The sequence below is a fragment of the Nisaea nitritireducens genome (assembly GCF_014904795.1).
In the GTDB taxonomy this organism is placed as follows: domain Bacteria; phylum Pseudomonadota; class Alphaproteobacteria; order Thalassobaculales; family Thalassobaculaceae; genus Nisaea; species Nisaea nitritireducens.
Genome location: NZ_JACZFS010000066.1, coordinates 1 through 56,533 on the forward strand (window position 1 = coordinate 1; position 56,533 = coordinate 56,533).

Annotated in this window: 51 protein-coding genes (1 of these 51 cut by a window edge); 25 read left to right on the forward strand and 26 right to left on the reverse strand. The window is 62.4% G+C overall.

What is annotated here, in order from left to right; translation table 11 throughout:
• The coding region (locus IG629_RS20420) for a hypothetical protein (protein WP_193173762.1) at window positions 1-209 on the reverse strand (209 nt) is incomplete at its 3' end.
• A gap of 19 nt (window positions 210-228) precedes the next feature.
• On the opposite strand from IG629_RS20420, the gene IG629_RS20425 reads away from it, so the two are divergent.
• Entirely contained in the window at window positions 229-1,311 is a 1,083-nt protein-coding gene (locus IG629_RS20425) for a hypothetical protein (RefSeq protein ID WP_193173763.1), read from the forward strand.
• Window positions 1,312-1,746: 435 nt separating this feature from the next.
• Here the strand turns inward: IG629_RS20425 and IG629_RS20430 are convergent, their stop codons facing one another.
• On the reverse strand, window positions 1,747-2,274 hold the full coding sequence (locus IG629_RS20430) for a DUF4347 domain-containing protein (protein WP_193173764.1): 528 nt from the start codon (window positions 2,272-2,274) through the stop codon (window positions 1,747-1,749).
• A 426-nt stretch (window positions 2,275-2,700) separates the two neighbouring features.
• Here IG629_RS20430 and IG629_RS20435 point away from each other — a divergent pair, with 426 nt between their 5' ends.
• Window positions 2,701-3,792, forward strand: coding sequence for a helix-turn-helix domain-containing protein (locus tag IG629_RS20435; RefSeq protein ID WP_193173765.1), 1,092 nt, complete (start codon window positions 2,701-2,703; stop codon window positions 3,790-3,792).
• Here the strand turns inward: IG629_RS20435 and IG629_RS20440 are convergent.
• Window positions 3,789-4,559, reverse strand: a complete 771-nt coding sequence (locus IG629_RS20440) for a DUF3750 domain-containing protein (RefSeq protein ID WP_193173766.1) — start codon at window positions 4,557-4,559, stop codon at window positions 3,789-3,791. The genes IG629_RS20435 and IG629_RS20440 overlap by 4 nt on opposite strands.
• 69 nt (window positions 4,560-4,628) lie before the next feature.
• Window positions 4,629-8,117, reverse strand: a complete 3,489-nt coding sequence (locus tag IG629_RS20445; protein WP_193173767.1) for an indolepyruvate ferredoxin oxidoreductase family protein — start codon at window positions 8,115-8,117, stop codon at window positions 4,629-4,631.
• Window positions 8,118-8,429: 312 nt separating this feature from the next.
• Between IG629_RS20445 and IG629_RS20450 the strand changes: the two genes are divergently transcribed.
• Complete coding sequence (locus IG629_RS20450) at window positions 8,430-9,422, forward strand: NAD-dependent epimerase/dehydratase family protein (protein ID WP_193173768.1); 993 nt, start codon at window positions 8,430-8,432, stop codon at window positions 9,420-9,422.
• A 144-nt stretch (window positions 9,423-9,566) separates the two neighbouring features.
• Here IG629_RS20450 and IG629_RS20455 read toward each other — a convergent pair whose 3' ends face one another.
• Together IG629_RS20455 and wrbA are read right to left on the reverse strand one after the other, a co-directional pair.
• Window positions 9,567-10,268 (reverse strand): pirin family protein, encoded by a 702-nt coding sequence (locus IG629_RS20455; protein ID WP_193173769.1) that lies wholly within the window; start codon window positions 10,266-10,268, stop codon window positions 9,567-9,569.
• A gap of 27 nt (window positions 10,269-10,295) precedes the next feature.
• Window positions 10,296-10,895: an NAD(P)H:quinone oxidoreductase gene (gene wrbA, locus IG629_RS20460; protein ID WP_193173770.1), complete on the reverse strand. Its 600-nt coding sequence runs from the start codon at window positions 10,893-10,895 to the stop codon at window positions 10,296-10,298.
• Between the two features lie 124 nt (window positions 10,896-11,019).
• Here wrbA and IG629_RS20465 point away from each other — a divergent pair, with 124 nt between their 5' ends.
• Entirely contained in the window at window positions 11,020-11,940 is a 921-nt protein-coding gene (locus tag IG629_RS20465; protein WP_226886981.1) for a LysR family transcriptional regulator, read from the forward strand.
• A gap of 4 nt (window positions 11,941-11,944) precedes the next feature.
• Here IG629_RS20465 and IG629_RS20470 read toward each other — a convergent pair whose 3' ends face one another.
• Window positions 11,945-12,442, reverse strand: a complete 498-nt coding sequence (locus IG629_RS20470) for a tetratricopeptide repeat protein (protein WP_193173771.1) — start codon at window positions 12,440-12,442, stop codon at window positions 11,945-11,947.
• 101 nt (window positions 12,443-12,543) lie between these two features.
• Complete coding sequence (locus tag IG629_RS20475) at window positions 12,544-13,806, reverse strand: TIGR04372 family glycosyltransferase (protein WP_193173772.1); 1,263 nt, start codon at window positions 13,804-13,806, stop codon at window positions 12,544-12,546.
• A 158-nt stretch (window positions 13,807-13,964) separates the two neighbouring features.
• On the opposite strand from IG629_RS20475, the gene IG629_RS20480 reads away from it, so the two are divergent.
• The 5 genes from IG629_RS20480 to IG629_RS20500 all read left to right on the forward strand — a co-directional run bounded on the left by IG629_RS20480 (window position 13,965) and on the right by IG629_RS20500 (window position 18,861).
• On the forward strand, window positions 13,965-15,599 hold the full coding sequence (locus IG629_RS20480; RefSeq protein ID WP_193173773.1) for an ArnT family glycosyltransferase: 1,635 nt from the start codon (window positions 13,965-13,967) through the stop codon (window positions 15,597-15,599).
• 97 nt (window positions 15,600-15,696) lie between these two features.
• Window positions 15,697-16,473 (forward strand): glycosyltransferase family 2 protein, encoded by a 777-nt coding sequence (locus tag IG629_RS20485; RefSeq protein ID WP_319025141.1) that lies wholly within the window; start codon window positions 15,697-15,699, stop codon window positions 16,471-16,473.
• Window positions 16,470-16,799 (forward strand): lipid-A-disaccharide synthase N-terminal domain-containing protein, encoded by a 330-nt coding sequence (locus tag IG629_RS20490; protein WP_319025142.1) that lies wholly within the window; start codon window positions 16,470-16,472, stop codon window positions 16,797-16,799. The genes IG629_RS20485 and IG629_RS20490 overlap by 4 nt, the downstream gene beginning before the upstream one ends.
• Before the next feature lie 113 nt (window positions 16,800-16,912).
• Window positions 16,913-18,091 (forward strand): alpha-D-ribose 1-methylphosphonate 5-triphosphate diphosphatase, encoded by a 1,179-nt coding sequence (locus IG629_RS20495; RefSeq protein ID WP_193173774.1) that lies wholly within the window; start codon window positions 16,913-16,915, stop codon window positions 18,089-18,091.
• Between the two features lie 38 nt (window positions 18,092-18,129).
• Window positions 18,130-18,861, forward strand: a complete 732-nt coding sequence (locus IG629_RS20500; protein WP_193173775.1) for a DUF2306 domain-containing protein — start codon at window positions 18,130-18,132, stop codon at window positions 18,859-18,861.
• Window positions 18,862-18,867: 6 nt separating this feature from the next.
• On the opposite strand, the gene IG629_RS20505 is transcribed toward IG629_RS20500, so the two are convergent.
• From IG629_RS20505 to tsaD, 3 genes are read right to left on the reverse strand one after another with little or no spacing between them, the layout of a single operon-like run.
• Window positions 18,868-19,287, reverse strand: a complete 420-nt coding sequence (locus IG629_RS20505; RefSeq protein WP_028466747.1) for an EVE domain-containing protein — start codon at window positions 19,285-19,287, stop codon at window positions 18,868-18,870.
• 14 nt (window positions 19,288-19,301) lie between these two features.
• Complete coding sequence (locus IG629_RS20510; protein ID WP_193173776.1) at window positions 19,302-20,324, reverse strand: NAD(P)H-dependent glycerol-3-phosphate dehydrogenase; 1,023 nt, start codon at window positions 20,322-20,324, stop codon at window positions 19,302-19,304.
• The gene (tsaD, locus tag IG629_RS20515; protein WP_193173777.1) at window positions 20,321-21,409 is read right to left on the reverse strand and encodes a tRNA (adenosine(37)-N6)-threonylcarbamoyltransferase complex transferase subunit TsaD; all 1,089 of its coding nucleotides are present in this window, start codon (window positions 21,407-21,409) and stop codon (window positions 20,321-20,323) included. The genes IG629_RS20510 and tsaD overlap by 4 nt, the downstream gene beginning before the upstream one ends.
• 25 nt (window positions 21,410-21,434) lie before the next feature.
• On the opposite strand from tsaD, the gene hemC reads away from it, so the two are divergent.
• From hemC to hemF, 6 genes are all read left to right on the forward strand, one after another.
• Window positions 21,435-22,391: a hydroxymethylbilane synthase gene (gene hemC, locus IG629_RS20520; RefSeq protein WP_193173778.1), complete on the forward strand. Its 957-nt coding sequence runs from the start codon at window positions 21,435-21,437 to the stop codon at window positions 22,389-22,391.
• Window positions 22,391-23,119 carry a uroporphyrinogen-III synthase gene (locus tag IG629_RS20525; protein WP_193173779.1) on the forward strand — a complete coding sequence of 243 codons (729 nt, stop codon included), beginning with the start codon at window positions 22,391-22,393 and terminating at the stop codon, window positions 23,117-23,119. Before hemC ends, IG629_RS20525 begins: the two co-directional genes overlap by 1 nt.
• 100 nt (window positions 23,120-23,219) lie before the next feature.
• Window positions 23,220-24,629 (forward strand): COG4223 family protein, encoded by a 1,410-nt coding sequence (locus IG629_RS20530; RefSeq protein ID WP_193173780.1) that lies wholly within the window; start codon window positions 23,220-23,222, stop codon window positions 24,627-24,629.
• Window positions 24,630-24,633: 4 nt separating this feature from the next.
• The gene (locus IG629_RS20535) at window positions 24,634-26,112 is read left to right on the forward strand and encodes a heme biosynthesis protein HemY (RefSeq protein ID WP_193173781.1); all 1,479 of its coding nucleotides are present in this window, start codon (window positions 24,634-24,636) and stop codon (window positions 26,110-26,112) included.
• Between the two features lie 116 nt (window positions 26,113-26,228).
• Window positions 26,229-27,014 carry a hypothetical protein gene (locus IG629_RS20540; protein ID WP_193173782.1) on the forward strand — a complete coding sequence of 262 codons (786 nt, stop codon included), beginning with the start codon at window positions 26,229-26,231 and terminating at the stop codon, window positions 27,012-27,014.
• 93 nt (window positions 27,015-27,107) lie between these two features.
• On the forward strand, window positions 27,108-27,971 hold the full coding sequence (gene hemF, locus IG629_RS20545) for an oxygen-dependent coproporphyrinogen oxidase (protein WP_193173783.1): 864 nt from the start codon (window positions 27,108-27,110) through the stop codon (window positions 27,969-27,971).
• Window positions 27,972-27,973: 2 nt separating this feature from the next.
• Here hemF and IG629_RS20550 read toward each other — a convergent pair whose 3' ends face one another.
• A complete protein-coding gene (locus tag IG629_RS20550) occupies window positions 27,974-28,615 on the reverse strand; it encodes a 3'-5' exonuclease (protein ID WP_193173784.1) in 642 nt (213 codons plus the stop codon).
• A gap of 275 nt (window positions 28,616-28,890) precedes the next feature.
• Here IG629_RS20550 and IG629_RS20555 point away from each other — a divergent pair, with 275 nt between their 5' ends.
• On the forward strand, window positions 28,891-29,454 hold the full coding sequence (locus IG629_RS20555) for a hypothetical protein (RefSeq protein WP_193173785.1): 564 nt from the start codon (window positions 28,891-28,893) through the stop codon (window positions 29,452-29,454).
• A gap of 12 nt (window positions 29,455-29,466) precedes the next feature.
• Here the strand turns inward: IG629_RS20555 and IG629_RS20560 are convergent, their stop codons facing one another.
• Genes IG629_RS20560 through IG629_RS20575 form a run of 4 tightly spaced genes read right to left on the reverse strand, consistent with a single transcriptional unit; the run spans window position 29,467 to window position 32,665 of the window.
• Window positions 29,467-30,237 (reverse strand): 2-keto-4-pentenoate hydratase, encoded by a 771-nt coding sequence (locus IG629_RS20560; protein WP_193173786.1) that lies wholly within the window; start codon window positions 30,235-30,237, stop codon window positions 29,467-29,469.
• Between the two features lie 2 nt (window positions 30,238-30,239).
• The gene (locus IG629_RS20565; protein WP_193173787.1) at window positions 30,240-31,448 is read right to left on the reverse strand and encodes a CCA tRNA nucleotidyltransferase; all 1,209 of its coding nucleotides are present in this window, start codon (window positions 31,446-31,448) and stop codon (window positions 30,240-30,242) included.
• A gap of 9 nt (window positions 31,449-31,457) precedes the next feature.
• A complete protein-coding gene (locus IG629_RS20570) occupies window positions 31,458-32,078 on the reverse strand; it encodes a CoA pyrophosphatase (protein ID WP_193173788.1) in 621 nt (206 codons plus the stop codon).
• On the reverse strand, window positions 32,078-32,665 hold the full coding sequence (locus IG629_RS20575) for a DUF1285 domain-containing protein (protein WP_226886982.1): 588 nt from the start codon (window positions 32,663-32,665) through the stop codon (window positions 32,078-32,080). Before IG629_RS20575 ends, IG629_RS20570 begins: the two co-directional genes overlap by 1 nt.
• Window positions 32,666-32,747: 82 nt before the next feature.
• Between IG629_RS20575 and IG629_RS20580 the strand changes: the two genes are divergently transcribed.
• From IG629_RS20580 to IG629_RS20595, 4 genes are read left to right on the forward strand one after another with little or no spacing between them, the layout of a single operon-like run.
• Entirely contained in the window at window positions 32,748-33,758 is a 1,011-nt protein-coding gene (locus tag IG629_RS20580) for an AAA family ATPase (protein ID WP_193173789.1), read from the forward strand.
• 14 nt (window positions 33,759-33,772) lie between these two features.
• Window positions 33,773-34,630 carry a DUF58 domain-containing protein gene (locus tag IG629_RS20585; RefSeq protein WP_193173790.1) on the forward strand — a complete coding sequence of 286 codons (858 nt, stop codon included), beginning with the start codon at window positions 33,773-33,775 and terminating at the stop codon, window positions 34,628-34,630.
• Window positions 34,631-34,640: 10 nt separating this feature from the next.
• Window positions 34,641-37,415: a DUF4159 domain-containing protein gene (locus IG629_RS20590; protein ID WP_193173791.1), complete on the forward strand. Its 2,775-nt coding sequence runs from the start codon at window positions 34,641-34,643 to the stop codon at window positions 37,413-37,415.
• Entirely contained in the window at window positions 37,412-39,511 is a 2,100-nt protein-coding gene (locus IG629_RS20595; protein ID WP_193173792.1) for a hypothetical protein, read from the forward strand. Before IG629_RS20590 ends, IG629_RS20595 begins: the two co-directional genes overlap by 4 nt.
• A gap of 223 nt (window positions 39,512-39,734) precedes the next feature.
• Here the strand turns inward: IG629_RS20595 and IG629_RS20600 are convergent, their stop codons facing one another.
• The gene (locus IG629_RS20600) at window positions 39,735-40,289 is read right to left on the reverse strand and encodes a cytochrome b (RefSeq protein ID WP_193173793.1); all 555 of its coding nucleotides are present in this window, start codon (window positions 40,287-40,289) and stop codon (window positions 39,735-39,737) included.
• A gap of 273 nt (window positions 40,290-40,562) precedes the next feature.
• Between IG629_RS20600 and asnB the strand changes: the two genes are divergently transcribed.
• Entirely contained in the window at window positions 40,563-42,086 is a 1,524-nt protein-coding gene (gene asnB, locus IG629_RS20605; RefSeq protein ID WP_193173794.1) for an asparagine synthase (glutamine-hydrolyzing), read from the forward strand.
• A complete protein-coding gene (locus IG629_RS20610) occupies window positions 42,083-42,856 on the forward strand; it encodes a hypothetical protein (RefSeq protein WP_193173795.1) in 774 nt (257 codons plus the stop codon). Before asnB ends, IG629_RS20610 begins: the two co-directional genes overlap by 4 nt.
• 16 nt (window positions 42,857-42,872) lie before the next feature.
• Here IG629_RS20610 and IG629_RS20615 read toward each other — a convergent pair whose 3' ends face one another.
• Window positions 42,873-43,637: a class II aldolase and adducin N-terminal domain-containing protein gene (locus IG629_RS20615; protein ID WP_193173796.1), complete on the reverse strand. Its 765-nt coding sequence runs from the start codon at window positions 43,635-43,637 to the stop codon at window positions 42,873-42,875.
• Window positions 43,638-43,877: 240 nt separating this feature from the next.
• The gene (locus IG629_RS20620; protein WP_193173797.1) at window positions 43,878-44,780 is read right to left on the reverse strand and encodes a LysR substrate-binding domain-containing protein; all 903 of its coding nucleotides are present in this window, start codon (window positions 44,778-44,780) and stop codon (window positions 43,878-43,880) included.
• A 186-nt stretch (window positions 44,781-44,966) separates the two neighbouring features.
• On the opposite strand from IG629_RS20620, the gene IG629_RS20625 reads away from it, so the two are divergent.
• Both IG629_RS20625 and queF read left to right on the forward strand, forming a co-directional pair.
• Entirely contained in the window at window positions 44,967-46,094 is a 1,128-nt protein-coding gene (locus tag IG629_RS20625; RefSeq protein ID WP_193173798.1) for a TauD/TfdA family dioxygenase, read from the forward strand.
• A 201-nt stretch (window positions 46,095-46,295) separates the two neighbouring features.
• On the forward strand, window positions 46,296-46,769 hold the full coding sequence (gene queF, locus IG629_RS20630; RefSeq protein ID WP_193173799.1) for a preQ(1) synthase: 474 nt from the start codon (window positions 46,296-46,298) through the stop codon (window positions 46,767-46,769).
• Between the two features lie 76 nt (window positions 46,770-46,845).
• Here the strand turns inward: queF and IG629_RS20635 are convergent, their stop codons facing one another.
• Window positions 46,846-48,276 (reverse strand): amidase, encoded by a 1,431-nt coding sequence (locus IG629_RS20635; RefSeq protein ID WP_193173800.1) that lies wholly within the window; start codon window positions 48,274-48,276, stop codon window positions 46,846-46,848.
• Window positions 48,277-48,325: 49 nt separating this feature from the next.
• On the opposite strand from IG629_RS20635, the gene IG629_RS20640 reads away from it, so the two are divergent.
• Window positions 48,326-48,547: a hypothetical protein gene (locus IG629_RS20640; protein WP_193173801.1), complete on the forward strand. Its 222-nt coding sequence runs from the start codon at window positions 48,326-48,328 to the stop codon at window positions 48,545-48,547.
• A 93-nt stretch (window positions 48,548-48,640) separates the two neighbouring features.
• On the opposite strand, the gene ectB is transcribed toward IG629_RS20640, so the two are convergent.
• The 6 genes in view from ectB to IG629_RS20670 are tightly spaced (at most 28 nt apart) and all read right to left on the reverse strand, a layout consistent with a single transcriptional unit that may run on beyond the window.
• On the reverse strand, window positions 48,641-49,936 hold the full coding sequence (gene ectB / locus IG629_RS20645; RefSeq protein ID WP_193173802.1) for a diaminobutyrate--2-oxoglutarate transaminase: 1,296 nt from the start codon (window positions 49,934-49,936) through the stop codon (window positions 48,641-48,643).
• A gap of 12 nt (window positions 49,937-49,948) precedes the next feature.
• On the reverse strand, window positions 49,949-51,058 hold the full coding sequence (locus IG629_RS20650; protein ID WP_193173803.1) for an FkbM family methyltransferase: 1,110 nt from the start codon (window positions 51,056-51,058) through the stop codon (window positions 49,949-49,951).
• Window positions 51,055-52,179: a glycosyltransferase family protein gene (locus IG629_RS20655; RefSeq protein ID WP_193173804.1), complete on the reverse strand. Its 1,125-nt coding sequence runs from the start codon at window positions 52,177-52,179 to the stop codon at window positions 51,055-51,057. The genes IG629_RS20650 and IG629_RS20655 overlap by 4 nt, the downstream gene beginning before the upstream one ends.
• A gap of 28 nt (window positions 52,180-52,207) precedes the next feature.
• Window positions 52,208-52,966, reverse strand: coding sequence for a thioesterase II family protein (locus IG629_RS20660; protein WP_193173805.1), 759 nt, complete (start codon window positions 52,964-52,966; stop codon window positions 52,208-52,210).
• On the reverse strand, window positions 52,963-55,617 hold the full coding sequence (locus IG629_RS20665) for a non-ribosomal peptide synthetase (protein WP_193173806.1): 2,655 nt from the start codon (window positions 55,615-55,617) through the stop codon (window positions 52,963-52,965). The genes IG629_RS20660 and IG629_RS20665 overlap by 4 nt, the downstream gene beginning before the upstream one ends.
• Before the next feature lie 10 nt (window positions 55,618-55,627).
• Window positions 55,628-56,533: the 3' portion of a non-ribosomal peptide synthetase gene (locus IG629_RS20670; RefSeq protein WP_319025143.1), read on the reverse strand. 6,312 nt of this gene lie beyond the right edge of the window; 906 of the gene's 7,218 nt are visible here — the last part of the coding sequence; the start codon falls outside the window, past its right edge — the gene reads right to left on this strand; it ends in the stop codon at window positions 55,628-55,630.

The window sequence follows — 56,533 nt, forward strand, 5'->3', positions numbered from 1 at the left end:
GCCGCCGACGCCGCCAGAGCCTCCGCCGCCAGAGCCTCCGCCGCCAGAGCCTTCGCCGCCGCCAGAGCCGCCGCCGCCGCCGCCGCCGCCGCCGCCGCCGCCGCCAGAGCCTCCGCCGCCAGAGCCTTCGCTGCCGCCAGAGCCTTCGCCGCCGCCGCCTCCAACGCTGCCAACGCCGCCGACGCCGCCGGTATCGAGTCCGGAATCACGGCCGCTGCGCTCTGCCGGATGCCGCTTTGGCCGGATACCATACCGGACGAGATAGGGGAGGATTGGGCGCAGCTCAGCGACCTGTTGCGCGATCTCGATCCCAACTGGTCCGTCTGGACCGAATGGTACGAGGACCGACTGCGCGGCGCCGACGATCCCCGCTCCCGCCCCCTGATCGAGGAGTTGGAGGTCGAACGCGCCCTGATTCCGGACGAGGAGTGGGACAAGGGCGCGGCGCATGTCAACGCGCTGATCGCAGAGATCGAGGCGAAATATCGGGAGCGAGTGTCAGTGGACGAGCAATCGGAAGCTGGCGAAGATGGAGTCCATCAAGACCCTGCGACTTCAACGCCTGAGGTGGAAGAACGGATCGGCGGATCATCAGGTGGGGGTGATGCAGATCCGGAGATCGACGACAGTATAGATCCCTATTATGGAAACTCTTTGCAAGGTATCGCGAAGGATGAGGTGAGTTCTAAGCCCACCGCTTCCAAATCTGCGCAGCCGGGCTTGAAGATTCCGAGAAGAAACCCGAGCCTTAAAGCTAGCGCAACCCTTTGGAATGAGATCAGGGGGCGCGGAAACCCGCAGCTGGTGATCCGTGCGGTGACGATCCCGCCGTGGAAACAGACAAACAAACCATTCAACCTCGATGAGTTCCTGAAGCATATGGAATTCGAGAACGCGGTCGTCATAGATGAACCTGGCCAAGTGGCGGTGGCGGCAGAAAGCACAATTAGGGGGTGGCTGGCTGAGGCGGTTCAGGACTCGGGATACGATTTGAATCCCGAAGACTGGCATTCTCGCGTGTTTGAGGACCCGTGGGTCTCGATCAACAGAAGCCCCATTAAGAACCTGGATTTAAATTGGATCATTCGGAATTCAGACGTCTTCCTTAAATCAAGCGTAAAAGTGGCTCTTGGGATATTTATAATCGGTGCTGCCGTTTGCGTTGTGAATGTCGGTTGGCGTGCTACTGGGCCAGTCGGCGATGCAGTTGGAAGCAAGATCGGAAAATGGATAGACAGTGATCAGACTGTTGAAGACACGGTGCAGCGGGTGGAAGAGTTCGCGGAACAATCGGACATTGTCGATATTTGACTGGGTTTGTCCTCACGCAGGCGCGGGGCAAGGACCGTAGAGGGCCGTCCCCCGTCGCTGGGTCCCTGCGTCCGCAGGGATGACAACGGCAAGAATGCCCGTTCAAACCGCTTTAAGAATGGCCATCCAAACGGTTCTCCCGGACTTGATCCGGGACCTTCCGACCGTTTCTCTCACCCTACGATCCTATCCGCTCTACTATCAAAAAGGTCCCGGCTCGGGGCCGGGATAACAATGCTTTAGGGACTTAGCGAGTTCTCATGGGTCGGTTACGATAACACGGTCGAAGATACGGTGCGGCGGGTAGTGTACGCAGTCTCTCTCTTCGTCATCCTCACGCAAGTGGGGACCCAGGGATCATAGAGCACCGCCCGTCATCGCTGGGTCCCTGCGTCCGCAGGGATGACGGGAACAGGAAGGCGCTGCCTCCACCGCTCAATAAGACGCCAGCGCGGACGGGGCGAAGATGGTCGCTGCCGCCGCCAGTCCGCGCCAGCCGGCGTCCGCGCCGAGGTCGGTTTCCGACGCATGGACCGGCACGCCGAGATGGGCTTCCAGTCCAGCCGTGAACTCGCGCCCCGCACGGTGCGCGCCGGTCGAACAAGCCATGAGGAGAATGTTCGCGCCGGGCGCCAGTGCCGCGCGGATTATGGCCAGCGTGTCGGCGCATAAGACGAGCGTGTTCCGATTGATGCGGTGCCCCGAAAGCGTGAACGTTCCCGGGCTGCCATTGGTCAGGATGGCAATCTGGCCGACCGGCGCGGCGAGGCTGACGACGGATGCGATTTGGGAAAGCGGGTCCCCCCATGACGTCAGCCGACGCACCTTGGTATCCGGATCGAGACCCTCCACCAGAAGAGGCGCATATCGGACGGAGGAATCGACGAACAGAATGGTTTCGGGGCGTGTCATGACCGGGCGTGCCTGACTTTCGGCGAATGTGGTGAAGGTGCGGAGCTGCATGTCTCGCTGAGAAGCGTAGAAGTCGTAGGCCAGAAATTGCGCCTTCGGTGGTGACCCGGTTCGAGATATCCCAACGCATGCAATGGTGCCGCGCAGGGCAACGAAATTCTGAAACTCGTGTCGCCCATCTGTCCGTTCCGCAGGCCTTCTGCCTGGAAGAGGGGATCGGTCTTTTGAGGTGCGTGATGCAGCCAAGACCGATCCGAGTTGCTGTTCTTTGCTCCGACCTGTCTGTGCTTCTACATACACAGGTCTGTAGGCGCTAAAATAAGGCCGTAGCCTTCTACCAAGATGGTATCGAGGCCGGGGTCAGGCTGCTTTCCCGGCTGTCTCAATATCTTTTTGTAGATGTCTCATCTCGTTGTATTGATTACCCGAGCCTCGTTGCGCAATCGGTGGTGCAGCGCGCGATTTCGGAAAAGCGGAATGGCGTTAGAAACAGAAGCACGAATTCCGTCATTATCTCTCTTGCCTGGCATGTTGCCGCCGGAAGAGCTGTTCTGGCATTGGCGGCAGGCGATCGCGCCTTATTTTGAGTCCGTCCCCCTTGCGGATCCGCGCAATCCGCCGCAGGTGCCGGAAATCCACATGTACAATGCCAGTGGCTTCCTGTTCATGGACACGAAGTTTTCGGGGCAGAAATTTGTCCGGGACACTTCCTGGGTGCGCCGGAATGACGATTCCGATCACATCGGTCTGCAGCTCTATATCAGCGGCCGGAACCGCTGCGAGAACGGCGGCACAGACTTCACGCTCGATACGAACGGGGTCTATGCCGTCAATCTTGGATATGAGGTGGATGCATTCTGTTCCGATGCGGAAGTGCTTTCCATCATCCTGCCGCGGGACCGGGTGATCGAAGATCTGCCGGCATTGGCAGAAGCGCGCGGCTTGATGTTTGACGGCGATACGACCTCGGGGAAACTGCTCGCCGGTTTTTTCCATCTTCTTCGCACGACCATGCCGGGCACGTCCGCCAGCGATGCGCCGGTTCTGACCGAAAGTCTGATGGGCCTGTTGCGGGCCCTGGTCACGGCTGGCGATCCTTCTTCCATAGAGGCGCAGTCAGGCGTGCTCACTGCCTTGCAGAGATATATCGATCAGAATTTGGGAGATCCCGGCCTCGGCGTTGAGAGGATATGCGCTCATTTCCGGATGTCCCGGGCGACGCTCTACCGGATACTGAAAGCACAAGGCGGTGTGCGCGACTACATCCAGAGCCGGAGACTGATGCTTGTTTTCAAGGCATTGGCCGCGCCGGCCAATATCGAACGCGGTGTTTTTGATATCGCGCTCGAATACGGATTCGTTAATGCCGGCCATTTTTCCACCCGGTTCCGGGATCACTTCGGCATGTCGCCAAGCGAAGCCCGCGAAGCGGCCAGAAGCCATGCCGCGCATGGAAATGTGCTGTTCAAGGGAGGTGACGAAGGTGGTCTCTCAGATGTTGAGATCATGCAGCGATGGTCCAGGGAACTCGGGGCATCGAGCCGCAATTTTATCGCGGCCGTCTCCTAGTCCTGCATCCCAACCCGGCCGACGCCGGGCAGTTTCAGGGCCGGGTTCTTCAAGTCGATGCCAAGCGTCAGCCCGAGCACGTTCACTTCCACGCCTTCCTCCAACGCCAGCATCAGGCCGGCGAGGCCGAAGAACGAGACCTGGTAGCCGGTACCGCTCGGCGTTTCTGCGAATATGCCACCTTCCGGGATGAAGTCCTTGCCGACAGCGGTTGGCGGCAGGTCGAGCCGCAGCTCCGGAACCTGCCGGGCGATATGGGCGGTGAAGGTATTGCTGTTCGGGCCGGGCCAGACCCGATAAGTGCTCGCGTGAGGATAGCTTTTCGCGGCGGCGAAGATGCGGGGGATCAGGGCCTCGGCTTCCGCGCCCCGAATCTCCCGCAGCAGATCGGGCTTCGAGCCGAACCAGTAGCCGTCCGGATTACCGTTGGTGGCCCGCACGGCGGTATTGGAATGTCGCAGTTGCCAGCCCATCACTTCGAAGCGGGTGTAGTGCGCGGCATCGGGCTGCTTGACGGCGATCCAGGTATGGACACCGAAGATGCCGCGCCAGCTCCAGGCGCGGGCGGCATAGATGTGAACCACGGCTTCCGGTGTCGTTTCGGGTGATGGTGCGATTTCAGCTGAATCTCGCCGTGCCTGGCTCCAGTGCGTTGGGCCTTCCGCCCATTTCCCGACCGCGCTGGCAGCCAGCGGTAAGCCGAGAAAGCCGACCAGTACCAGACCGAATAAAGTGATGCGTTTGAAGACAGTCCTGACGTGCGCCATCAGGATGAAATGGGGCGAGGGCCATGAGATGCAAGGCCGGTCCCGTCATGACGGGACCGGCCGGGTGCTTTATTCCGCTGCATCGCGGGTTGCCGCGGGATTCCGGAAAGCCTCTAGGGCTTCCTCGCGGCGCGTGGCCGCATTCTTCAGATGCCGTTCCTTCACATGGCCATAGCCACGGATATGTTCCGGGACGGTTGCGAGGGTGACGGCGGCGGTGTGGTTCTCGCTGGAAAGGCCGCGGGCGACCTCTTCCATGTCAGTGAAATACTCCTCGATCAGCCGGCGTTCGGTGCGCCGTTCCTCTGTCCGGCCGAACGGATCGAAGGCGGTCCCGCGCAGTCCCTTGAGCTTCGCGAGCAGGCCGAAGGCGGTGAAGATCCACGGCCCATAGGCGCGCTTTTTCAGCTCCCCGGTCTCCGGGTCGCGTTGGGCGAGGAGAGGTGGTGCCAGATTTACTTCAAGCTTGAACTTTCCGTCGAACTGCTCGTCAAGCTGCTGCCGGAAGGCCGGATCGGTATAGAGCCGGGCGACCTCGTATTCGTCCTTATAGGCCATCAGCTTGTAGGCATAGCGGGCAACGGCTTTGGACAGTTTTTCGGAGCCGGGCATGGCCCGTTCCTCGGCCGCCCGGACCGTTTCGACCAGCCCGGCATAGCGCGCGGCATAGCCGGCATTCTGGTAGGCGGTGAGCTCTGTGATGCGCCGCTCGATGGTCTCATCGAGAGTGGCGGACAGACCGAGATGTTTCGGCGGCTCTACGACCGGCGCGGCGGCCTTTTCGACTGTGGCGAGATCGTGCGCGGCCCGGCGGCCCCAGAGGAACGCCTTCTTGTTAAATTCGACCGCGACCCCGTTCAGCTCGACCGCTTTGAGGATGGCTTCGCTTGTCAGCGGCACCTGGCCGAGCTGGTAGGCATAGCCGAGCATGAAGAGGTTGGAGGCGATGCTATCGCCGAGCAGGGCGGTAGCGATCCGGTTGGCATCGAGGAAGTGGGTCGAGTTTTCGCCACAGGAGCTTTTGAGCGCCGCTTTCACTGCTTCGGCCGGGAATTGCAGATCCGGGTTCTGGGTGAAGGCGCCGTTCATGGTCTGCTGGATATTCACGATGGCGGTGGTGTCGCCGAGGCTGAGCTTGGACAGGCTGTCCACACCGACCGCCGTGATCATGTCGCAGGCCAGCAGCAGGTTGGCCGATCCGGCGGCGATCCGGACCGCATGCAGGTCCTCGGGTTTCGCCGCGAGCCGGACATGGGTGACGACGGAGCCGTTCTTCTGGGCGAGGCCGATCTGGTCGAGAACCGTGACGCCCTTGTCTTCCAGATGCGCGGCCATGCCGAGCAGGGCGCCGATGGTGACGACGCCGGTCCCGCCGATGCCGGTAACGACGATGTTGTAGGGATGATCCAGCGCCGGGAGCGTAGGCTCCGGCAGAACCGGGAAGATATCGGTACGGGTCGATGCTTCAGGCTGCGCGCCGGTTTTCTTCCGGATGCCGCCACCGACAACATTGACGAAGCTCGGACAGAAGCCCTTGGCGCAGGAATAATCCTTGTTGCAGGAGCTTTGGTCGATGGCCCGCTTGCGGCCGAATTCGGTTTCGACCGGGGTCAGCGAGACGCAGTTGGATTGCACGCCGCAATCGCCGCAGCCTTCGCAGACCTGCTGATTGATGAACAGCCGTTTTTCCGGCTCCGGCAGCAGACCGCGCTTGCGCCGGCGGCGCTTTTCGGTGGCGCAGGTCTGATCGTAGAGGATGATGGTGACGCCTTCGGTCTCGCGCAGTTCCTTCTGCACGGCATCCAACTCGTCCCGGTGGTGCAGAGTGGCGAAATCCGGCCAGTCGGTGCCGAGCGGATATTTATCCGGCTCGTCGGTGATGATGCGCAGGGCCGCGACCCGTTCGGCGGCGACCTGGTTGGCGATCTCCAGCACCGAAAAGGCGCCTTCCGCCGGCTGGCCGCCGGTCATCGCGACCGCGTCGTTGTAGAGGATCTTGTAGGTGATGTTCACGTTCGCGGCGACGGCGGCACGGATCGCCAAAACGCCGGAATGGGTATAGGTGCCGTCGCCCAGATTGACGAACATGTGCTTGTGTTCGGTAAAGGGCGCCATGCCAATCCATGGTGAGCCCTCGGCGCCCATCTGGGTAAAGGTCTTGGTCTCCCGGTGCGGCATCCAGCTTGCCAGGAAGTGGCAGCCGATGCCGGCGAAGGAGATGCTGCCATCCGGCACTTTGGTCGAGGTGTTGTGCGGGCAGCCGGAGCAGAAATAGGGGATGCGCTGGAAGTCGGTCACCGGCTTCAGCGCGGTCTTGGCGTGATCCTCAAGGAAGCTCAGCCGGTCGCGCAGGCGGGTATGGTCCTGAAGCTTCAGAACGCGCCGGGCAAGCAGCCGGGCGATGCTGCTGGCGGACAGCTCGCCGTTTGTCGGCATGATGGTCGCGCCGGTTTCGTCCTTCTTGCCGATGACGCGCGGCCGATCGGCGATGTCGAACAGGATCTGCTTCACCTGATCCTCGATCAGCGGGCGCTTCTCCTCGATCACCAAAACTTCCTCGAGCCCGGCGGCGAATTCCTTCAGTCCCTGCGGCTCCAGGGGCCAGGGCATGGCGACCTTGTAGATCCGCAGACCCAGATCGGCGGCCTCTGCGTCGGAAATACCGAGATCGTCGAGCGCCTGACGGACATCGAGATAGGACTTGCCGACGGTGATGATGCCGATCCGCGGTTTCGGGCTGTCCAGCATCAGCTTGTCGAGGCGGTTGGCCCGGGCGAAGGCAAGCACGGCGGGCAGCTTGTGGCTATGCAGCCGTTCCTCCTGCTCCAGCCAGGGATCCGGCCAGCGCACGTTCAGACCGCCTTCAGGCATGGCGAAATCATCGGGGGTCACGATTTCGAGCTGAAGCGGGTCGATATCGATGGAGGCGGAGCTGTCCATATTCTCCGCGGTCGCCTTCAGCCCGACCCAGCAGCCGGTGAACCGGGACATGGCAAAACCGTAAAGCCCGTAATCCAGCACATCCTGCACGCCGGCCGGATGCAGTATCGGAATGCAGGCATCCATGAAGGCATATTCGCTCTGGTGCGGGATGGTGGAGGATTTGGCGACATGGTCGTCACCGGCGATCGCCAGGACGCCGCCATGTTTCGACGTGCCGGCGAAGTTGGCGTGCTTGAAGGCATCGCCGGACCGGTCGACACCGGGGCCCTTGCCGTACCAGATGGAAAACACGCCGTCATACTTGGCGCCGGGATAGAGCCCGGTTTGCTGGCTGCCCCAGACGGCTGTGGCGGCGAGATCCTCGTTCAGGCCCGGCTGGAACTCGATATGGTTCTTCTTCACAAACTCCCGGGCACGCCAGAGCTGCATGTCGAAGGTACCGAGCGGCGAGCCGCGATAGCCTGAGATAAAGCAGGCGGTGTTGAGGTCGCGCGCCGCATCGCGCTGTCGCTGTGCCATGGGCACGCGCACGAGCGCCTGGATGCCGGTCATGTAGACCCGCCCCCGGTCGAGGGCGTATTTGTCGTCGAGCGAGACGGGCTTGAGTGCCGTCATGATATCTCCCCGGCAATTCTGGGTGCCGATTGTCACGGCACTCCATTTGTTTCATTTGTAATTAAGGTATGCCTGCATCGGGGGCGCGGCAATCTGTGCCGGAGCCGCTGTGCAAAAACGCAAGAAATCGACGTTGTGACGTGACAGAACGACGCAGTTTTTCGTTAATCCAAGCCCGCGCGAAATGAAAAGTATGCTTCGATCACGAGCTGCCGAATGTGAAATTCCTGTTTCCGGTGCTTGGCGCCCCTGATTCCTTCCGGCATAAGATGCCTCGGAATTTCCCGGCTTTCACCGACCCGGAAGAGACTTATGACGGTACTTCTGACTGGCGCCGCAGGGTTCATCGGCATGCATGTGGCGGAGCTGTTGCTGGCCCGCGGCGAGCGTGTTGTCGGGATCGACAATCTGAACAGCTACTACGATCCGGCCTTGAAGCAGGCCCGGCTGAAAAACCTCGAAGGCCGCAACGGTTTCACGTTCGAGGAGCTGGAAATCGCTGACACGGACGCGGTGATGGGCCTGACGGCGCGTTATCCCGATATCGACCGGGTGGTGCATCTCGCGGCGCAAGCCGGGGTGCGCTATTCCATCGACCATCCGGGCGACTATGTCCGCAGCAACCTTGTCGGCCATTCCAACATGCTGGAATTCGTGCGCGGCCTGATGGACCGTCCCGGCGGCTGCAAGAGCTTCGTCTATGCCTCCTCTTCATCGGTCTATGGCGCCAACAAGGAGATGCCGTTCAGCACAGACCAGAAGACGGACAGCCCGGTCTCCTTCTATGGCGCGACCAAGAAAGCGAACGAGCTGCTGAGCTATTCCTACGCTCATCTCTACCGGGTGCCGTCCATCGGCCTGCGCTTCTTCACGGTTTACGGTCCCTGGGGCCGTCCGGACATGTCTCCCTGGCTGTTCACCAGCGCCATCCTCGAAGGCCGGCCGATCAAGGTCTTCAACAATGGCGACATGATGCGCGACTTCACCTATATCGCGGACATCGCCGCCGGTGTCGTCGGCGCGCTCGACACCCCGCCATCGGGCGACGGCGAGGCCTGCCCGCACAAGGTCTACAATATCGGCAACAACAAGCCGGTGAAGCTGCTGGACTATATCCGGGTGATCGAAAAAGCCTGCGACGTCGAGGCGATCATGGACATGCAGCCGATGCAAGCGGGCGACGTTTACGCCACCTACGCCAACATCGACCCGGCATCAGAAGATTTCGGCTACGCACCGAGTACCCCGATCGAAGAAGGCATTCCCGCCTTCGTCGACTGGTACCGGAAATATCACGGTATTTGAGAGGGGGGATTTCGCTCCTCTTGTTCCCCAAACTCAAATCGTCATCCCCATGCAAATGGGGACCCAGGGATGACGGGGTGGGGAAGCTTTCACACTTCAAAAAAACTCATCCCTGCCAGCGCGGGGATGAGCAGAAAGGTATGTTCAGGTGACGTCGACCATGACGATGTCGGTGTCGCCGAGGGCCAGGATGGTGATCTTGTCCTCGCCTGAGATGACGACGCCATCCCGCGCTTCGGCGAACGCACCATTGACCTCTACCGGGGCATCGGTCGAGACGAGATAGCCCTGCCGTCCGGCGCCGAAGCTGTAGGTCACTTCCTTGCCGGTCTTCAGTTTGGCGCCGAGGACGGCGGCATCCTGATGTATCGGCAGGGCGTTGCCTGCTTTATCTTCAGCGCGGCCCGATGCGAGGGCTGTGAAGCTGCCTGAAGACGTTTCCGGAAAACTCCGTGAGCCCCAGCCCGGCTCGTGGCCGGTTCGGTCCGGGTGAATCCAGATCTGGAAGATCTGGGTCTCTTCGTCTTCCAGATTGTATTCCGCATGTACGATGCCGGTACCGGCATGCATCACCTGCACGTCGCCCGCGACAGTCCGACCTTCGTTGCCGAGCCGGTCCTTGTGCGTGATCGCCCCTTTGCGGACATAGGTGATGATTTCCATGTCCTTGTGCGGATGCGGATCGAACCCGGTTTTCGGCTTGATGGTGTCGTCGTTCCAGACCCGGAGTGGGCCGAGGCCCATGCGCTTCGGGTCATGATACTGGCCGAAACTGAAATGATGGTGGGCATTCAGCCAGCCGAATTGGGCCGAGCCGAGCGAGTCGAAGTGTCTGACATCAATCATTGTGCCCACTCCTGTCTGGTGTGTGAGTTAGCCGGCAAGTTTCGCCGCGATGGTTGCCACGTGCTTGCCCTGATATTCCGCGAGCGAAAGTTCCAGCTCACTCGGCTGGCGGCTGCCGTCGGGCCCAGCGATCGTGGCCGCGCCATAGGGGGAGCCGCCGCGGACTTCGGAAATGTTGGTAAGGCCTTCGGCGGCATAAGGCAGGCCGACAATGACCATGCCGTGATGCATCAGCGTCGGGATGGTGGTGAGAATGGTCGACTCGTTACCGCCGCCAGTGCCGGTGGAGGTGAAGACGCTGCCGACCTTGCCGACCAGCGCTCCCTTGGCCCAGAGGCCGCCAGTCTGGTCGAGGAAGTTGCGCATCTGCGACGCCATGTTACCGAACCGGGTCGGGGTGCCGAAGATGATCGCATCATAGTCGGCAAGTTCGGCGGGTGTCGCGACCGGTGCGTCCTGGTCCAGCTTGATCCCGGCATTCTTGGCAACGTCGTCGGGCATCAGTTCGGGAACGCGCTTCACGGTAACCTCGACGCCATCGACAGCGGAGGCGCCCCTGGCGACCGCGTCGGCCATGGTTTCGATATGGCCGTAGGATGAATAATAAAGAACGAGAAGTTTCGTCATGATGTGTCTCCCGCGACGGGGTTGTGTCGTCGCTTCGATCTGGAAACTGGGGGTATTGGTTGATTCGAACAATCGGGGTAAAATGAAAAAATTTGTTTCCCATAAGAAACTGTGAGTAGGCGAGATGCTGGATAATCTGACCGGACTGGTGGTGTTTGCGAAAGTCGTCGATGAGGGCGGTTTTTCGAAGGCGGCAAGCAGCCTCGGTATCTCGAAATCCTCGGTCTCCAAGCAGATCAGCGCGCTGGAAGACCATCTCGGCACGCGTCTTCTCAACCGCACGACGCGCCGGTTCAGCCTGACCGAGCCCGGAACCCTGCTTTACGAGCGGTGCCAGCGCATTGTAGCGGAAGTCGATGCAGCGGAGCGCGAGGCGGGGTCCCTGCAATCGAACCCGAGCGGGCGTCTCCGGATCAGCGCAGGGGTGTCCTTCGGGCGCCTGCATCTCGCGCGGGTGTTGCCGGATTTTCTGTTCGAATATCCCGAACTCAGCATGGAGCTGGTGTTGAACGACCGCCGGGTAGATCTGGTCGAAGAGGGCTACGACGTGGCGGTCCGGATTGGCCGGCTTGAGGATTCAACGCTGATCGCCCGCAAGCTCTGCCCGGCGCGGCTGGTTACGGTGGCGTCTCCTGATTATCTGAAAAAGCGGGGAGAGCCGAAACACCCGGGCAAGCTCGCGGAGCATGAACATCTCGCCTACAGCTACCTGAATGAAGGGGCGGCTTGGGATTTCCGGATCGAGGGGCGGTCCCAGCAGCATCGCATCACGCCCCGCATGCTGATGAATAACGGCGATGCCATACTGAGCATGGCGGAGCAGGGGGGCGGCATTGCCCAGATCCCGACCTTCATTGCCGGAGACAGTATCCGGGCAGGGCGCCTGCAACAGATCCTGTCCGACTTTGCCCCCGCGCCAATCGGGCTCTACGCGCTTTACCCGAACGCGCGGAACCTGCCGTTGAAGGTGCGCGTCTTCATCGATTTCCTGCGCAAGAAATTCCGTGATAACCCCGAATGGGATGGCGGACTGGGGCTGACCTGAAGGCTTACCAGTCCGAGCTGACCTTGCCGGTTTTCTTGTAGGCTTCGATCATTCCGGCAAGCCGTTGCCGCTCCTCGCAGCCTTTCCCGGCGGCACACAAAGCGTCCAGCACGGAGAGTTTCTGTTCCGCTTCCCGGACGCGGCCGGTTTCCAGATAGAGTTTCGCCGCATAGGCATTCGCCGCGAGGTTCTTCGGGTCGGCTTCCAAAGCCTTCTGATAGGCGTGCTCGCTATCGACATAGCGTTTGGTCTTGCGCAGGCTGAAGCCGATCAGCGCCCAGGCATCGGCGTCTTTCGGATCCTCGTCGACGAAAGACTGCATGATCTCGAGGCCCTTGGCGTAGTCGCCGTCCTCGATGGCCTTGATGCCGGAATAGTAAATCGGCGGCCGTTCTATCTCACTGTCCCCGCTTTCCGGGAACACCGCATTTGCTGCGCTCCCCCCGAGGACGACGAGAAAAGCGATCAGGATCGGCAGGCTGGCACGGACCATCGTCATCATCTCCCAACATATTCTCCGGCGATACGCGCGGGAGAAGCTCCTGGACCTAATAGTTGTTCTGCAAACCGGCGAGATTGTGGCGCGGCGCTTAGGTCTGTTCCCTACCTGAGGAACCAGGAATTATCCATCATGAAGGATTGGCTGTAATTGGCCCAAGGCAGGGCGTAGGCATAGGTTTCGAAGCGGTCCTGCTCGTCAGGGCCTTTTTCCGGCAGATTCGCTCTGTAGCGCTCCAGATGGGCCCGTGACATTTCGCGAAACCGTGCATCAAGAGATCCGTCGGCCTCGAAAGATCCGTCCAGTCTCTCCTCCATCTCTTTGACCGCCGACAGGATCTGCTCCGGGCTGTTGTCCTCCAGCGCAACGCCTGCCCGCGCGAATCCCTCGACCGTGTTCTGCAGGAAGAGGTCGCGTGCCAGCATCTCGTCATACCCGATCTGAGCGCCATTCTCCGTGTTCCGGTATGTCTTGAACAACAACAGGTCCCTGGTGTTCACCCAGTGGTCCGGTTGGCTGTAGCCGTTCACCATCACCATCGGTGTGTTGAGGATGCGGGCGATTGCTTCCGGGCCGGAGGAGCAGGTGATGGCAAAACGAGCCTGTGCGAAGCAGCAGACGTCCAGAATGTCGGCGTAGTCCGGGTGATGCGGCAGATCGACCACCAGCGGACTTTCGTGGTTCAGCGGCACCGAGGTGCGGTCGCCAAGTCGGAAGACTCTGTAACCCTCACTGACAAGGTGATCGATGGCCGGGAGATAGTTTTCGATCCGGTTGGCGCGGAAGTGGTGGTAGCCCATTTCAGGCAGGTATCCGGTGTCGCGGACATGCAAGACGACTGCCGGGCGGTCATCGTCGTAGCCCATCTTGGCCAGCAGACTGGCGCCCTCCGCGAGCAGGTCTGCCGGTGGCGTCAGATGCCGGATAGGGTTGCCGGCTTCCAGGTGCAGGACGAAATCGCGAAACAGGGCACTTGGGGAAATCATCGCCCAGGTGAGCGGTCCGATATCCATGGTGCCGGCATTGAAGTGGCCCATCATGACCAGCTTGCGGTTCATGGTCTCCAGGAAGTCGATCCGTGATTCATGCAGGCGCCTGACGCCCCGGCTATGTCCCTGAAACCTGTGGTCGTGAATGATGGCCGCGATGTTCGGATGGCTCTCGCCGAAGAGATTGGCGAGATAAAAAGGCTCCAGACACATATGCCCAATCCGGGAGGCCGCGGGGAGCATGTAGGCGAGCGTTTGCCCGCCGCGCTGCATCAGCGGTCCGACAATCTCCACGAGACTCTGGAGGTTGGCCTGGGAAAAAATCTCTTTTGCTGCGTCGAGACCGACCGAGGCGACTTCCGGTTTGCTCTCGGTCATCGGTCCGGAGTCCATTCGTCATTAGTGTGAGGCGAGTCTAGCCCGGAGCGTCGTGTGATGACAGTTAGAGATGCCGCTACATTGGGAATGCTCACACAACCGTAGTAATGTGGCGCTATACACAGCGCTTTAGCGTTCTCCGTCCGGTAACAGTCTGTATGCCTCTCCGACACGCCATTGCCCTTGCGGCGTTGTTTTTGGCTCTTTACCTGCCAGGCCTCGCGACTACGCCGCCGCTTGACCGGGATGAGCCACGCTTCATGCAGGCTTCCAAGCAAATGCTGGAGACGGGTGATTATGTCGATATCCGCTTCCAGGAAGACCCGCGCTACAAGAAGCCGGCGCTGATCTATTGGATGCAGGCTGCCTCGGTGCAACTGTTCGCAGGCGGCGATAAAACCGCGCTCTGGGCCTACCGGTTGCCATCCGTGCTGGGCGCTGTGTTGGCCGTTACCTTCACCTATCTGACTGCCTCTACTCTGGCTTCGCGATCTGTCGCCATTGTCGCGGCGGGGGTGCTGGCCTCCAGTATTTTGCTGACGGCGGAAGCGCATATCGCGAAGACAGACGCGATGCTGCTCGCCGCGATCACGGCCGGGCAATATGTCCTGGCGGCGCTTTATCGGGGCGAGCGGCGCCGCCATCATTTTCCATTGTTCTGGCTCGCGCTCGGGGCCGGGGTGATGCTGAAGGGGCCTGTCGCTTTGGTGCCGGCCGTTGCGACTGTTGCCGGGCTTGCTGCGTGGGACCGGACCCTTGCCTGGGCCAAGCCGCTCCGTCCACTCATCGGCATTCCGCTGATGCTGGCGGTCACGCTGCCCTGGTTCATAGCAATCATCGTGCAGTCGGACGGCCACTTCCTGCAAAAGGCAGTGGTCGAAGACATGCTGAACAAGGTCGGCGGCGGCGTCGAAAGCCATGGCATGCCGCCGGGCTATTACCTCGCCATTATCGCGCTGACTTTCTGGCCGGGGTCGCTCTTCCTCCCGGTGGCCGTTGCCGGAGCCTGGTTGAACCGGGCCGAGAAACCGGTCCGCTTTCTGATCTGCTGGGCTCTGCCGGTCTGGCTGATGTTCGAGCTGATCCCGACCAAGCTGCCGCATTACACCCTGCCGATATTCCCCGCACTGGCAATCCTGACAGCGATGGCTGTCACCGATACAGGAGCCATTGCCGGTCAGCTCTCGCGTCGCTGGAGCAAGGTCTGGGGTGGCATCTGGCTGCTTCTCGGGATTGTGCTCGCGGTCGGGCTGCTGGGCAGCCCGTTGTTCCTGATAGAACCGCTCACACTGGCAATACCGGAGGCGGCGTTCTGGAGCGCTGGAACTGCTGCTCTGGCGGTCGCGCTCTTCTCCACCTTTGCCTATTGGCGTGGAGACGTGCGGTCTGCCCTGACGGCTGCGGTCATCGGCGCGGCGGGACTCTATGTGCTGATTTTCGTTGCCGCACTGCCCGCCCTTCAGCCGCTTTGGGTCTCTACCCGTCTCGCCGACGCTGTTTCCAAGGCGTCTCCCGATCGATCCTCACCGGTGTTCATTGCTGGCTTCGGCGAGCCGAGCGCGGTCTTTCTGCTTGGTACTGAGACAAGGCATGGCAGCGGAGAGCAGGCGGCCCGATATCTTGACGCGATCCGTGATGGTGTCGTGCTGGTCGAAGCCAGGCATCGTGAGGCATTCATGACGGAAGCGGAAATCCTCGGTCTCCAGCCGGAGGCCGGTGCTACAATCAAGGGGCTGAACTATTCCCGGGGCGATCCGGTTACCATCACGCTTTACCGTGCCGCACGCCGTTAGGCGCCTGCGACAAATCAGCGTCCCGTCCTTGGCGGTTGATCGGGGCGTCCCCACACCTTAAAGAACCGCAGAGACAGGCATTTTCGAAAGGGCCGACGTGCCGCATTCAAGTGTTTCCAGTCCCGAGGCAGGCGCCGACGTGCCGCCCTTGCTGTCCGTCATCGTTCCGGTCCTGAACGAAGCCGAGAATATCGCGCCGCTGGTTGGCGAGATCGAGGCGGCGCTGACCGACGTCTGCGGCTTCGAGATCATCTATATCGACGATTGCAGCAGCGACGAGACGCCGGACATCCTGCGGCGCCTGAAGGCAGACCGCCCGCATCTCCGGGTGATCCGGCATGACCGGACCTGCGGGCAGAGCGCGGGCCTTCGAATCGGCGTCACCGCCGCGCGGGGCGAGATCATCGCCACGCTGGATGGCGACGGGCAGAACGATCCGGCCGATATCCCGAAGCTGCTGGAGAAGTACCGGCAGACTGCGACGATGGAGCAGCCGGTCATGATCACCGGTCACCGGGTCAACCGGCAGGACACCGCCTCCAAGAGGGTGGCGTCGAAATATGCCAACAAGCTCCGGCGCGCGCTATTGAAGGACGACAATCCGGATACCGGCTGCTCCCTCAAGCTCTACGCCCGGGAAACCTTCCTGCGGTTCCCGTATTTCGATCACATGCACCGCTTCCTGCCGGCTCTGGCGAAACGCGAGAATTGCGCGGTCCACGTCGTTCCGGTAAACCATCGCCACCGTCAGCACGGTCAGTCGAAGTATTCGAATTTCGGCCGTGCATTGGTTGGCATCCCCGACCTGCTGGGCGTGGCCTGGTTGCTGCGCCGGAGTCCGGGCGGCCTCAAAGCGAAAGAAATCGATCAGTGAACCTGGATGCCTTCTTCGACCTCTCTATTGAAGAGATGGTCATGCTCACATTCGGATTTGTTGCCCAGGCGTTGTTCGCGGCGCGCTTCCTGGTGCAGTGGGTCTCCAGCGAGATCGGCCGCAAGAGCGTGATTCCCGTCGCCTTCTGGTACTTCAGTTGTGCCGGCGGTATCATGATGCTGATCTATGCGATCTGGCGTAAGGATCCGGTATTCATTCTCGGTCAGTCGACCGGCCTCATTGTCTATATCCGCAACCTTTTCCTTATCCACCGCGAGAAGCGGATGGGTATGGCGGTTGCGAAAGACGCGGGCGGCGACGACTGAGCCGGACCGGCTTCGGATCGCAGCGGGAACTTTTCTTCCCGTTTGTCATTCTGCTGTCATGAAATGAGGGGACACATTCCCTCTTTTACGAAGTCCAGCCCGTTCGAGGTCCCATGTCTGTTTCCCTGGTTAATGCCCGTGTTCTGCTTGAGGATGGTTCGGTAGAGAAAACCGAGATCCTTATCGAAGGCGGAGTGATTCAGGCGATCGGTACGGGTGCGGTTACCGGGCGTGCATTCGATCTCGATGACAGGCTCGTGCTGCCGGGGATCATCGATCTGCATGGAGACGGCTACGAGCGCAGTCTGATGCCGCGTACCGGCACGCATTTCCCCATCGATATCGCTTTGATCGACGCGGACCGCTCGATTCTCTCTTCCGGCATCACTACGGCTTTTCTTGCTCAGGGGGTGAGCTGGGAAGGTGGCATCCGCAGTTCCAAGACCGCCGAAGAAATTCTCACGGCGATCGAGCGAGGCCGGAAACGGTTCGGGGCGGATCTTCAATTCCATCTCCGGTTCGAGACCTTCGCCATCGAGGAGCAGGAAACCGCGATGCGCTGGCTTGAGGACGGTCGTGTCTCGATGCTGGTGTTCAACGATCATCTGCCGCAGTTCGAGCAGTCCCTGCGCGAGACACCGGACAAGATGCAGCGCTGGGCGCATCAGCTTGGCATGACTTTCGACGATTTCCGGGCCGAGGTCCGTGCCCGCCGCGCCCGTGAGGACGAAGCTGAGGAAACAGTGCGTCGGATCGCCGAGCTCGCGCGTCAGGTCGGCGTGCCGACCGGTTCCCACGACGACGATACGCCGGAGCTGCGCCAGCATTATAACGCGATGGGTGCGCGGATCGCCGAGTTCCCGGTCAATCTGGAAACAGCGAGAGCGGCCCGGGCATTGGGTAATCCGGTTGGCATGGGGGCGCCGAATGCCCTGCGTGGCGGCAGTGCGTCGGGCAATGTTTCCGCCCTCTCGGTGATCGAGGAGGGGCTCTGCGATTACCTGATCTCCGACTATTACTATCCGGCCCAGTTCCACGCCGCATTCAAGCTTGCCGCAGATGGCGTGCTGCCCCTGGGCAGTGCGTGGGGTCTGGTCTCGGCTGGCCCCGCCAAGGTCGGCGGTCTGGATGATCGCGGTGTCATCGCGGTCGGCAAACGCGCGGACATGATCGTGGTCGATGACAGCGACAAGGCTTTACCGAAGGTGGATTTCGCCGTGGTGAACGGTGCTTTGTCCTACGCGTCCGAGCCGTACCGGGTTGCCGCGCTGCCGGAACTGTTTCCGGTTTGACGCTTCCCCAAAGACCGCGAGCGGTGCCAGACTGAATTATGGATGCTGAGCCCTCGTTCTCTTTGATGCTTCATGTCGCCTTCGGGGCGGTTTCGCTTGTGACCGCCGCGCTGGCTATCGCGGCGCCAAAGGGCCGGCGCCTGCACCGGCTTGCCGGGAAGCTTTATGTCTTGTCGATGGCGGTCGTATTCGCGAGTGCCGTATGGCTCAGCCTTGCCACCAACGACCTCTTTTTGATGACGGTTGCAATCTTCAGTTTCTACATGGTGCTGAGCGGCTACCGGGCGCTTTACTTGAAAAAGCCTTCGGCATCTCTCGATCCGCGTTATCGGGTCGGGGCACTGGATAAGGGCGCCGCCCAGTTCACTATGATCGCCTGCTCGGCGATGGCGACCTATGGCGGTGTCTATTGGTACACCGAACCTATGGCGCCGGTACTTGTCGTGCTTGGCACCGTCGGCAGTCTTATGGCGTTTTTCGATCTGAAGCGGTTCCGCTCTCCGCCGAAAAACCCGCGCGCATGGTTCTTCACCCACATGACCCGGATGCTTGGCGGCACAATCGCCTCGGTCACGGCTTTTCTCGTCAATACCGGCGATATGGTACCGCCGCTCGCGCGCTGGCTTGCACCGACACTCATCGGCACTGCCGCGATCATTCTCTGGGTGGCATATTACAAACGGAAATTTTCCGGCGGCGCGGCACCAGAGACTGTTGCGGATGTCAGATTGTTCGAGATGCCGGACGAAGACGAGGAAGACGCGATCTAACCGCCCTCAGAGCGGCGTTTCCGCCATCTCCATGATGATCTTCCATTGCTCCTCGCTGACCGGCACGACGGAGAGGCGGGACTGACGCACCAGTGCCAGATCTTCCAGCCGGGGCTCAGCCTTCACGTCCGCCAGGGTTACCGGCTTCACCACCGGCTTCACGGCCTCGACCGTCACCATGCCGAACCGGCCCTTCGCGTCGGTCGGGTCCGGGTGATATTCCTCGATCACCTTCACGATGCCGACGATCTGCTTCTCGTTGACCGAGTGGTAGAAGAAGCCGAGATCGCCGACTTTCATGGCCTTCATGTTGTTCGAGGCCTGATAGTTCCGCACCCCGTCCCAGCCTTCGCCTTCCGCGCCCTTTTTTACCTGATCGTCCCAGGACCAGGTATTCGGCTCGGATTTGAACAACCAGTAGGCCATTGACGGTGTCTCCTTCACTCAGATGGCTTGGACGCCGATGCGCCCGGCATTTCCCAGCCGGTCGGCCGGGACAGAAGTTCATGCACTACCGTGCCGAGATCGATGCCGCGGTTCAAGACCGCATCCACACCTTCGGCAATCGGCATCTCGACTGAAAGGGCGCGTGCCCGGCGGATCAGCGCGGCGGCGGTATGAACGCCTTCCACGACGGACTGGCTGGAGCCGAGAATATCCTCCAGCCGCTCACCCATGCCAAGACGCCTGCCGAGCGAGAAATTGCGGGAGCTGGTGCTGGAACAGCTCAGCATCACATCGCCGAGGCCGGACAGCCCCATCAGGGTTTCGGTCCTGCCGCCGAGGGCGACCGCGAACCGGGTGGCTTCCGCCAGCCCCCGTGTGATCAGTGCGGCGCGGGCATTTTCGCCCATGCCCATGCCGCTGACGATTCCTGCGGCGATGGCCAGCACGTTCTTCACCGCACCGCCGACTTCGGTGCCGGCAATGTCGGTGGAGGCATAGAGCCGGAAGGTATCGGTGCCGAGCGCTTCCACCAGCTGCAAGGCCAGGTCGCGGTCTGCTGCCGCCAGGGTCACGGCTGTCGGCTTTCCTGCGGCGGTCTCGCTCGCGAAACTCGGGCCGGAGAGCATGGCGGCCGGATTATCGGGCAGGAGCTCCTGCAGCACTGCGCTCATTGTCTTGTCGGTGGAAAGCTCAATCCCCTTGGCGGCGGAGATAAGCGGGACACCGGCCGGAATGTCGAAGCCGGCAAGAGCCCCGCGCATATGCTGTGCCGGGATTACCAGCAGTATCGCATCGGCGCCTGTAACGGCTTCGGCCGGGTCGCTGGTCACCATTAGAGCGGGTGGCAGGGCGATGCCCGGAAGATACTTCGTGTTTTCACGGGTCCGGGACATGGCTTCTGCATGCTCCGGGCGGCGGGTCCAGAGAACGGTTTTTCGCCCTGCGCGCTGGGCGGCGAGGGCCAAAGCCGTGCCCCACGCACCGGCGCCGAGCACTGCGATAGTGTCGATACTCATGCTTTCACTCCCGCACCGATTGCCTTTGGAGCGCCGGGATCAAGCGGCCAGCGCGGACGCGGCGCGAAGCTCAGCGGATCGCTTTCCCCGGCCTGCAGGCGTTCGATACCGGCCCAGGCCACCATGGCGGCATTGTCGGTGCAGAGTGCGATAGGCGGGGCGGTAAAACTCATGCCGGACTTTTCGGCAAGCTCCGACAGCGCGGTCCGAATTCGCTGGTTTGCCGCGACACCGCCGGCAACGACGAGAGCATGGCCTGTGCCATGTTCTTCGCTGAAAGTACGGATGGCATTGCGGCAGCGGTTCACCAGACTGCCCGCGACGGCTTCCTGAAACGCGGCGGCGATATCGGCAATATCCTGTTGCGTCGGCGCGGCGATGGCTTCGACTTTCTGCCGCACGGCGGTTTTAAGACCGGAGAAGGAAAAGTCGCAGCCGGGTTTGCCGACCATCGGACGCGGTAAATCGAACCGACCCGGGTGTCCGGTCGTCGCGGCTTTCTCAAGCGCCGGGCCACCGGGATAGCCCATGCCGAGCAGTTTGGCGGTTTTGTCGAAGGCTTCGCCAACCGCATCGTCGATGGTGGTGCCGAGGCGGCGGTATCGGCCGAGGCCTTCGACCGCGATGAGCTGGCAATGCCCACCCGAGACCAGCAGCAGCAGATAGGGAAAGGCGACCTTGTCGGTCAGCCGTGCGGTCAGCGCATGGGCTTCCAGATGATTGATGGCGAGATAGGGAATGCCGCGTGCCATGGCGATGGCTTTGGCTGTCATGGTGCCGACCAGCACGCCGCCGATCAGGCCAGGCCCGCCCGTTGCCGCGACTGCGTCCAGCTCGTCAAAATCGAGACCGGCTTCTTCCAGCGCGTGGGCGATCACCGGCTCCAGATGGTCGAGATGGGCGCGTGCGGCGATTTCCGGTACGACGCCGCCAAAGGGGGCATGATCCTCGATCTGGCTGAAGACGACATTGGCGTGCACAGTCCCGGCGCCATCGACAATCGCCGCGGCGGTCTCGTCGCAACTGGTCTCGATCCCGAGAACGAGCGGGGTTCCGGACGGGGCTGTTTGCTCTTCCAATGCCATGCGCACCGGTCTACACAGTCGGCCCATGGAACACCAGTCGAAAGCAGCCCCCCTGATCCGTCTCGGAACCCGTGGCTCCAAGCTGGCTCTGGCGCAAGCCTATGAGACCAAACGCCGTCTTGGCGAGGCTCATGCGGAGCTGGCACCGGACGGTGCCGTCGAGATCGTGGTCATCAAGACCACCGGGGACAAGGTGCAGGACCGCGCGCTGGCCGAGATCGGCGGCAAGGGTCTGTTCATGAAAGAAATCGAGGCGGCCCTGATCGAGCGCCGTATCGATATCGCCGTGCATTCCCTGAAGGATGTGGAAACTTTCCTGACGGAGGGTACGGAGCTGGCCGCGATCCTGCCGCGCGAGGATCCGCGCGATGCGCTGATTTCCCGGATCGCGACCCGTATTGAGGATCTGCCCAAAGGCGCGGTCATCGGCACCGCGTCGGTGCGCCGGGCTGCCCAGCTCCTGCACAAGCGGCCCGATTTCAAGATTATCCTCTATCGCGGCAATCTCCAGACCCGTCTGCGCAAGCTCGATGAAGGTGTTTGCGATGCCACCATGCTGGCTATTGCAGGGCTTAGCCGCCTCGGTCTGGCGGACAAGGCGACTTGCGTTCTGGAGCCGGAAGAGTTGCTGCCGGCAGTATCGCAGGGCGCTATCGGCGTGCAGTGCCGTTCCGGCAAGAAAAACGGCGACAAGCGCATTCTGGACTGGGTGCGCGGCATCAATGATCGGGAGAGCGAGATCCGGGTGACGGCGGAACGGGCCATGCTGGCCCGGCTCGACGGTTCCTGCCGCACACCGATTGCCGGTCTCGCGGAACTGCTGCCGGGCGGAAAGCTGCGGTTGCGCGGCCAGCTCGCGGCGATTGACGGCAGTGCGTTGTTCTTTGCCGAGGAAGTTGGCAGCGCGGACGATCCTGCCGCGCTGGGCCTGGTTGTTGGCGAGGCGCTGATTGCGCAGGCCGGACCGGACTACAAGGTGTAGTGGCGGTGCGCGTTCTCGTCACCCGGGCGATCGAGGATGGATTGGCGTTGCAGGCGGAACTTCTGGGCTGCGATATCGATGCCGTTCTCGCCCCGATGCTGTCTTTTGAGTTCTTCAATCCGCTGGCGGAGGCCGAAGATCCAGTACAGGCCTATCTGATCACCAGCCGCAACGGTGCCGAAGCGCTGGCACGGTATACGGAAAGTCGCACTGTTCCGGTTCTGGCGGTGGGCGCGGCTACGGCGGAGCGACTGGCGTATCTCGGGTTCGAGTCTGTTGAAAGCGCGGATGGCGATGCTGCCGATCTTGCGGCGCTTGCCCGAAGCCGGCTTGATCCTGCCGCCGGACCATTGATTTTCCTGAGCGCTGAAATTGTCGCCGGCGATATCGAGGGCGCGCTGTCTGCGGATGGTTTCGACCTGCGGCGAATTATCGCTTATCGAGGCGTTCCCGAGCGGATTCTGGCCCGCGATGTCGAGGCTCAGATACGCGCCGGGGAAATTCAGGGCGTGCTGTTTTTCTCGCCGCGGGCGGGACGAACCTTCATCTCTCTTGTCGAACAGGCCGGGCTCGCGTCATTCTGCGACGAGATGACGGCATATTGCCTCAGCGACGCTGTTGCGGATGCCGTCTCTACAATGCCATGGGCGGCCGTCCGCATCGCGGCAAAGCCGACCAAAGGGGATTTACTCGCCCTGCTTGCGGCCCCATGTCACAAAGATGCCTAAAAAATATTTGCTGAATCTTCGGCGCCTTGGTGCTTCGATGGTGAAGGGCTGAAATCTGAGGCGGTGCGCTGCGTGCCGCTGAGTTTGGAAGATCTGACGTATGACCGATCCGAAAAGCCAGACCGGCGAGAAGAATGCCGGTGAGACCAATGTTGAGGACGCAACCGTTATTGACGTTGAGCCGACGCGGGTCTCCGAAGATTCCGCGGATGGCGCTGCGAAAAAGTCGGGCCTTTCCTTGCGCACCAAGCTGATCGGGTTCCTGATCCTGCTGGTGATCATTGCCGGCGGTGTGGCTGCAGCGCTCTACCCGCTCTGGCGGGACAGGGCGGATGCATTGGTGAGCCAGAGCGGTCTGCCGCTCGCCCTCCCGGAAGTGCCGGACAATGAATTTTATGGAACGGTCGATGATGTCATCGCTTTCTTTCAGGGCGAGACCTCCGACGCTGCACCCGATGAAAACACGGGAACGGTGGCTGTTTCGCCTGCCCCTGAACCGGCACCTGAGCCGGTTGTCGATCCACTGACGGTTCTGGCGACCCGTCTGGATGGTCTGGAAACCAAATTAGGCACTCTCGCGGAAACCGCACAGGCGGCGCAGTCCGCGGCCGAAAGCGCTGCCGAGACTTCTGCGGCGATCGCGGCCAGTCCACAGCCCGATGAAGAGGTGGTGACTGCTCTCGCCGCACGGCTGGAGCGTCTGGAGCAACGGCTGGACGGGCTGGAGGCGCGGCCGCTTGCCGCCGCTGCCGAAGGAGGCTCGGAGGCCGCTGCGGTCAACGAGGCCTTGCTCAATCTGATAGGCTCTCTCCGGGAACGGATTGTTTCCCTGGAAGCACGCGAGACTGTTGCTCCGTCGGATCTTGAAACGGTGACAAGCCGGATCGAGACAGCGGAAAGCGGCGCGGGTGCGCGTATTGCCGGGCTGGAAGCGGATCTGGAGACGGTTCGTCAACTTGCCGAGAAGCGGGCTCCGCAGCGTGAACGCGCAGGCCTGCTGCTGCTCGCGGTCGGACAACTCGAAGCGGCGACGTCGACTTCCGGCAGCTTCGCGGCGCAACTCGCATCGGTGAAGGATCTGGTCATCGGAGAGCCCGTCGAGACGGTGGAGGCTCTCTCTGTGCTTGAGGGACATGGTGGCGGCGTTGAATCCGTGACCTCGCTCAGCCAACGGTTCAACGATCTCGCCAAGGCGGTCAGTCAGGCGAAGCTGGCGGGAAGCGATGAGGGGCTGGTCGGCAAGACGTTGAATACGGTTGCCTCACTGGTGACCATCAGGCGCACCGATGTGGCCGAAGGGCCGGGCGTCGATGCGATCTTGGTGCGGGCCGAAAGCGCAGTCAAAGCCGGAGACCTTGCCGGCGCCGTTACTGCACTTGAAGAGCTCTCCGGCGCTCCGGCGGAACGGGCATCCGGCTGGATTGCGGCGGCGAAGGCACGTGTGGCGGTCGATCAGGCTGTCGCCCGTCTGCGCGGTGCCGCGTTGGCTTCCGTTGCGGAAGCGGGGTAAGGCCATGTTGAGATTTTGCTTCGGCCTTATCATCCTGATCGGTGCAGTCACCTTCGCGGCCATCCAGCTTGCGGATAATCCGGGCCAGATCTCGATCGACTGGCTCGGCTATCATATCGATACCTATTTCGGCGTCGCCTTGCTGGCGATGCTGGCCGGCCTTTGGGTTCTGCTGGTCATCTACCGTCTGTTCCGGGGCATTGTCGGATTGCCTGGCGGGTTTTTCGACCGTCGCGCCGCGCGGCGCCGGGATGAGGGAGTGAATGCCCTTAGCCTCGGTATGGCGGCGATTGCCGCCGGGGATGCCGAAGAGGCACGCAAGCAGGCCAAGCGGGCCGAGAAACTTCTCAACGATCCGTCGAAGACCCAGCTGCTTTCCGCCCAGGCGGCAGCGCTTGGCGGCGATAGCGAGGCCGCGGGCCGTTACTTCGATGCACTGACCGAAAGCCCGGAAACCCGGTTTGTCGGTCTGGTCGGTAAACTGCGTCAGGCGCTCGAAGCGGGTGATCGGGACGAAGCCCTGGCGCTTGCCCTCCGGGCCCGCGACCTGCGGCCGGATTCCGGGTTCGTCGCTCGCACCCTGTTCACGCTGGAGACCGGGGCGGAAGATTGGGACGGCGCCCAGAAAACCTTGTTCGATGCAGTGCGTCGGGATCTGATCCCGGAAGATGAGGCGAAGCGCTACCGGGTGGCCATCGACATGGAGCGCGCCCGTTTGAATCAGGAGGCTGGCGATCTTGGTGGCGCGGCAGATTTCGCGCTGCGGGCATTGGCGGTGGAGCCGTCTTTCCCGCCGGCGGTGCAGATCGCCGTCGAGGCGGAGCAGGTCAAGGGGCGGGACAAGAAGGCCCAGCGTCTACTGGAAGACGCCTGGTCGGCAGCGCCGCATCCGTTGCTTGCGAAACTCTATGCCGGTCTCTGGCCGGACGATGACCCGTCCCAGCGGCTGAAGCGTATCCAGAAACTGACCGAAGGAAAGGCCGACGGTCTGGCGGGGCGTTTGGCCGTCGCCGAGGCGGCCATCGCGGCCGAACTCTGGGGCGTGGCGCGCGCGGTGCTTGAGGCGATTCCGGAAGCGGAGCGTAGTGCTGGGGTCTTCCGGCTGCTTGCCTACATGGCGCAGGCGGAACGCGGTGACGCGGCGCAGGCCCGTAGCTTCCTGGAGAGCGCCGGAAATGCTCCGGCCGACCCGGCATGGACCTGCTCCGATTGCGGTGCCACCTCTGGAAGCTGGACGGTCTCGTGCGGCAATTGCGATCACTTCGCAACCCTGACCTGGAAGCAGCCGCCGCGGGTCTCGGCCCTCGTCGTCCTGCCGGAGTCCGACATCGTGCCGGCTCCGGCGCTGCTCGAAACATCACCGGCGGCAGAGGCTCCGGCCCCGGCCGAAGTGGTGGTTGGAGAGCAGGTGGAAGCAGGGCAGCCGGATAAACCATCCGGTGACGAGCCGAACCCGGAAGATGTGGTGCGCCGTCTCGCGTGACTCTTACTGCACTATGAGTTAATCTGGGGGTTGATTTCAGGGTATAGTAAACCCGCTATACTTCTTGAGGGGCAGGAAGCCCCGGATCTTTCAGGGCCCAGAATGGAGCCTGTACGATGACGAGCATTTCCAGTCTGTCGAGCTTTACCAAACTGCAGGTCGCCCAGCCGCGTGTCGTCGGCCAGGACGCGACAGCCAAGAGTTCGTCTACGTCTTCCTCGCCGAGCTATCGGACCGCCGAGAGCGGGGCCAATCTGTTTTCCGCCTCCATCTCCGCGAGCGACCGCACCACGACGGGCTTGCAGGAACTGCTTGGTGGTGAGCTTGAAAAGCTGTTCGGTGCTCTCGACAGGAAGAACGACCCGGATGGTTCCGTCTCCCGCGCTCTCGACAGCCTGAAGGACTTGCTTGGTAAAGCCGGCGAGGATTCGTCTGTCTCCGGCTTCCAGATCCGGATCTCCAGTGTCAGCCAGCAATTGCGTACAGACGATGGCGGGGGCGATGTGTTTTCCAGCGTCTCGCAGCTTTCCATCGAGGTCGGGCTGGTGCGTGACGGCAAGGTTGCCGCCGAGGATGTGGAATTGCTGTCCTTCGAAGGCAAGAAGCTTCCCCTGACCGACACGCAGAAGCAGACCGGTATCGTTACCGGACGGTTTGTCCTCGACGATCCGGCGACGTCTAGCAAGGCACAGGAAACGGCTGCCGATCAGGCCCTGGAACGCCTGAAACTGGTCAGCGATGCGCTCGCGGCATTCCGTCGCGGCGATCTCGGCCCGTTGCAGAATATCGAAAGCCTGTTCCGTGGCGGTACGCTGGATGCGGAAAGCGTCCGGGCATTGTCCAGTGCCAAGGATGTGACGAAGAGCGCGGTCTTTCCGGGAAGCGGTATTCTCGACGTCTGATCCACCTGCCTCTCGACAGGACTTCCGGCTTCCGGCTAAACCGGGGCGCAGCCCTTGACGGGCGGCATCGTCGGTTCAGCATCGGATAGGCCAATGTATATCTCCACCGAAGAACAAAAGGATGCCGCGCGCGCCTGGTTCGAAAATCTGCGCAATCAGATCTGCGCGGCTTTCGAGCGTATGGAGGATGATTACGAAGGTCATCTTAAAGATCGGCCCGCCGGCCGCTTCAAGCGCAAGAGCTGGGAACGTGAAGGCGGTGGCGGCGGCGTCATGTCCGTCATGGAAGGCCGGGTCTTCGAGAAGGTCGGCGTCAATATCTCGACCGTGCACGGTACCTTTTCGGAAGAGTTCCGCAAGTCGATCCCCGGTGCCGACGAGGATCCGCGCTTCTGGGCGGCGGGCATTTCGCTGGTCGCGCACATGCAGTCGCCGAAGGTTCCGGCGGTGCACATGAACACCCGGCACATCACCACGACAAAATCCTGGTTCGGCGGCGGTGCCGACCTGACGCCGATGGTGCCGGAGCAGGTGGACACAGACGCCTTCCATGCCGGTTTCAAGGCTGCCTGCGACAAGCACGATCCGGCCTATTATCCGAAGTTCAAGGACTGGTGCGACGAGTACTTCTTCCTGAAGCACCGGAACGAGCCGCGCGGCGTTGGCGGGATTTTCTATGACTATCTGGACAGCGATTTCGAGAAAGATTTCGCCTTCACCCGCGATATAGGCACGGCATTCCTTGAGACCTATCCGGCGATTGCCCGGCGGCGGATGAACGAGGACTGGACCGAAGAAGAGCGCCACCATCAGCTGGTCCGGCGCGGACGCTATGTCGAGTTCAACCTGATCCATGACCGGGGCACGCTTTTCGGCCTGAAAACCGGCGGAAATGTAGAAGCTATCCTGATGAGCATGCCGCCGATGGTGATCTGGCCCTCTCCGATAGACGATTAGCTCTAGTTCGCCAGGCTTCCGGAATGCTGAGCTTGTCCACCATTTAGGGCCTCATTTGATAAGGCCAGTCGACGTAGATGGAGCGCGCCAAAAAATTCCGCGTGTCCTCTGGCATCATCCAATCCGTGATGTGTGTGCTCGGTTGGGCCAAGAAGTTCTTTAGGATAAAATTCCCTGCGACACCGTCTGTAGTCTTCCCCAAGAATTCCCATTGCGTAAGAGGGGAGATCAATTCCTGCACCAAAGAACAATGAACGGCCACCGAAAGGGCCTGTAAAAAGCCTCAATTCGGCAAAGCGGCGTAGGTAGTAATCTATCCATGCGCCGTCGAACGATAACGGGTGGGCCACGATCACCCGGTCACCTTCGAAACCGTCGACGAACTCAACAAAAGCATTGATGGCGGTCTCTGGCGGCTCAAGATCGGTCCTCAATTGAGCATAAACCTCTGGAAATGTTTTCCACCACGCAAGAGTGCCGGGGTCTGGCACTCCCTCAGGCAGCATTTCAAGATTTCGTGTGAATTCCGCTTTGATTTGTCCGTCGTGGTGGCAAGCGACGGCAGCTAAATTAAGCATTGAATGACGGCCTGGATTTGGCCCGTCAGTTTCGATATCAACGACAATAAAGGTTATTTCATTCACTGCCCTGTCCAATATTGTATTTTTTAAATTTGAGCGTGATTTTGTTTTTGGGGTGTTTTGAGAAGCCCTAATCAATATTCAGGATTGACCCTGCTAAGCTGCTCACGTTTATCGCACGACATCCTAAGTTCGTTATTTGTTCGTGGGGCGGGGTATCAAGGCAGCCTAAGCACCAAATGATACTCCTATTTCAGTTGGACTCAACGCAGGGATGAATTAATCTTTCGTTAAGGCCTGGCGCGGGGGCGTCAGGGTTGTTGGGGCCTTGCCGATCAATGTCCATTTCTGGTGCGTTAAATCTGACAGTGACGGGCTCGCTTGAGAGAGCTGCCGGTAATTCCCGTCCGGGGGCGGAGGGTTCGGCTGCCGATGTCCGTGAAACTCCAGCGGCCAATCAGACAACCGCGACGACAGCACCTCCCGGAGAGATAGAAACCCGGGATGAGTCCGGACAAGGCTCGGCTCCTGTGGCACCGCGTTCGCTTGTCGACCCAGCAAACCTTTCTCAAGTGCAGGAAACGGCAGAGGAAACGGAAGCGGCGGCTGAGGACGGTGAGCCACTGACCATATCGGCGCGTCTGGTCCCGGTAGGGGATGAGGAGTCGACGGAGAGTGTCGCCCTGGACGGCCGTCCCGAGGCGGTGAAGTCCGGGGAGTTGGTCAGTGAAACCCAGAGGCTGACGGGTGAGCCGCTTGAGGTCCCCAATTACAGCATCGACCCGGCCGAGCGGGACATTGAGGTGTTCAACGAACGCATCAGCCGGTCGACCCAGGTGCTCCAGTTCCTGAACAGCCGTCCGGCTCCGCGCTCCGGGGGCGGTGTCAGCATTATCGCCTGACGAACCTCCTCTTTATCCGAACCGCATGTCCGCCTGCCCGAGCCCGGGAAATTCGATCCGTGCCGTGGTGCCTGCCTTGGCAAAGTGGACCCCGTTCCACGACCCGGTTGTGATCACATCACCGGCTTTCAAGCCCCGTCCTTTAAGAGAGCCTGTCCGGCCGGGCGCATGATTGGCGAGCCATGCCATCAGGGTGAAGGGATCGCCGCCGCCAAACGTTCCGGTGTCCTCGAAAGCGATACTATCGTCGAACAGCAGCCGGACGGGCTGGGTGGAGAAGTCGAGCGCCTCAGGGACCGGCATTTCGGTGCCGAGCACCAGAGAGTCATTCGCCTGGAAATCCATCAGCGCCCAGAGCGGATCGGTTTTCGGCCAGTCCAGCAGGCGGGATTCGACGATCTCGATGGCGACAATCATGCTCGACACGGCCGCCTTGATATCGTCGGGGCTGTAGGCTGTCTCACGTTTGGGCAAATCCTGGCCGAGCCGGAAGGCGATCTCTGCTTCCACACCGAAATTCCGGTGGGCGTCCGAGGCGAGCACTTGTCCCGAGGAATAGAGCTTGGAGGCGGCTATCGGCGCTGACGTCGGTTCTGTACCAGGGCTGCCGCCGACTTTCCAGGCGCCGACTTTCCGGTCGAGGAGGTCGAACGTGGCATCCTGAATGGCAAAGGCATCGTCGCGTGTCTGCGGCGCTTCGGCAGCGGGTATATCCGCGATTGGTGTGCCGGTCCCGAAAGCCTCGAATAGCCGTTGGGCCGTTGCGCTCACTCTGTCAGACATTGTTACTCCTTGCCTGCAATGCGGTGGACCTCAGCGAGGCATTCCTCGTGTCCGGGACTGAAATCCCGCTCGATCCACCAGGTTTCGATTTTCCGCAAAAAGTCTCCGACGCCGGGTCCGGCGGCAATCCCCATTTTCACGAGATCGGCACCGCGTAACGGCAGGTCGGGTTTGGGCCAGTCTTGCGACCGGGCGATGAGGTCCTGGGCGCGTTCCTGCTCGAGATCGCCGTTTGCATAAGCAAGCCGGACGAGATCTTCAAACAGTGCGTTGCCGTGGATATAGATCTGCCGGCGCATCGCGGGGGCATCCGGCATTTCCTCGAGGTTGCGGCCCGAAAGGCGGGTGAACCGGGTCGCATCCGCGTTCGAGAACCGCATCCGCGCCGACGCACGGAAAGCCTGTTCGGGCACTTCCGGCGCGAATGCCGCGAGGCGCAGAATGGGGTCGGCGACTGCCGGCTCGAACGCGATTAACCGGGTGAGAGCCGTCGGATCGTAAGGGCCGGGAAGGTAGCTTTGCAGTATCCCGGCTGATTCCATAACCTCCAGCACGGAAACCGGATCGGGCGCGGCCAGAAGTTTCAGAAACTCGGCTCCGATCCGCTCGCCTGAAAGGCTCTCGATCAGTCCGGCGTGGTCCGCACAGGCCTTGAGCCCGACTGGATCGATACCGTCCTTGCCGAAATGGGCATGAAACCGGAAGAAACGGAGAATGCGGAGCACGTCTTCCTGGATGCGGGTCGCCGGATCGCCGACGAACCGGACCCGGCCGCTCAGCGCATCGCCGTGCCCGCCGAAGGGGTCTTCCAGCGTGCCGTCCGGGCGGAGGAACATGGCGTTCATTGTGAAATCCCGCCGGGCCGCGTCCTCTTTCCAGTCTTCGGTGAAGGCGACGATCGCGCGCCGTCCGTCGGTCTCGACATCGAGCCGAAGTGTTGTGATCTCGAAATGCTCGTGGTTGATGACCGCCGTCACCGTGCCGTGCTGCAGGCCAGTTGGCACAACCCTGATGCCGGCATCTTTCAGAAGCTCGGTTGTCTTCTCCGGAGTGAGGCGGGTGGCAATGTCGATATCCGCGATGGGCAGGTGCAATACCGCGCTGCGCACGCAGCCGCCAACGAAGCGCGCCATGTCGCCGTCCCGGTTCAGCACGTCCATCACGGCCCGCGTCTCGGGGCTGGTCATCCAGGGTAGCGGAGAAATGCGCATCAGAGGGACTCAGGCATCGACGCGGGGGAGTAGCACGTCGACGAAGTTTACCAGCATTCCGGCGGTCGCGCCCCAGATGTAATAATCACCATAGGGCATGGCATAGAAGCTGCGGATCTTGTTGTTCCATTCCCGGCTGTGCCGTTCGTGATTTTTGCGGTCCAGAAAGAATGCGAGCGGGACCTCGAAGATTTCCTGCACTTCCATCGGATCGGCCCGCATGTCGAAAGGCGGGGTGAGCAGGCCGACCACCGGCGTAATCTCGAAGCCGGTGCGGGTGCTGTAGAGGTCGAGCTGGCCGACAATATCGATGTGGCGGCGATGGATGCCGACTTCCTCTTCCGTCTCGCGCAGGGCGGTGTCGACAGGGCCGTCATCGTGGGACTCGGCCCGGCCACCCGGAAAGCTGACCTGCCCCGGATGGACCGGCAAATCCTCCGACCGCTTGGTCAGCAGCATGGTGAGGCCCTCGTCGCGCTCCACAATCGGGATGAGAACGGAAGCCGGCCGGTTTTTGACCGGCGGCTTCATGTCCGGGTTCAGATCGTGATCGCCGCGGCCTTTTTCCGTGTCCTGTGGCCTCCCTCCCTGGAAGGCCGAACGAAGCCTGCTGCTGTCAAAATTATGCATCAGAGAGTGCCGAGTTCATGAAAAACGCCATCGCTCCAAAGCCCGATTACGGTTTCGTCACCGCGCTCCAGACTTTCCGCCTTATCCACCAGATCATAGAATACAGGACGCAGAATGAGAGCATCCAATCCGTTCCCGGTATCTATATAGGGGCGCGGCTCCCCGGTTTCAGGATCGGTCACGACACGAATTCGGTGATCCGGTCCGGCGGTCACAATGTGGTCAAGGTTTGTCCGGAGCATAAGTCTCCGAGATGTCATTTTCGGCGGCCCCGCATCGTCGTACCATGCATCGACGATTGTGAAGGGAGCGTCATCGACTGTGATCCTGCCACGCTCGACAGGCGTTCTGAGGGAGTAACCGCCGTCTTCGTCGCGGTGCAGGACAGTGGCGAAGAGCTTCACCAGGGATTGGCGGGTGAAGGGAGCGCCTTGATGGTACCATGTGCCGTCGGCTGCGATACGGATCCCGTAATGGCCCATATCGATCTGTTTGCGTTGTTCGCTCTTGCCTGTTGCTGCAGCTGCGATACGCTCTAACTGATCTGATGCGGGGGAGGTATCGGAAGGCGCGTTCGATGCGGTCATCGGTTGCTGGCTGCTTCTATGGGTTCTTCACATGCGCCGCCGGTTGCCGGCGGGCTCTTGATAAGAAGGAAGTATAGAGTCCATGACCAATTCCTCCACTCTCGATCATCGGCTCGAAACCGATACCGTTGAAAAAATCGATGCGCTCGGCGCGCGGATGGCGAAAGCCAGGGCGCAGATCGAAACGGTGATTTTCGGTCAGCGCGAGGTTGTCGATCAGACATTGACGACGGTTCTAGCCGGTGGTCACGCGTTGTTGATCGGAGTGCCCGGACTGGCCAAGACCCGGCTGGTCGAGGCGCTGGGCACGGTGCTCGGGCTTGAGGACAAGCGCATTCAATGTACCCCGGACCTGATGCCGGCCGATATTGTCGGCACGGAGATCCTTGAGGAATCGGAAGACGGAAAGCGGCATTTCCGCTTCGTGAAGGGCCCGGTTTTCGCGCAGATCCTGATGGCGGACGAAATCAACCGGGCCAGCCCCCGGACCCAGTCTGCCCTGCTGCAATCCATGCAGGAACGCACAGTTTCCGTCGGCGGCCATACCTATGACCTGCCGTCGCCCTTCCTGGTGCTGGCGACCCAGAACCCGCTGGAACAGGAAGGCACATACCCGCTTCCGGAGGCCCAGCTCGACCGGTTCCTGATGCAGATCGATGTCGGTTATCCGGATCGCGATGCGGAGCGCCGCATGCTGCTGGCCACGACCGGCAGTGAAGAAAGCACGGTCCAACCGGTGCTGAACGCGGCGGAACTGATCGATGCGCAGAAACTGTTGCGGCAGATCCCCGTCGGCGAAACCGTGCTTGAGGCCATTCTCGAGATCGTTCGCTCCGGTCGGCTTGAGACCACAAATGTGGATGAGGTAAAGCGCCACGTGGCCTGGGGGCCGGGCCCGCGCGCCAGTCAGGCGCTGATGCTGGCGGTCCGGGCGCGCGCCATTCTCGATGGCCGTCTGTCTCCCTCGGTCGAGGACGTGCTTGATCTGGCGCCGCCGGTATTGCGGCACCGCATGGCTCTGAACTTTGCCGCACGCGCGGAAGGTGTCTCGCTCGACGATATCATCCAGCGTCTGCTGGCCCCGCATCGCTGAGCCGGGACGCGCCGATGCGTCATCATGCCGAGGAACTCGCCGGAAAATTCCCGCCCCTGCTTGTGGCGGCGGAACGGGTTGCCGCGACCGTGTCCCAGGGCATGCACGGCCGCCGGCGCGTCGGTATGGGAGAAGCCTTCTGGCAGTTCCGCCCCTATCAGGTGACTGACTCGGTGCGCCGGATCGACTGGCGCCGCACGGCGCGGACCGATGAAGTCTATGTCCGGGAGACCGAATGGGAAGCGTCGCAGAGCGTCTGGCTCTGGCGGGATTCCTCTCCCTCCATGCGTTTCTCCTCGGACCGGACGCTGCCGGAAAAGGCCGTGCGCACCGATCTTCTCACCCTCGCGCTCGGCGCCCTTCTGGTCGAGGCTGGGGAGCGTATTGCCCTGCTGGGCGAAGGCATACCGCCGCGCGGCGGCCGCAGCGGGCTGAACCTCTTTGCCAACACACTTGAAAACGCCCGGGACAGCGCCGCCAGCCTTCCCGCCCTTGAAAGCCTGCCGCGCCATGCCGTGATGGTTCTGGTGTCCGACTTCATGGAACCCGCGGCGGATTATGCCGAGATCATCAGGCATTACGCGGCGGCCGGCATATCGGGCTTTCTGCTGCAGGTGACCGATCCGGCTGAAGAGGCTTTTCCGTTTCAGGGCCGGATTCGCTTCGAAGGCACGGAAGCCGAAACCGCGCATCTGCTGCGGCGGGCAGACCGTGTGAGAGACGCCTATATCGAGAAATTGGCGAAACACAGGGCGCAGCTGAAGGATGTCTGCCGGGGCGCGGGCTGGTTCTTTGGCCAGCATGTGACTTCCGAGCCGCCTGAGTCCGCCCTGCTCAAGCTCTATACCGCGATGACGCGGCAGGACGGGTGAGGGCGCGCCGATGCTGACACTTGGTCCCCTGGCTTTTGCCTCACCCTGGATCCTTGCCGGGCTGATCGCCCTGCCGGCGATCTGGTTGCTGATCCGGATCACGCCCCCGGCTCCCCGTACCGTCGCTTTCCCGGCAATCAGGCTGCTCTACGGATTGCAGTCTCCGGAGGAAACGCCGGATCGCACGCCCTGGTGGCTGTTGCTGCTGCGTCTGCTGTTCGCCGCGCTGGTCGTGCTGGCGCTGGCGAAACCATTGATCGGCGCCCGGCAGGAACTGGTCGGCTCCGGTCCGGTGATGATCGTGGTCGACAATGGCTGGGCGTCCGCGCCGGGCTGGACGGACCGCAAGGCGGCGGCACTGGATCTGGTCGAACGGGCAGAGCGGGCAGGCCGCGCTGTCGCGATTTTCCCGACTGCCGTTTCGGATTCCGCCGCTATCGAGCGTGGCGGGCTGATGGCCCCGGACGACGCCCGCACGTTCGTCAACGGCCTGGCACCGCAGCCGTGGCCAACGGCGCCCGCCGTCGTGGCGGAGCGGATCGCGGAAGCTCCGTTGGGTGCTGCGACTACTGCTTCCGTCTTCTGGCTGGCGGATGGGATCGAGGATCCGGAAGACCGGTTGCTGGCGGCGCGGCTTGCCGGTTTCGGCAGCCTGACTGTCTATGAAGGTGGCGAGAGCCCGCTGGCCCTGACCGCAAGGGTCGGCGAGCGCAATGCCCTGACCGCGCGCCTGACCCGCCTGACCGCCGGCGCGGAAGAGATCGTAAATGTCCGTGCGGTGGCGACCGACGGCCGGGTATTGACCCGGGCAATGGCGACTTTCGCGGAAGGCGAGCCTGCTGCCGAAACCATCGTCGAACTCCCGCTGGAATTGCGCAACGAGCTGGCCCGCCTTGAACTCGAGGATCGTCCGGGTGCAGCCTCGGTCGCTTTGCTGGACGAGAGTTTTCGGCGCCGCCCGGTCGGTTTGGTGGCCGGGTCCGGCTTTCAGGAGTCTCAGCCCTTGCTGGAGGAGATGTTCTATCTCGACCGGGCACTGGCGCCGTTCAGCGAGGTCAGCCGGGGCACGCTGGAGGATCTGCTGAAGCGTGATATCTCTGTCATCGCGCTGCCGGATACCGGCCTGCTGCCGTCCGGGGAAAAGGCTCTGCTGAACGACTGGGTCGCCGACGGTGGCACGTTGATCAGGTTTGCCGGGCCGCGGCTGGCGGCGGCCAGTCTGGAAAATCGTGGGCTTGGCGAGTCCGAGCTTTTGCCGGTGTTTCTGCGCGGCGGTGACCGGTCGCTCGGCGGTGTGCTTTCCTGGTCGTCCCCGGCCGCGCTCGCGCCGTTCGAGGGGGAGACGCCGTTCTCGGATCTGCCGGATTACGAAAATGTTCTGATCTACAAACAGGTTCTGGCCGAGCCCTCTATCGAGCTGGCGGACCGGACCTGGGCCAGTCTTGCAGACGGCACGCCGATCGTGACCGCCATGTCGCGTGGAGACGGGCGCATCGTGCTGTTCCACACCACGGCGAACACGGACTGGAGCGATCTTTCCATCTCAGGTGCCTTTGTCGAGATGCTCCGCCGCATCGTCGCGGTCAGTGCCGGTGTCGGCGAGGCGGCGGGCGGCGGGACCGTGCCGGCGGTGGAAACCCTGAACGGCTTCGGCCAGCTTGGCGCACCGCAGGCCAGCACCCGGGCCCTGGAATTGGGCGGGGATGCGGCACCGGTGATCGGGCCGGACCACCCGCCGGGCTATTACGGCAGCGAGCTGTCCCGCACAGCCTTCAATCTCGGTCCGATGGCGGCGGGTATGGCGCCGCTCGCGAGTATTCCCGAAGGCAGCCTGACATCCCATTACGGCGGCGGGGACGAGCTTGATCTTGCGCCCTGGGGGTTGACCGCCGCGGCGTTGCTGCTGCTGGTCGACTTCATTATCACCCTGATCATGCGGGGCCTTGTGCGTGGTGTCGGCAATGCCCGATCCGGGGCAAGTGCGGCGGTCCTTCTGCTTGGCGCGATGCTTTCTTTCGGCCAGTCGGGCGGTGCCATTGCACAGACGACGAGCGTGATGAGCGAGCAGGAGCGCTGGATCATGCGCGCCGCGCTCAATACGCGGCTGGCCTATGTCATTACCGGCGACCGTGACGTTGACGAGATCAGCCGTTCCGGGCTCAGCAGTCTCAGCGAAATCCTGAACCGCCGCACGGCGGTGGAGCCGCTGGAGCCGATGGCCGTCGATGTGGAGGTGGACGAGCTGTCGCTGTTCCCGCTGCTCTACTGGCCGATCACAAGTGCGCAGACCGACCTAACGCCGAGCGGGGAAGCGCGCCTCAACCTCTACATGCGCAATGGCGGCACGATCTTTTTCGACACGCGGGACCGGATCGACGCCGCCCCCGGGAGTGCCGGGCCGGGTCTACAGAGGCTGCGCTCCCTGACAAGAAATCTCGATATCCCCGCCCTCGCGCCGGTACCGGAAAACCATGTGCTGACCAAGACCTTCTACCTGCTCGATACTTTCCCGGGCCGTTATGAGGGCGGCAGGCTTTATGTCGAGCTGGGTGAGGGGAGCAGCGAGAGCGAAGTCTCCCCGGTGATCATCGGCAGCCACGACTGGGCCGGTGCCTGGGCGAAATCCGAAGACGGATTCTACCGCTTCCCGGTGGTGCCGGGCGGCGAGTTGCAGCGGGAAATGGCCTTCCGCTCCGGCGTCAATCTGGTGATGTACATGCTGACCGGCAATTACAAGGCGGATCAGGTACATGTCCCGGCCATCCTTGAAAGGCTGGGGCAATGATCGGCGCGGCAGTAGGGCTCGATTTCTCGCCGATGGTCCCCTGGTGGGTGATCGGTACGCTGGCGGCGGTTGGCTTCGCGCTGGTGATCTATACGGCATCAATGCGCGGGCGCGGTGCAGTCTGGCGCAGTCTGGCGCTTCTGGTGCTGCTGACCGCGCTCGCCAATCCCTATCTGATCGCCGAGGACCGGGACCCGCGCGACGATGTCGCCGTTCTGCTGCTGGACGAAAGCACCAGCCAGTCCATCGACGGCAGGGCGGAACGGGCGGCTGAAATCACCGAAGAGCTGAAGCGGCAGCTCGGCGGCCTCGACGATCTTGAGCTGCGTACTGTCGCCGTCGGCGGCGGTAGTGGCCGGGCGGCGAGCGGCAGGGATGGGACAAGGCTTTTCACCGCCCTGCGCGACGTGCTCGACGATGTGCCGCAAGGCCGGCTTGCCGGTGTCATCGCGGTGACGGACGGTCAAAGCCATGACCGGGTGGAGGAGCTTGGTGGACGGGAGCTTGGCGCGCCGCTGCATGTCATTCTGACCGGCCGCAAGGGTGAGCGGGACAGGCGCCTCGTCATCGAGCATGTGCCCTCCTTCGGCGTGGTCGGGCGGACGGTGACCGCCAAGATCAGGATCGAGGATGCGGACGAGACGGCGGCGGTTCCTTTCAGCATGTCGATCGACGGCGTGCCCCGGCCGGACGCGGTGATCCGCGCCAACCAGGTGGTGGAGATCGAGATTCCCATCGACCATGGCGGCGAGACCATCATCGAGATGATGGCCGGGCCGGGACCGGACGAGCTGACGGAGAAGAACAACCGCGCGGTGCTGGCCATCAATGGCGTGCGCGACCGGTTGCGGGTGTTGCTGGTCTCCGGCGCCCCCCATGCGGGCGAACGCACCTGGCGCGATCTGCTGAAGGCGGACCCGTCCGTCGATCTGGTGCATTTCACCATTCTGCGTCCGCCGGAAAAGCAGGACGGCACGCCGGTGCGCGAGTTGTCCCTGATCGCCTTTCCGGTGCGGGAGTTGTTCGAGCTGAAGCTGGACGAGTTCGATCTGATCATCTTCGACCAGTATCAGCGCCGGGGCGTGTTGCCGCGCAGCTATCTGCGCAATATCGTCGAGTTCGTGCGCAATGGCGGTGCCTTCCTGGAAGCCAGCGGCCCGCCCTTCGCCTCCCGCCTGTCGCTGGCCAACACGCCGCTCGGCGAAGTGCTGCCGGCCATGCCGACCGGCGATATTGTCGAGCAACCTTTCCGTCCCGCCACGACGCCCGACGGCCACCGTCATCCTGTGACGGCGGACCTGCCGGGCGGGTCGGTGCTGGATGCGGACGGGGCCGAGACTGTCGCACCGACATGGGGCCGCTGGTTCCGGCAGATCGAGGCGGATGTGTTGCGCGGTGTCGTGCTGATGGAAGGGGCGGAAGGCCGCCCCCTGCTGATCCTTGACCGGTTCGGCGAAGGCCGCGTCGCCCATCTTCTGACCGATCAGATGTGGCTCTGGACCCGCGGTTTCGACGGCGGCGGCCCGCAGGCCGAAATCCTCCGGCGCACCGCCCATTGGCTGATGCGCGAGCCCGATCTGGAAGAGAACGATCTGCGCGTCCGGGTAAAAGGCGACCGGATCGACGTCACCCGCCGGTCGCTCGACGGCGAGCTGCCGGACGTCACCATGACCCTGCCGGATGGCACCCAGCTGACCCTGCCACTGAGCCGTACCGGCCCCGGCCGGGGCCAGGCCAGCTTCACCACGGACCAGGTCGGCCTGCATGCCTTCACCGACGGCACGCTCAGCAAACTCGCCGCCGTCGGCGCCCTCAACCCGGTCGAATTCTCCGACGTCCGAACCACCGATGAATGGCTTGGCCCGCTGGCGCAACAGACCGGCGGCTCGGTCACCTGGGGCGCCGAGGAAGACTCCCCATCCCTCCGCCGCGTCCGCGCCGGCCGTGCCACATCAGGCCGCGACTGGGCCGGGCTCGTGCGGAACGAGGATTACATCGTGACCGGCGTCCAGACCGTCCCTCTGCTGCCGGGCGTGCTTGTGCTGCTGCTGGTGATCGGCGGGATCATCATGGCGTGGAGACGCGAGGCGGGGTGAGGAAACAGGACGAAAGTCCCTCTCCCTGAAGTCGTCATCCCGGCCAGAGAGCCGGGACCTAGGTGATCGTAGGAATGAATTTGTCTTCCCTGGGTCCCTGCGTGCGCAGGGATGACGGTTATGCGAGGGCGGGGAATGCGGGCGTTGGAAGAAGTGCTGATGCCGCTGGATGTTTTCCGAATTCAAGGCTGCATACACTCAGCTCTTGATACTCAGGACCGCATCACCCAAACAAACTCATCCGCCGCATCACCCCGTCTCGTTTGATCAGCCAGTGCCGGAGCGCGCCGGCAATATGCAGGCCGAGCAGCAGCATGACGGCCATAGCTGTCAACCCGTGCAGGGTGAAGAGTATCTCCGACAGGGCCTTGTCCTTGCCGATCAGGCCGGGAAGTGTCCAGTTGAAGAATTCGACGGGAAAGCCGCCGGCCGCTGTGGCGAGCCAGCCGAAGACCGGCAGCGCGATCAGCGCAAGATAGAGCAGGTGCTGCACGGCTGTTGAGAGAATCCGCTCCTGCGGTGTCAGGCTTTCCAGCTTCGGCGGAGCGCCGAGACGCAAACGCAGGACGACGCGGAGAAGCATCAGACCCAGTACGAGAACGCCGGCGGTCTTGTGATATTTATAGAGTGCATTTGTGACCGCCCCGCCGAAGGTGTCCTGCAATCCGCTGAAACCGAAGGCGAAGAAGAGGATGCCGGCGGCAAGTGCCAGCGCGACCAGGCCGGCGATCCCCCAATGGAGCACTCTCTGGGGGAGGGAGTAGCGATCTTCCTGCATGAGGCGCTCCTTGCTGGGTCGAGGCGTACCGCAATCAAAACGGGCGCGGCGCTCGTCGTCCTGGCTGTCTTCACTGGTCCTGATCTCATAGGTGATGCCCTTGAAAATCAAGGAAATTGAAGGCGGGCGGCATTCAAAAAGCCGCCATCCCCGTTGTAGCCACGGACTTGAGAACGCCTCTTCCATCCTCGGCGCACTGCTCTAAGCTTGTTGGCAGCGTGACGCGCCGCGTCTGCCGCACGCGTACGAGCCCGAAGAGAAGGAGCAATTCCCATGTGTGGTTTCGTCTGTCTCTGGAATGCCGGAGACGAATCCCTCGCCAACCGAATGATCGCCAAGATCGCGCACCGGGGGCCGGACGCCGTCGAGGTGGCGCGCCTGCCCGGGACGCAAACCGTGATGGCGCATTGCCGGCTATCGATCATCGGACCTGAGGACGGACGGCAGCCGATCCACCAGACGGACGATCTGCTGGTGGCGAACGGTGAGATCTACAATCATCAGGACCTGCGCGCGATCCTTGGCGAGAGCGCCTTCCTGACGGCGAGCGACAGCGAGACCATCCTGCATCTTTTCCGCTCCGGCGAGGCGCGCTGGATCAGCCGGCTGGACGGCATGTTCGCCTTCGTGCTGGCAACCCGTGACCGGATCATCGCGGCGCGCGATCCGCTCGGCATCAAGCCGCTCTATGTCGCCCGTCTGGGTGACGGCTATGCCTTTGCGTCCGAGCTGAAGGCCTTCGATGGCGTCGAAGTCGAGAATATCGAGGCGATCCCGCCGGGCACGCTCTATGACAGCCAGGATGGCTGGCGGCAATGGTACCGCACGCCGCAGGGCGCGGCGGAGGCGGAGCCGGATCTCGATGTCGGCCGGACAGCGCGGGAGCTTCGGCTGGTGCTGGAGGAAGCGGTCGCCAAATGGATGGTCGCGGATGTCGAGGTCGGCTCCTTCCTCTCCGGCGGGTTGGACAGCTCGATTATCGCCGCCATCGGCCAGAAGGTTCGGCGCGATGCCGGCAAGGGACCGTTGAAGACCTTCTCCGTCGGCACGGCGGGCTCGCCCGATCTGCTGGCGGCCCGAGCCGTCGCGGATCATATAGGCTCCGATCACCGGGAATATGTTTTCACGGCCGAGGATGTGGCGGAAGCCTTGCCGCACGTGATCTATCATCTGGAAAGCGCTGACGTGGATCTGGTGCGTAGCGCCATTCCGACCCTGTTCGCCGCCCGGCTGGCCCGGCGCGACGTGAAAGCGGTGCTGACCGGCGAGGGGGCTGACGAGTTGTTTGCCGGCTATACCTATCACCATGCCTATGTCGACCAACCCCGGGCGCTGGCGGACGAGCTGACGCGGACGCTCGGTACGATGCATAATATCAATCTGCAGCGGGTCGACCGGGCAACCATGGCCGAAAGCCTCGAGGCCCGTACGCCGTTTCTCGACCGGGATCTGATCGATTTCGCACAATCCATCCCGGCGGCCCTGAAGCTTTGCCGGACCGACCCGGCTGCTCTTGAGTCGACCGGTGCCACCACGGAGAAATGGATCCTGCGCAAGAGTTGCGACGATCTGCTGCCGGCGGATCTTGTCTGGCGCAAGAAGGCGCAGTTCGACGAAGGCTCAGGCACGGTCGCTGCCCTCGATGGAGCGCTGCGCGGCTTGATCGGCAAGAAGGGCGCCGTCACCCGGGCGGAGGAGGGATTGCTTTACGAGAAGATCCTGCGCGGCCAGTTCGAGAACCCGGACCGGATCATCGAGAACGCCGGAACCTGGTCGGCAGACCGGGTTGCCGTATGATTTCTGCCGGACCGACATTCAGATGCCCTGGCCTGATCGCCGCGATCGGTCTGTTCCTGTTCATGGCCGCGTCGATCCAGCAGCCCCCCTCCTCTGAGCCTTCTGAAGACGCGAGCGAAATCGCGATTTCCCGCTTGCGGGAGGCTCTGACATTTCTCGCGCTGCCTCCGCGCGAGAAGATTCCACACCGGGAGGAAAACCCGGTTCCGACATGGCTGCCTGAGCGCGGATGGCGTGGCCTCTATGCGGATTATGGGATCACGCCGGCGTTTCTTGAGACCGTTACCGGAGAGGCGGTGTTCCTAACCGGCCCGCATGGCGCGGCAATGGACTTCAAGAGCACGCGGGACTTTGGCCGTTACAACCCAGACTTCCTGCGCCGCCTGATCGCGCTTGCCGAAACGTTGAGCGGCAACAGCACGGCCCGGGCGCTGGCTCGGGATTTCTATGCTGCGCGCCTCACGGACATGGCCGCAGCCTATGGTGAAGCCAAGGCCATCGTCGATGCGCCGGAGAATGCGCAGACGATCCGCGAGGTGATCGCCGAATACGAATACCGGATAGAGGCGGGCACGCTTGAGCCGGGCGGGTTCGGCAATTTTCCCTATGATGTGCAGTTTGAGCTGCTGCACACCGCCGGTGAAACGGATGCCGATTTTTATGAGTTGGTCACCGCTATCGGTTTCTGGATCCGCCGCCGCATGGACGGCAGCGAGCCGTTGTTCCATGAGCTGATGCAGAAATCCTTCGAGATCGTTTCCGTGGATTGATGCGGACTGTTACCGCTCAGGTCGCGTAGTTCGAGCCTTCCTCGTCGAGGATCGCCTTCAGCTCGTCGAGATGCTGCTGTGCCTGTCCCGGATAATCATCCAGCTCCTGCGCGGTTTTCTCGGCGATCTCGTCCGGGATCACCCGCAGTTCCATGCCGGTCTGCAGGGCACGGATATAGGTCTCCGCCGCGCGCTCGAAATAATACAGCCGGTTGAAGGTATCCCCGACGCTGTCGCCGATCACCAGAATACCGTGATTGCCCATCACCATGACCTTGACCTTCGGGTCGGTCAGCATGCTGGCGCAGCGCTCGCCCTCTTCCTCGAAAGCCAGCCCGCCATACTCGTTGTCGATCACCATGCGGTTGTAGAAGGTGGCGCAATTCTGGTCGATCGGCGGCAGGCGGCTGTCCTTCAGGCTGGCCAGCACGGTGGCGTGGATCGAGTGCACATGCATGACGCAGCGGGCGTGCGGACAGTGCCGATGGACCGAGCCGTGCAGGCCCCATGCGGTCGGGTCCGGTGCGCCGGGACGGCTCAGCACGTCGGGATCGTTCGCATCCAGCTCCAGCAGGTCCGAGGCCTTGATGCGGGAGAAATGCATCTGGTTCGGGTTCATCAAGAACTGCGTGCCGTCGTCGTTTGTCGCCAGAGAGAAATGGTTCGCCACCGCCTCGTGCATGTCGAGCCGCGCGGTCCAGCGGAAAGCGGCGGCAAGATCCACGCGCTCCGGCCAGTAGCCGAGATTGCTTTTCGGGGTGAGGGCGACGGGCGAGGACATGGCGGGCTCCGCAAGGTGTGGTCTTGTTCTGGGCGCAGAGTGCCGCGCCGTTGGTGTCTTCGCTACTGCAAAAAATGAGGATGCTGCGATTAACGTTTCTTATCGAGCTTCCAAAATCGTCATCCCGTTGAAAAACGGGACCCAGGGGAAGGCGAGCGCAACCTTATGATCATCTAGGTCCCGGCTCTCCGGCCGGGATGACGATTAAGGTAAGGGGGGCGAAGAAATGAAAGGGAAAGGCTAATCAAACTCGCCGCCGAGGCCAGCCAGCCACTCCAGCAGGCTACGGGTCGCCTCATCCTCGGCGCGGTCGAAGGCGGTGACGGCATAGAAAGCGCTCGGTGGGGTGAGAGGTGCTTCGGCTGCAGCCACCAGACGGCCCTCGCTGACATGGCCGCCGGTAATGGTGCGCCAGCCAAGCGCCACACCGCGCCCTGCAAGCGCCGCCTGGGTGGCTTGCACATAGTTCGAAAAGCGAAGCTGCACCGGGTGGGTAGGGCGACCGAGACCAAGGGCGGCGAGATAGTCCGTCCAGCCGAGCCAGCGCGGGTCCTTCACATCGACATGGATCAGCGGTGCCGTGTGCAAACTCTCCGGTGTCAGTGCGAGCCGCTTGGCCAGATCCGTTGTGCAGACAGGCTCAATCCGTTCCTCCAGCAGCGGGGTGACTATGCCGTCGGACCAGTTGCCGTCGCCGAACCGGATGGCGATATCGACATCGCCCGCGATCGTTGGCGCGCCGCTTTCCGAGGTGATGACATTCACCTGCACGTCCGGATGGTCGCAATAGAAGCTCTCCAGATGCGGCATCAGCCACAGCGTGGCGACACCGACGGAGCAGGTCACCGTGACGCTGGAGCCGCGTTGCGCCAGATGGCGGCGGATCTCGTCGACGGCGCCGGAAATCCGGCCAAGCCCGTCTTCCGTCGCCCTTAGCAGGATTTCGCCTTCGGCCGTCAGCGAGGCCGGGCGGGTGTTCCGGTCGATCAGGCGGGCGCCGATATGATCCTCAAGCTGCCGCAACGACTGGCTGACGGCAGGTTGGGAGACGTTGAGCGCGGCGGCGGCGGCCCGGAGGTTGTCCGTCCGGCAGACAGTCTCGAACACGCCGAAGAGGCGGAGCGGCGGCAGGTGACGTGTCATTTAATAAGCTCACCTTATCGAATAATCCGATTTTTCAGGCTTTTCACGACCTGAATGTGAGTTCAAGTTTTTCATTGAAAACATACAGTTACTTGGCGAATTCAGGCCATGAACTGGCTCGATTGCGACATGGGTGATGCATTTTCTCTTATGGCGCGGTTTCAGCGCGGATGAGGAGCATTTGACATGCAGGCGAGAAAAGAAGGCGGTGTCACCTTGCGCGACGCGGGACTCGATGTGGCGTTCCCGGATGGAAGTTCGGCCTATTTCAATTACTTCTGGCTGCGGGATAATTGTCAGACGTCTTTCGATGCGATTACCCGGGAGCGTAGCTTCGACATTTTCGCCGAGGAAAGCGCGCCGGAGCCGGAAGCGGCAGTGCTGGTGGAGGATGCGCTGGAACTGGTTTGGCGCTGCGGCCATTGCAGCCGGTATCCGCTCGATTTCCTCACCTCCTATGCGGCCGGTGCGCCACGGCCCGATCCGGCCGATCTGCCACGCCGGGCCTGGCTTGGCGATCATTATCCGGACGTGCCCCGGTACGCCCAGCCAGCCCTTGTGGCCGATCCGGCGCTCCGGAAAGCCTGGTTCGAGACGATCCTGACCGAAGGCGTGGCGCTGATCACGGACATGCCGGACACACCGGACGCTCTGGAAGTAACGGCCGCGCTGGCAGGCTATGTCAGGCCAAGTTTCTTCGGGAACTCGTTCGAGGTGATGACCCACATCAACCCGACGAATACCGCATTCACGGCGAGCGCGCTGGAGCTGCACACGGATCTTCCGTCGGAGGAATTCGCGCCGGGCATCCAGTACCTGCATTGCGTTGCGAACTCGGTGGAAGGCGGCAACAGCATCTTCGTCGATGCGGTCGCGGTCGCGAATGATTTCCGGGAGCAATATCCGGAGGATTTCAAGCTGCTGGCGGAGACCGAGATTCCTTATTTTTGCGAGCATGATGCCTTCGACATGCGGGCTCGCCAGCGCGTGATTGAACTCGACACGCATGGTGAGGTTTCAGGTGTCACCATCAGCCAGCACATGGCGGATATCTTCGATCTGCCGCAGGATTTTCTCGACTTCTATTACCCGGCCTTCCACCGCTTCGGGCGGATGTTGCAGGACGAGAAATACGTCATGCGGTTCCGGCTCAATGCCGGCGAGTGCATCTGCTTCGACAATCATCGCGTGGTGCATGGCCGGGAGGCCTACACGGCAACCAGTGGAGACCGTCACCTGCGCGGCTGCTACACCGACCGGGGCGAGTTGCGCAGCGCCTATCGCGTCCTCTCCGGGGCGGGACGGTTCGCGTAGGGGGAGCTATTGGCTCTCTCAATTCGTTGTCATCCCGTCGAAAGACGGGACTCAGAGGAAGGCGAGCGCAGTCTTATGATCATCTAGGTCCCGGCTCTCCGGCCGGGATGACGATGTAAGGTGTGAGCAGGGTGCTGGCTTCCGGGACGCTCCGGCGGTATGAAACGGCCCGACCGGTACGATTTTACACGGAGCCGCCCGATGACCTCGCATTCCGAAGAGCGTTTTTCCAGCCTGACCCAGCTCGGCGGCGCGACCGAACTGCCTGAAAGTCCGGAGAAGGCCGTACTGGAGAAGGTTCCGAACTCCATGGCGGATGTGAATTATCTCGTCCGCTTCACGGCGCCGGAATTCACCTCGCTCTGCCCGATGACTGGCCAGCCGGATTTCGCTCATCTGATGATCGACTATGTCCCGGACCAGTGGCTGGTCGAAAGCAAGTCGCTGAAGCTGTTTCTCGGCTCGTTCCGCAATCACGGCGCGTTTCACGAGGATTGCACGGTGGGCATCGCCCGGCGCCTGATCGGCGAGCTGGAGCCGCGCTGGCTTAGGATCGGTGGCTACTGGTACCCGCGCGGCGGCATCCCGATCGATGTGTTTTTCCAGTCCGGCCCGGTACCTGACGGTGTCTGGCTGCCGGACCAGGGCGTGCCGCCCTATCGCGGCCGGGGCTAGAACGCACCTTCACCTAACCGATCCGTCATCCCTGCGCAGGCAGGGATGACGAGAATTATAGCGGTGATCGACCCGCTCAGAGCGAGACCGGTTTCACGTTCTCCTGCAGCCAGGCGGCGAAACCGGTCATTTCCTGATCCCGGTGGGCCTGACCGACCAGTTGTACCCCGACGGGCATTCCGTTCACCGCCATCAGCGGCAGGGTCATGCAGGGCACGCCCAGCGCCGATGTTGCCGCGTTGAAGGCCGGCAGGCCGGTCTGGTGTGTGATGCCCGGCTCACCGACCGAACCGGAGCCGTCGAACGGAGGCGCGATGCCGACGGAGGACAGGGTGATGCAGCCGTCCGCAAAGGGGGCGAGAGCGCGAAACCGGGCCCGCATCCGCTCCCGGTTGTCGAGTGCGGCGCGGTAATCGTCCAAAGTCATGTCTTCGGCCAGGGCGAGGCGCTGTTTCAGGCTCTCGCTCATCAGGCTTTCGTCCTTCTCCGCGAGATTTCGCAAGGTCCAGCGCAGCTCCCAGCAGCAGATATCGCGCGCCAGCTTCAGGCTGTCGGCGATGGCCGCTTCGCAGGCATCGATGGTCGGGCTGTCGGCGCGGGTCAGAATCTTCACATCCTGTCGCCGGAGCTGATCCAGCACTTTCTCGAACGCTGCGCGGGTTGTGCCGTCCAGCATCTCCCAGCCTTCGGTTTGCAACAGGACGAGATGGCTCGGCTTGCGGGCCTCCGCGGGCGCTTCCTCGCCGTAGAGACCGGGATAACCCGCGTCACCGCCGGCCTGCGCGGCGATCTGATAGGCAACGGCCCACATGTCCTTGAGCGATCCGGCATGCACGCCGACATGGCTCTGGCTGAGGCCACCCGCCCGTTCGCCCCGGTTCAGCGCGCCAAGGGTCGGCTTGATGGCGATGTTGCCGCAGAAGCTGGCGGGCCGGATGACCGAGCCGACGACCTGGGAGCCGATGGTTGCGGGCACCATGCCGGCACCGATTGCAGCCGCCGAGCCGCTGGAGGAGCCGCCGGGTGTGCGGTTCGTGTCGAACGGGTTCCGGGTCGGGCCCGGGTGGGAGAAGCCGAGTTCGGTGGTGACGGTCTTGCCAAGAACGATGCCGCCCGCAAGACGCAGGCCATAAACCAGGGCGCTGTCTGAATCGGTCCGGTTTCCCTTGAACAGCGGACTGCCCATTTCCGTCGGCATGTCCTTCGTCATGAAGAGATCCTTGATGCCGATGGGCATGCCGTCGATGGGGGAAAGGGCGCGCCCGGCCTTGTAACGCTCTGTGGCCGCATCTGCGGCGGCGCGGGCGCCGTCACGGTTGATCGTTACCCAGGCCTGGACCTCCGGCTCCCGCGCCTCGATCACTTCGAGGCAGCGCTCCAGATAGGCCCTCGGACTGTCGCTTCCGTCCTGGAAGCCGGGCACCGCGTCGTGGAAGGTAGGCAGGCTGACGTTCGCCGGATCGTAGTTGCCGCTTGTCGTCGTCTGCTGGTGCTTTGCAACACTCATGCTTATGTTTCCCCCTGTCGTTTTTGTTGGGTCTTTTGTTCAGTCTGTCGTGTCTATGGACCTCTTCACCACTTTGATCGTACTTGGCGCCGCTGCGCTGGTGTTCGCCTATGCCTACTGGCAGGACAAACGCGAACGGGAGCCGGGTCAGGTTAGCCTGATCCCCTATACGATGATCCAGATTTTGGCTGTCGTCACCTGCCTCGTGCTGCTGGCGCACCTGGTGACGTTGATTTCAGGCGCGCCGTTCCGGGGAAGATTGGGCGGCTGATCCTGGAAAGTGGCGTTGGCGAAGGGGCTTGCGTGGCACTCTCTATCGACGCATCCATTTGACCGGCGGGACTGCTTTTGGTGGCAATCCGTCTTACGCGGTACCCGCCGTTACAGCGAGGGACGCAGTTGCCGCGCCGGCGTCGTGGGCGGGAAGGCATGCGATTACCTCCTCGATTGTATCGAGAGCGATGTGTAAAGCGTCGGTGGGGATGGTCAAAGCCGGCAGGAGTTTGAGCACCTGATCGCCTGCACCACAGGTTTCGGCCATGACGTTACGGGCGAACAGATCCCGCGATACGGCCTCCGCCGTTCCGGGGCCACGCAGGACCAGACCACGCATGAAACCACGCCCGCGAATTTCCTCAATATGACCCGGGAATCGCTCCGCCATTGCCTGCAACCGCGCATCGAGGATCTCGATCTTGCCGGAAACCTCATTCCGGAACCGGTCGTCTTCCCAATATTGCAAGGCGGCGGAGGCGGAGACAAAGGCCAGGTTGTTGCCGCGAAAAGTTCCGTTGTGCTCACCGACCTGCCAGATATCGAATTCGGGTTCGATCAGAAGCAGAGCCATCGGCAATCCGATGCCGCTGATCGATTTGGAAAGGCAGATCAGATCCGGGCGCACGTCAAAACTTTCAAAGCTGAAGAACGTGCCGGTGCGCCCGCACCCAGCCTGAATATCGTCGACGATCAGCAGCGCGCCGCAGCGATCTGCAATGGTTCTCACTCGGCGGAGCCAGGCGCAAGATGCTGCTCGCAAGCCGCCTTCGCCCTGAATGGTTTCAACCAGGATACAGGCGGGAGCGTCGATGCCGCTGCTGGGATCGTCCAGAGAGCGTTCCAGGAATTCGAGGCCGTCCCCTGATACATAGCCGTCATAGGGTACGCGCACCACGTTGGACATGAGGTGCGCGGACGCGGCCCTGCTGTTGCGGTTGGATGTTGCCGACAAGGCCCCGAGGGTCATGCCGTGAAAGCCGCCGGTAAAGGCGACGACTGTCGATCGCCCGGTGACTTTCCGGGCCAGCTTGAGCGCGGCTTCCACGGCATTTGTGCCGGTCGGGCCGGTGAACATCACGCGATGCCGGAACCCGCTCCTGTCGAGGACGATGCGTTTGAAACGGCGCAGGAAATCGTCCTTTGCGCCGGTATGCAGATCCATTGCCTGAACGATGCCGTCATCGCGCAGATAGTCCATCACCGCATTCTTCATGATCGGATTGTTGTGCCCATAATTCAGGGCGCCGCATCCCATCAGCAAATCAACTACCCGGCGGCCATCCTCCGTGATCAGTTCGTGACCGACGGCCTTGGTGAAGATGGCGGGAAAGCCCCGGCAGTAGCTGCGGACCTGGGATTCAGCGACTTCAAAAATATCGTTCATCGACCTTCCTCCTCAGGGATTTTCCGATGTGACGGCAGTTTTTCCTTTCGGTTTCACGGCGCGGAAATCCTGACCGATACAGAAGAACTCACCGCTCCCGGTCATTTCGAGACGTGGCACCTGCATGCTCAATTCGAAGTCCCGTGCCAAGAGTTTCGGCAGCCATTGGTCGCCTTTTGTCGACCATGGCCCGTAGTGAAATTCTCCGAGGATCCATTCCGCATCCGAAAGCACGGCCTGGGCTGATTGCAGGCCGAATTCCCCTCCTTCTATGTCGAGCTTGAGACCGTAGCTGCTGGCGTCGCCAACGAGCTCGGTCAACCCGATGGCATCGACCTCTGCGGTCGGTGCGTTCGTTAGAGTGATCACGGTGGAATTCATCATGCTTGTGGCGTCCGGTCCGTCCACCAGGCTGGCTATGGTGGCGGTTCCGGACTCGGCCGCGAGAACTTTGCCGATTGTCCGATGGCGGATTTGCGGGGCGTTGAGGCCAAGCGTCTCCTTCAAAGCCCGGAGGTTGGCCGGATTTGGCTCTATCGCGACGATGTCCGCGTCCGGATAGCAACTGTTCAGATAGATCGAGGAGAGGCCGACAAACGCGCCGATATCGAAGATCGTGTCGACCGGCTCGGGCTCGTGCGCGTAGTTCAGGCGCAGGAAAACCTCGAAGAGGTTGGCATAGGCCATCCAGTCGGGTGGCATATCGATCTGGTAGAGGCGTCCGTTAAGCGTGATGACGAGGCGCTGGGCGTGGAGCCTGAAATCACCTGATTGGCGCGCGGCGGCATCGGCAACGGCAATCAGCCAATCCCGTGTCTCGGCGTTGGCGGCGAGGGCTGGGATTTGATTGGCCGCCTCGCTCAGCCCGCGCATCAGCGCGTCCTGATCCTGCTGGACGATCATGCGCGCTTCCCGTAGTTGCCGCGCATCCAGCCGGCCGATCTGCTGGAGGATGTTGTCGTCGCTATCCCCCATTTCGGAGCGCTGGCCGAACTGGACCAGTGACGCGGAGAGATCGCCTGCCGACATGCAGGCGGCGATCCGCCGGAACATGTCGTGGAAGCGCTTTGCCGGATGGGCCGGGTCCGCGCGGCAGAGGGTGCAGTCGCAGACCGCGCTCATCGGCTGGCGCTCTTCTTGCCGGCTTCCTGGGCGAAACCGGCAAGATCGGAAGCCATTGCGGCAAACAGCTCCCGCCAGCTCCCGCCTTTCGGCTGCCGGTAGACAGTCGCTGACGGGAACCACGGCGTGCGGTCGCCCTCAAGGCCCCAGCGCCAATCCGGCATGGAAGGTGTCGCGACCCAGACCGGCACGCCCATCGCACCCGCGAGGTTCGCGACGACGGTGTCGATCGTAATCACCAGATCGAGACCCGCGATCGCGGCCGCCGTATTCGCGAAACCCTTGATCCGGTCGCTCAGGTCCTCGACGGCCATTCCCTCCGGCGGCGGCATCAGTTGGGCGGTGGGCGCACCGAATTGCAGGCTGAAGAGACGCACGCCCGGAACGCTGGCGAGGGGCGCCATTTCGGCCAGCGAGGTGCTGCGGGATCCGGCTTCCCAATGGGTGGCGGTCGTGGCCCAGACGAGGCCGACTTTCAGCCCGTCACCCGATAGCTCCAGCGGCGCGGCGGCGTGAAGATAGGGGCCGTCCCATATCCTGCCACGCGCGATGCCGAAATGTGCCGCCAGCTCCGCCGTCTGTACATGGAAGTCGCAATCCGTGACCTCGGTCTCCAGGGGAAGCACGCGGGCGACACCGGAGAGGGATCGGAACAGATCCACGAGACCGGGACGGCATTGCAAGGTGATCTCGGCGCCGTGGGTCTCGGCCAGCATGGGCAGGAAGCGGGCATAAAGAACATCGTCGCCAAGGCCGCCGCCCCAGGCGACGATCCGGCGTCCTTCCAGCGGTTCACCCTGCCAGCGGGGGACTGGGTAGAGGGGCGGGCCGAAGGCGTTGGCCTTGCAGCAATCGAGCAGCAATTGGCCGCCCTTTTTGGCATCGCCCGCCAACAGGTGCAGGCGGATGAGAAGGGCTGCAGAAGCTTCACCGTGATTTTCCAGCGCCTCTAGCCGTGCGATGGCATCGCCATAGTCGCCTCGGCGGGCGGCGATGACCGCGCCGAGCTGCTGGATCGGCTTGAAGCCTGCCTGATAGGCCGCATCTGCATGAAGGGCGGCGGCGTCCAGATTGCCGTCCTCGAATGCTGCATAGGCAAGTGCCGCGTCGCGATCTTTCATTTCGGTGTCCCCCGTTCCCGTGATTTTATCAGTGCAGATGCGGGCGGAGCGTGCGCTCCACGGTTTTCAGCAATGCGTCCGACTGGCTCTGCAAAAAGAAGTGATCGCCGGGGAACATCTCGATCTTCACCGGCGCGCTGGTCGTCTCCTGCCAGGCTTCCAGTCCGGCCTGATCGACTTCTTCGTCTCGATCGCCCCCGAGCACCTTTATGGGGCAGTTCAATCTGGTCTGCGGCGCACGCCGGTAGGTCTCGCTCATTTCGAAATCGCTCCGCAGCAGCGGTAGGATCATCGACAGCAGCTCGGGTTCCGCCAGCACTGAGGCGGGTGTGCCGTTGAGGCTGCGTAGCCGCTCGCAGAAATCGGTGTCGGACAGGTGATAGCTCTCGGGCCGCGATAGCGGCAGGTGCGGCGCCCTCTGGCCGGAGACGATCAGTTGCACCGGAGCGCGATGTTCCTCGGTCAGGGCGCGGGCCAGCTCGAAGGAGAGGAAGGCGCCCATGGAGTGACCGAAAAACGCGACATCCCGATCGAGGTAAGGATGGAGCCGTTCCATAAGGACCGGGAGTAAATCCTCTACCTGCCGGAACGGCGTCTCGGCGATCCGGTCCTCGCGCCCCGGAAGCTGAATGGCGCAGACCTCGATGCGGTCCGGTAGCGTGCGCCCCCAGTTCTTGAAGATGGAGGCGCCGCCGCCCGCATAGGGCAGGCAGAACAGTCGGAGCGACGCCGCTGGGTTCGGTTTTGAGCAGCGGATCCAGGGATCGGTTTTTGCCGTCGCGTTCATTGTAGTCTCCGGTCTTTCTCGAATGTCGGGGCGGTGTCGGATGCCCGCAGGATCTTCTCGAGAAGCGCTGCATTGGCGCTGTAATGCGGTTCAAGCAGCATGTCGCCATGATCGCCATGGCCGTCATGCCGGTGAAAGGCGCCGCGGGTCACCTCCGCCCATGCCGGTTTGCTGGCGATGAGATTTCCCGCTTCGTCGCGATGCTCGTCCTCGCCTGTGGGGCTGCTGATCAGGTGAATATCGGCGTCGATTGGCGCCTCCTCGGTTATCGAGGAAAGGAAGGCGTAATAGCGCCGGACGCGGCGCTGGATCTTGTCCCTGAGCATGCTGCTGGAGACGATGTCGGCCACGCCATCCGCCTCCAGAACGCTCCGGGTCAGCCGGTCCGCTTCTGCCTCAGGGAAATCGAAACAGTTGAGGAAACGTGAAGTATCCAGCATCACAATGGCGCTGACAGGGCGACCGCGCCGTTCCAGTTCACACGCCACGTGAAAGGCGAGATTCCCGCCGCCGGAATAGCCGAACAGCAGATGCGGGCCCTGCGGGTCGCGCTGCGCGATCAGGTCCGCATAATCGGCGATCCGGGTTTCCGCCTCGATGAAGTTGAAGGCGTGGAGGGCGAACCCCGGCAGGTCTCCTCCCAGACGGCCATAGCTGAGAGCGTCTGTGGTGCCTGGGGGCAAGGCGAAGACCGGACGTCCTCCCGGCTCCGGGCTCAGCCGGACGCATGGCTGATCGATGGAGGCATTGCCGAACCTGGCCGCGTCCAGCACGGCCCCTGCCAACTGGCGTACCGTGGGATGGGTAAAGATGGAGGTCAGCGGCAAGGTGACGCCGAACTGTTTTTCCATCACCGAGACCATCTTCGCGGCCATCAGGCTGTGCCCGCCCAGTTCGAAGAAGTCATCGTGTGCGCCGACGGGTGCGAGGCCGAGCAACTCCTCCCAGAGTGTCGCAAGCGCGCCTTCGGTTTCGCCCGATGGCGGCTCAAACGGGGCATCGTCCGTGGCCGGGCGCAGGTTTGGTGGCGGCAGGGCGCCACGGTCGATCTTGCCGTTTGGATTGAGGGGAAGTTTGTCGACCCGGATCAGGTGGGTGGGCACCATGAAGTCCGGCAAAGTCGCGCGGAGATGCGTGCGCAAGGCGTGCTCGTCGATCTCGTCCGCCCCATCCTCCGCAACGTAATGCGCGATCAGCATGCGACGGTCTTCTTTGGCTGCCGCTTTGCCGGTATTCCAGGCTTGTGCAATCGCTCCCGTGACCTCGGGAAATTGAAGGATGGCGGTCTCGACCTCGCCGGGCTCGATCCGGAAGCCCCGGATCTTGAGCTGGTCGTCAAGCCGGCCGAGAAAATCGATGGAGCCGTCGCTGCGCCAACAGGCCAGATCGCCGGTGCGGTAAAGCCGTTCGCCATGACTTTTGACAGGAGCGAAGGGGTTGGCGACAAAGCGTTCGGCGGTCAGGGCGGGATCGTTCCAGTAGCCAAGGGCGAGGCCGTCGCCCCCGACATAGAGCTCTCCGGCCACGCCGGGCGGCAGATGTCGCATCTCGCCGTCCAGGATATAGGCCGTCGAATTGGCAATCGGCGATCCGATGGGGATGGTGCCGCGATAGTCGCCGGGGGAGATCTGGAAGCAGCAGGAAAAGGTCGTGTTCTCGGTCGGGCCGTAGCCGTTGATGAGGCGGCAGTCTGGAAGCGCCTTCAGGGCCTTCAGGACATGCGGAACGGAGAGCGCCTCGCCTCCGACCAGAAGCTGGCGGAGCGGTTTCAAGCTCTGTGGGTATTCGTCGATCATCACGTTGAACAGCCCGCCGGTGAGCCAGAGCGTCGTGATGCCCTCGCGCGCGATTACGCCGCCGAGATCGGCGAGGCTTTGCTTTCCGGGGGGAGCCAGGGCCAGCCTGGCACCGTTCAGCAGCGGCCCCCAGATCTCGAAGGTTGCGGCGTCGAATGAGATCGGCGCGTATTGCAGGAAGACCTGACCGACGTCGAAGTTCGCGTAATCCGCGCTGTGGACCAGCCGGATTATCCCGCGCTGCGGCACGGCAACCGCTTTCGGGCGGCCGGTCGAGCCGGAGGTGTACATGACATAGGCGAGCCTTCCTCCGGCTCCGTCACGAGTTGTCGCCGGCAGCGGGTCATCCGGCGCGCGGGCGATCCCGGGCCCGTTCCTGTCCAACAGGATCTGGCGGGCACCACTATCCGGCAGGTTTCCGGAACAGTCCGTGCGTGTGACGAGGGCCGACGCGCCTGAATGTTCCAGCATGAAGCGGAGCCGGTCCGCCGGATAGGTGGGGTCGAGAGGCAGATAGGCAGCGCCGGCCTTCAGGATTCCCAGCAACGTGACAATCAGCTCCGGGGAGCGTTCGAGGCAAACCGCGACAAGTGCGCCGTCGGAGAGCCCGACAGTGTCTTTCAGATAATGCGCCAGACGGTTCGACCGCAGGTCCAGCGCGCCATAGGTCAGGGTCTGCCCACCCGCGCTGACGGCGACTGCATCCGGCCGGGCGGCTGACTGTTCCGCGAACAGGTCGGCGACAGTACTGTCGCGTGGATAGTCCCGTGCCGTCTGGTTGAACCCGTCGATCAGGGCGGTGATGTCATCCGTGTCGCCGGTCTGCCCGGTGAGGCTGAAGCTCGAAAGTTTCATGTCCGTCCTCTCATGCCGCGTCGGCCGCGACGGCTTCGGCGAACCGGTTCAGGGAGTTCAGGTAACGTTCGGCGGCCTCCGCCGTGAACAGATCAGCGTCATATTCGAGGGTCAGCTCGAGCCGGGACTGGTGCTCGGCGACCAGCAGCATCAGGTCGACCTTGGCGAACGGGAACGCGAGTTCGAGTTGTCTTGCCTCCGCCCCGTTCGGTGCGTCGTCCGTACTGCCGCCGCCGATATTGACGTCGGAGGTGTTCTGGTAGGCATAGATGACATTGACCGGGTCCCGGCCCGGACCTGTCTTCCGGCTGCTGAGCATCAGGTCATAGGGGTAATCCTGATGGTCCAGGGCGGCGGTGCTGGTTCGCGTTACCCGATCTAGCAATGTGTCGAAATCCGTATCGGCGGAGACCTGCGTGCGCAGCGGCAGCAGGTTCACGAACGCGCCGAGGAGTGGCTCCAGCTCCGGCCGTCCGCGATTGGCGACCGCCATACCAACGCAGATGTCCTCCTGTCGCGTGAGCTGGAACAGGAACAGCTTGAAAAGGGCGAGGAGGGTGTTGGCAGGCGTGGTGCCCCGCGCGCGGGAGAGGGCGCGCAATGCCTTGGTGCATTCCTCCGAGAGTTCGAGGCCGACCCGCTCCCCCCTTCGTTCGTCGCCGGCGTTTGGCGCGATATCGCGGGGCAGGCGCAGCGGACCGTCGAGACCGTCGAGCTGTGCCATCCAATAGCGGGCATCGTCGGTCAGGTCGCGCGCGTCCTGCAGAACAGCATAGTCACGGTACTGGATCTCAAGAGGAGGGAGTGCGCTCCGTCCGCCCGAAAAGGCAGCGTCGTAAAGCGTCAGGAGTTCGCGATAGAAGATCTGCATCGACCATCCGTCTCCGATGATGTGGTGCATCACGAGCACGAACGC

What these genes read in the sequence shown, in the direction of transcription:
- IG629_RS20425 (WP_193173763.1), top strand. Translation starts at nt 229, where the DNA reads ATGCCGCTTTGGCCGGATACCATACCGGACGAGATAGGGGAGGATTGG.
- IG629_RS20430 (WP_193173764.1), bottom strand. Translation starts at nt 2,274, where the DNA reads ATGCAGCTCCGCACCTTCACCACATTCGCCGAAAGTCAGGCACGCCCG.
- IG629_RS20435 (WP_193173765.1), top strand. Translation starts at nt 2,701, where the DNA reads ATGGCGTTAGAAACAGAAGCACGAATTCCGTCATTATCTCTCTTGCCT.
- IG629_RS20440 (WP_193173766.1), bottom strand. Translation starts at nt 4,559, where the DNA reads ATGGCGCACGTCAGGACTGTCTTCAAACGCATCACTTTATTCGGTCTG.
- IG629_RS20445 (WP_193173767.1), bottom strand. Translation starts at nt 8,117, where the DNA reads ATGACGGCACTCAAGCCCGTCTCGCTCGACGACAAATACGCCCTCGAC.
- IG629_RS20450 (WP_193173768.1), top strand. Translation starts at nt 8,430, where the DNA reads ATGACGGTACTTCTGACTGGCGCCGCAGGGTTCATCGGCATGCATGTG.
- IG629_RS20455 (WP_193173769.1), bottom strand. Translation starts at nt 10,268, where the DNA reads ATGATTGATGTCAGACACTTCGACTCGCTCGGCTCGGCCCAATTCGGC.
- wrbA (WP_193173770.1), bottom strand. Translation starts at nt 10,895, where the DNA reads ATGACGAAACTTCTCGTTCTTTATTATTCATCCTACGGCCATATCGAA.
- IG629_RS20465 (WP_226886981.1), top strand. Translation starts at nt 11,020, where the DNA reads ATGCTGGATAATCTGACCGGACTGGTGGTGTTTGCGAAAGTCGTCGAT.
- IG629_RS20470 (WP_193173771.1), bottom strand. Translation starts at nt 12,442, where the DNA reads ATGATGACGATGGTCCGTGCCAGCCTGCCGATCCTGATCGCTTTTCTC.
- IG629_RS20475 (WP_193173772.1), bottom strand. Translation starts at nt 13,806, where the DNA reads ATGACCGAGAGCAAACCGGAAGTCGCCTCGGTCGGTCTCGACGCAGCA.
- IG629_RS20480 (WP_193173773.1), top strand. Translation starts at nt 13,965, where the DNA reads ATGCCTCTCCGACACGCCATTGCCCTTGCGGCGTTGTTTTTGGCTCTT.
- IG629_RS20495 (WP_193173774.1), top strand. Translation starts at nt 16,913, where the DNA reads ATGTCTGTTTCCCTGGTTAATGCCCGTGTTCTGCTTGAGGATGGTTCG.
- IG629_RS20500 (WP_193173775.1), top strand. Translation starts at nt 18,130, where the DNA reads ATGGATGCTGAGCCCTCGTTCTCTTTGATGCTTCATGTCGCCTTCGGG.
- IG629_RS20505 (WP_028466747.1), bottom strand. Translation starts at nt 19,287, where the DNA reads ATGGCCTACTGGTTGTTCAAATCCGAGCCGAATACCTGGTCCTGGGAC.
- IG629_RS20510 (WP_193173776.1), bottom strand. Translation starts at nt 20,324, where the DNA reads ATGAGTATCGACACTATCGCAGTGCTCGGCGCCGGTGCGTGGGGCACG.
- tsaD (WP_193173777.1), bottom strand. Translation starts at nt 21,409, where the DNA reads ATGGCATTGGAAGAGCAAACAGCCCCGTCCGGAACCCCGCTCGTTCTC.
- hemC (WP_193173778.1), top strand. Translation starts at nt 21,435, where the DNA reads ATGGAACACCAGTCGAAAGCAGCCCCCCTGATCCGTCTCGGAACCCGT.
- IG629_RS20530 (WP_193173780.1), top strand. Translation starts at nt 23,220, where the DNA reads ATGACCGATCCGAAAAGCCAGACCGGCGAGAAGAATGCCGGTGAGACC.
- IG629_RS20535 (WP_193173781.1), top strand. Translation starts at nt 24,634, where the DNA reads ATGTTGAGATTTTGCTTCGGCCTTATCATCCTGATCGGTGCAGTCACC.
- IG629_RS20540 (WP_193173782.1), top strand. Translation starts at nt 26,229, where the DNA reads ATGACGAGCATTTCCAGTCTGTCGAGCTTTACCAAACTGCAGGTCGCC.
- hemF (WP_193173783.1), top strand. Translation starts at nt 27,108, where the DNA reads ATGTATATCTCCACCGAAGAACAAAAGGATGCCGCGCGCGCCTGGTTC.
- IG629_RS20555 (WP_193173785.1), top strand. Translation starts at nt 28,891, where the DNA reads ATGTCCATTTCTGGTGCGTTAAATCTGACAGTGACGGGCTCGCTTGAG.
- IG629_RS20560 (WP_193173786.1), bottom strand. Translation starts at nt 30,237, where the DNA reads ATGTCTGACAGAGTGAGCGCAACGGCCCAACGGCTATTCGAGGCTTTC.
- IG629_RS20565 (WP_193173787.1), bottom strand. Translation starts at nt 31,448, where the DNA reads ATGCGCATTTCTCCGCTACCCTGGATGACCAGCCCCGAGACGCGGGCC.
- IG629_RS20570 (WP_193173788.1), bottom strand. Translation starts at nt 32,078, where the DNA reads ATGCATAATTTTGACAGCAGCAGGCTTCGTTCGGCCTTCCAGGGAGGG.
- IG629_RS20575 (WP_226886982.1), bottom strand. Translation starts at nt 32,665, where the DNA reads ATGACCGCATCGAACGCGCCTTCCGATACCTCCCCCGCATCAGATCAG.
- IG629_RS20580 (WP_193173789.1), top strand. Translation starts at nt 32,748, where the DNA reads ATGACCAATTCCTCCACTCTCGATCATCGGCTCGAAACCGATACCGTT.
- IG629_RS20585 (WP_193173790.1), top strand. Translation starts at nt 33,773, where the DNA reads ATGCGTCATCATGCCGAGGAACTCGCCGGAAAATTCCCGCCCCTGCTT.
- IG629_RS20590 (WP_193173791.1), top strand. Translation starts at nt 34,641, where the DNA reads ATGCTGACACTTGGTCCCCTGGCTTTTGCCTCACCCTGGATCCTTGCC.
- IG629_RS20595 (WP_193173792.1), top strand. Translation starts at nt 37,412, where the DNA reads ATGATCGGCGCGGCAGTAGGGCTCGATTTCTCGCCGATGGTCCCCTGG.
- IG629_RS20600 (WP_193173793.1), bottom strand. Translation starts at nt 40,289, where the DNA reads ATGCAGGAAGATCGCTACTCCCTCCCCCAGAGAGTGCTCCATTGGGGG.
- asnB (WP_193173794.1), top strand. Translation starts at nt 40,563, where the DNA reads ATGTGTGGTTTCGTCTGTCTCTGGAATGCCGGAGACGAATCCCTCGCC.
- IG629_RS20610 (WP_193173795.1), top strand. Translation starts at nt 42,083, where the DNA reads ATGATTTCTGCCGGACCGACATTCAGATGCCCTGGCCTGATCGCCGCG.
- IG629_RS20615 (WP_193173796.1), bottom strand. Translation starts at nt 43,637, where the DNA reads ATGTCCTCGCCCGTCGCCCTCACCCCGAAAAGCAATCTCGGCTACTGG.
- IG629_RS20620 (WP_193173797.1), bottom strand. Translation starts at nt 44,780, where the DNA reads ATGACACGTCACCTGCCGCCGCTCCGCCTCTTCGGCGTGTTCGAGACT.
- IG629_RS20625 (WP_193173798.1), top strand. Translation starts at nt 44,967, where the DNA reads ATGCAGGCGAGAAAAGAAGGCGGTGTCACCTTGCGCGACGCGGGACTC.
- queF (WP_193173799.1), top strand. Translation starts at nt 46,296, where the DNA reads ATGACCTCGCATTCCGAAGAGCGTTTTTCCAGCCTGACCCAGCTCGGC.
- IG629_RS20635 (WP_193173800.1), bottom strand. Translation starts at nt 48,276, where the DNA reads ATGAGTGTTGCAAAGCACCAGCAGACGACGACAAGCGGCAACTACGAT.
- ectB (WP_193173802.1), bottom strand. Translation starts at nt 49,936, where the DNA reads ATGAACGATATTTTTGAAGTCGCTGAATCCCAGGTCCGCAGCTACTGC.
- IG629_RS20650 (WP_193173803.1), bottom strand. Translation starts at nt 51,058, where the DNA reads ATGAGCGCGGTCTGCGACTGCACCCTCTGCCGCGCGGACCCGGCCCAT.
- IG629_RS20655 (WP_193173804.1), bottom strand. Translation starts at nt 52,179, where the DNA reads ATGAAAGATCGCGACGCGGCACTTGCCTATGCAGCATTCGAGGACGGC.
- IG629_RS20660 (WP_193173805.1), bottom strand. Translation starts at nt 52,966, where the DNA reads ATGAACGCGACGGCAAAAACCGATCCCTGGATCCGCTGCTCAAAACCG.
- IG629_RS20665 (WP_193173806.1), bottom strand. Translation starts at nt 55,617, where the DNA reads ATGAAACTTTCGAGCTTCAGCCTCACCGGGCAGACCGGCGACACGGAT.